Annotated in this window: 36 protein-coding genes (1 of these 36 only partly in view); 20 read left to right on the top strand and 16 right to left on the bottom strand. The window is 73.5% G+C overall.

Going from position 1 to position 45,025, the window contains the following annotated elements; all coding sequences use genetic code 11:
• Positions 1-88 precede the first annotated feature (88 nt).
• Positions 89-940, bottom strand: a complete 852-nt coding sequence (locus tag ACZ6I1_RS21420; RefSeq protein ID WP_469289410.1) for a DUF4184 family protein — start codon at positions 938-940, stop codon at positions 89-91.
• A gap of 153 nt (positions 941-1,093) precedes the next feature.
• On the opposite strand from ACZ6I1_RS21420, the gene ACZ6I1_RS21415 reads away from it, so the two are divergent.
• The 3 genes from ACZ6I1_RS21415 (at position 1,094) to pgfA (ending at position 3,536) form a co-directional block, all read left to right on the top strand.
• Positions 1,094-2,329 (top strand): lytic transglycosylase domain-containing protein, encoded by a 1,236-nt coding sequence (locus ACZ6I1_RS21415; protein WP_469289408.1) that lies wholly within the window; start codon positions 1,094-1,096, stop codon positions 2,327-2,329.
• 77 nt (positions 2,330-2,406) lie between these two features.
• Entirely contained in the window at positions 2,407-2,547 is a 141-nt protein-coding gene (locus ACZ6I1_RS21410; RefSeq protein ID WP_361751780.1) for an SPW_0924 family protein, read from the top strand.
• 14 nt (positions 2,548-2,561) lie between these two features.
• Positions 2,562-3,536, top strand: coding sequence for a cell envelope lipid trafficking protein PgfA (gene pgfA, locus ACZ6I1_RS21405; RefSeq protein ID WP_469289406.1), 975 nt, complete (start codon positions 2,562-2,564; stop codon positions 3,534-3,536).
• On the opposite strand, the gene ACZ6I1_RS21400 is transcribed toward pgfA, so the two are convergent.
• The gene (locus ACZ6I1_RS21400; protein WP_469289404.1) at positions 3,526-6,228 is read right to left on the bottom strand and encodes an ATP-dependent RNA helicase; all 2,703 of its coding nucleotides are present in this window, start codon (positions 6,226-6,228) and stop codon (positions 3,526-3,528) included. The genes pgfA and ACZ6I1_RS21400 overlap by 11 nt on opposite strands.
• A 4-nt stretch (positions 6,229-6,232) precedes the next feature.
• The gene (locus ACZ6I1_RS21395; RefSeq protein ID WP_469289402.1) at positions 6,233-7,102 is read right to left on the bottom strand and encodes a class I SAM-dependent methyltransferase; all 870 of its coding nucleotides are present in this window, start codon (positions 7,100-7,102) and stop codon (positions 6,233-6,235) included.
• Between the two features lie 439 nt (positions 7,103-7,541).
• Here ACZ6I1_RS21395 and rpsA point away from each other — a divergent pair, with 439 nt between their 5' ends.
• The 4 genes from rpsA (at position 7,542) to ACZ6I1_RS21375 (ending at position 11,388) form a co-directional block, all read left to right on the top strand.
• A complete protein-coding gene (gene rpsA / locus ACZ6I1_RS21390) occupies positions 7,542-9,050 on the top strand; it encodes a 30S ribosomal protein S1 (protein WP_362815093.1) in 1,509 nt (502 codons plus the stop codon).
• A 254-nt stretch (positions 9,051-9,304) separates the two neighbouring features.
• The gene (locus ACZ6I1_RS21385; RefSeq protein WP_469289400.1) at positions 9,305-10,243 is read left to right on the top strand and encodes a PAC2 family protein; all 939 of its coding nucleotides are present in this window, start codon (positions 9,305-9,307) and stop codon (positions 10,241-10,243) included.
• Between the two features lie 75 nt (positions 10,244-10,318).
• Positions 10,319-10,936, top strand: coding sequence for a dephospho-CoA kinase (gene coaE / locus ACZ6I1_RS21380; RefSeq protein WP_469289398.1), 618 nt, complete (start codon positions 10,319-10,321; stop codon positions 10,934-10,936).
• Positions 10,937-10,986: 50 nt separating this feature from the next.
• On the top strand, positions 10,987-11,388 hold the full coding sequence (locus ACZ6I1_RS21375; protein ID WP_446593656.1) for a tetratricopeptide repeat protein: 402 nt from the start codon (positions 10,987-10,989) through the stop codon (positions 11,386-11,388).
• 12 nt (positions 11,389-11,400) lie between these two features.
• Here ACZ6I1_RS21375 and ACZ6I1_RS21370 read toward each other — a convergent pair whose 3' ends face one another.
• Both ACZ6I1_RS21370 and ACZ6I1_RS21365 read right to left on the bottom strand, forming a co-directional pair.
• Positions 11,401-11,664, bottom strand: a complete 264-nt coding sequence (locus ACZ6I1_RS21370) for a DUF6343 family protein (RefSeq protein WP_469289424.1) — start codon at positions 11,662-11,664, stop codon at positions 11,401-11,403.
• A 61-nt stretch (positions 11,665-11,725) separates the two neighbouring features.
• A complete protein-coding gene (locus tag ACZ6I1_RS21365) occupies positions 11,726-12,343 on the bottom strand; it encodes a hypothetical protein (protein ID WP_469289395.1) in 618 nt (205 codons plus the stop codon).
• Between the two features lie 197 nt (positions 12,344-12,540).
• On the opposite strand from ACZ6I1_RS21365, the gene ACZ6I1_RS21360 reads away from it, so the two are divergent.
• The 4 genes from ACZ6I1_RS21360 to ACZ6I1_RS21345 all read left to right on the top strand — a co-directional run bounded on the left by ACZ6I1_RS21360 (position 12,541) and on the right by ACZ6I1_RS21345 (position 23,050).
• Positions 12,541-13,791, top strand: coding sequence for a helix-turn-helix domain-containing protein (locus ACZ6I1_RS21360; protein WP_469289393.1), 1,251 nt, complete (start codon positions 12,541-12,543; stop codon positions 13,789-13,791).
• A gap of 139 nt (positions 13,792-13,930) precedes the next feature.
• Complete coding sequence (locus ACZ6I1_RS21355; protein ID WP_469289391.1) at positions 13,931-16,738, top strand: DEAD/DEAH box helicase; 2,808 nt, start codon at positions 13,931-13,933, stop codon at positions 16,736-16,738.
• Positions 16,735-17,952 carry an SWIM zinc finger family protein gene (locus tag ACZ6I1_RS21350; protein ID WP_469289389.1) on the top strand — a complete coding sequence of 406 codons (1,218 nt, stop codon included), beginning with the start codon at positions 16,735-16,737 and terminating at the stop codon, positions 17,950-17,952. Before ACZ6I1_RS21355 ends, ACZ6I1_RS21350 begins: the two co-directional genes overlap by 4 nt.
• A gap of 154 nt (positions 17,953-18,106) precedes the next feature.
• Complete coding sequence (locus tag ACZ6I1_RS21345; RefSeq protein WP_469289386.1) at positions 18,107-23,050, top strand: DUF3320 domain-containing protein; 4,944 nt, start codon at positions 18,107-18,109, stop codon at positions 23,048-23,050.
• Here the strand turns inward: ACZ6I1_RS21345 and ACZ6I1_RS21340 are convergent.
• Positions 23,019-23,558, bottom strand: coding sequence for a hypothetical protein (locus ACZ6I1_RS21340; protein ID WP_469289385.1), 540 nt, complete (start codon positions 23,556-23,558; stop codon positions 23,019-23,021). The genes ACZ6I1_RS21345 and ACZ6I1_RS21340 overlap by 32 nt on opposite strands.
• 163 nt (positions 23,559-23,721) lie before the next feature.
• On the opposite strand from ACZ6I1_RS21340, the gene ACZ6I1_RS21335 reads away from it, so the two are divergent.
• Positions 23,722-24,354 carry a chaplin gene (locus ACZ6I1_RS21335; RefSeq protein WP_469289383.1) on the top strand — a complete coding sequence of 211 codons (633 nt, stop codon included), beginning with the start codon at positions 23,722-23,724 and terminating at the stop codon, positions 24,352-24,354.
• 13 nt (positions 24,355-24,367) lie between these two features.
• Here the strand turns inward: ACZ6I1_RS21335 and ACZ6I1_RS21330 are convergent, their stop codons facing one another.
• The gene (locus ACZ6I1_RS21330) at positions 24,368-25,039 is read right to left on the bottom strand and encodes a DUF2293 domain-containing protein (RefSeq protein ID WP_469289380.1); all 672 of its coding nucleotides are present in this window, start codon (positions 25,037-25,039) and stop codon (positions 24,368-24,370) included.
• 138 nt (positions 25,040-25,177) lie between these two features.
• Between ACZ6I1_RS21330 and ACZ6I1_RS21325 the strand changes: the two genes are divergently transcribed.
• A complete protein-coding gene (locus tag ACZ6I1_RS21325; RefSeq protein ID WP_469289378.1) occupies positions 25,178-25,546 on the top strand; it encodes a cupin domain-containing protein in 369 nt (122 codons plus the stop codon).
• Positions 25,547-25,657: 111 nt separating this feature from the next.
• On the top strand, positions 25,658-26,305 hold the full coding sequence (locus ACZ6I1_RS21320; RefSeq protein ID WP_469289376.1) for a nucleoside/nucleotide kinase family protein: 648 nt from the start codon (positions 25,658-25,660) through the stop codon (positions 26,303-26,305).
• 22 nt (positions 26,306-26,327) lie between these two features.
• Here ACZ6I1_RS21320 and ACZ6I1_RS21315 read toward each other — a convergent pair whose 3' ends face one another.
• Positions 26,328-27,242 carry a carbohydrate kinase family protein gene (locus tag ACZ6I1_RS21315; RefSeq protein ID WP_469289374.1) on the bottom strand — a complete coding sequence of 305 codons (915 nt, stop codon included), beginning with the start codon at positions 27,240-27,242 and terminating at the stop codon, positions 26,328-26,330.
• Positions 27,239-28,183 (bottom strand): pseudouridine-5'-phosphate glycosidase, encoded by a 945-nt coding sequence (locus tag ACZ6I1_RS21310; protein WP_469289372.1) that lies wholly within the window; start codon positions 28,181-28,183, stop codon positions 27,239-27,241. Before ACZ6I1_RS21310 ends, ACZ6I1_RS21315 begins: the two co-directional genes overlap by 4 nt.
• Before the next feature lie 215 nt (positions 28,184-28,398).
• Here ACZ6I1_RS21310 and ACZ6I1_RS21305 point away from each other — a divergent pair, with 215 nt between their 5' ends.
• Positions 28,399-28,773, top strand: coding sequence for a cupin domain-containing protein (locus tag ACZ6I1_RS21305; RefSeq protein ID WP_469289370.1), 375 nt, complete (start codon positions 28,399-28,401; stop codon positions 28,771-28,773).
• Here ACZ6I1_RS21305 and ACZ6I1_RS21300 read toward each other — a convergent pair.
• The 3 genes from ACZ6I1_RS21300 to ACZ6I1_RS21290 all read right to left on the bottom strand — a co-directional run bounded on the left by ACZ6I1_RS21300 (position 28,763) and on the right by ACZ6I1_RS21290 (position 31,726).
• Positions 28,763-30,061 (bottom strand): MFS transporter, encoded by a 1,299-nt coding sequence (locus ACZ6I1_RS21300; protein ID WP_469289368.1) that lies wholly within the window; start codon positions 30,059-30,061, stop codon positions 28,763-28,765. The two genes, ACZ6I1_RS21305 and ACZ6I1_RS21300, sit on opposite strands and share 11 nt — an antisense overlap.
• Positions 30,062-30,193: 132 nt before the next feature.
• Entirely contained in the window at positions 30,194-30,757 is a 564-nt protein-coding gene (locus ACZ6I1_RS21295) for a methylated-DNA--[protein]-cysteine S-methyltransferase (RefSeq protein ID WP_469289366.1), read from the bottom strand.
• Between the two features lie 51 nt (positions 30,758-30,808).
• Complete coding sequence (locus tag ACZ6I1_RS21290; RefSeq protein ID WP_469289365.1) at positions 30,809-31,726, bottom strand: glycerophosphodiester phosphodiesterase; 918 nt, start codon at positions 31,724-31,726, stop codon at positions 30,809-30,811.
• A 231-nt stretch (positions 31,727-31,957) separates the two neighbouring features.
• On the opposite strand from ACZ6I1_RS21290, the gene uvrB reads away from it, so the two are divergent.
• From uvrB to ACZ6I1_RS21270, 4 genes are all read left to right on the top strand, one after another.
• Positions 31,958-34,102, top strand: coding sequence for an excinuclease ABC subunit UvrB (gene uvrB / locus ACZ6I1_RS21285; RefSeq protein WP_469289363.1), 2,145 nt, complete (start codon positions 31,958-31,960; stop codon positions 34,100-34,102).
• Positions 34,103-34,190: 88 nt separating this feature from the next.
• Entirely contained in the window at positions 34,191-34,769 is a 579-nt protein-coding gene (locus tag ACZ6I1_RS21280; protein WP_446593676.1) for a TerD family protein, read from the top strand.
• 28 nt (positions 34,770-34,797) lie between these two features.
• Positions 34,798-36,702: a TerD family protein gene (locus tag ACZ6I1_RS21275; protein ID WP_469289361.1), complete on the top strand. Its 1,905-nt coding sequence runs from the start codon at positions 34,798-34,800 to the stop codon at positions 36,700-36,702.
• Positions 36,703-36,970: 268 nt separating this feature from the next.
• Positions 36,971-37,954 (top strand): TerC family protein, encoded by a 984-nt coding sequence (locus tag ACZ6I1_RS21270; RefSeq protein WP_469289359.1) that lies wholly within the window; start codon positions 36,971-36,973, stop codon positions 37,952-37,954.
• A gap of 13 nt (positions 37,955-37,967) precedes the next feature.
• Here ACZ6I1_RS21270 and ACZ6I1_RS21265 read toward each other — a convergent pair whose 3' ends face one another.
• The 3 genes from ACZ6I1_RS21265 to ACZ6I1_RS21255 all read right to left on the bottom strand — a co-directional run bounded on the left by ACZ6I1_RS21265 (position 37,968) and on the right by ACZ6I1_RS21255 (position 40,837).
• Positions 37,968-39,290, bottom strand: coding sequence for an MFS transporter (locus ACZ6I1_RS21265; RefSeq protein ID WP_469289422.1), 1,323 nt, complete (start codon positions 39,288-39,290; stop codon positions 37,968-37,970).
• Positions 39,291-39,445: 155 nt separating this feature from the next.
• Positions 39,446-40,102: an MBL fold metallo-hydrolase gene (locus tag ACZ6I1_RS21260; protein ID WP_469289357.1), complete on the bottom strand. Its 657-nt coding sequence runs from the start codon at positions 40,100-40,102 to the stop codon at positions 39,446-39,448.
• Positions 40,103-40,144: 42 nt separating this feature from the next.
• Positions 40,145-40,837: a maleylpyruvate isomerase family mycothiol-dependent enzyme gene (locus ACZ6I1_RS21255; RefSeq protein ID WP_469289355.1), complete on the bottom strand. Its 693-nt coding sequence runs from the start codon at positions 40,835-40,837 to the stop codon at positions 40,145-40,147.
• A gap of 187 nt (positions 40,838-41,024) precedes the next feature.
• Between ACZ6I1_RS21255 and uvrA the strand changes: the two genes are divergently transcribed.
• A complete protein-coding gene (gene uvrA, locus ACZ6I1_RS21250; RefSeq protein ID WP_469289353.1) occupies positions 41,025-44,000 on the top strand; it encodes an excinuclease ABC subunit UvrA in 2,976 nt (991 codons plus the stop codon).
• A gap of 161 nt (positions 44,001-44,161) precedes the next feature.
• On the opposite strand, the gene ACZ6I1_RS21245 is transcribed toward uvrA, so the two are convergent.
• On the bottom strand, positions 44,162-45,025 hold the 3' portion of the coding sequence (locus ACZ6I1_RS21245; protein WP_469289351.1) for a carbohydrate kinase family protein. The gene runs 24 nt beyond the window's last position; 864 of the gene's 888 nt are visible here — the last part of the coding sequence; its start codon lies beyond the right edge, outside the window — the gene reads right to left on this strand; its stop codon occupies positions 44,162-44,164.

Here is a 45,025-nt window from a genome sequence, read left to right as displayed (position 1 = left end):
GTGCTGTAGCGAGGGTTTCGAGATCTGTCGTCACAAACAGATCAACGAGACCCTCGCTTCATGCACCCGAGACTTCGGACTTACTCGTCTAGGGGGTGGGGACGGGCGTTCGCGCGTCGTCGGGGGTGCGGGCGCGGTCGCCGCGGTGGCGGACCCGTACGAGGACCCCGTACAGCAGCAGGGCCGCGGCGAGGCCGCCGCCCGCGCCGAAGCAGACGGTCGGGATGATGTCGAACGGGGTACGGATCCGGTCGAAGAAGGTGAAGAAGCGGATCACCCGCATCGTGACCCCGGCCGCCACGCACACCACGAGCAGGGCCAGCGCCCCGCAGATCTCGGCGCGGGTCAGCGCCGGCACGGACGCCGGGACCGGGGAGGGCGGCAGCCGGCGCAGGGCGGTCGCCGTGAACCACACGAGGGCGCCGGCGGCGATCGCCGAACTCCCGTACTGCAGCCAGGAGTAGAGGGGCAGCCCGAAGGCGACCGGCTCACCGAGCGCCGGCAGGGCGTTCGTGCCCCACCGGTCCAGGTGCGTGAAGCTGTCCCACACGACGTGCGTGAGGGAACCGGCGACCGCCGAGAGGTAGAACCACAGGCCGAGCGACAGCAGGGTGCGCCCCCGCCACCGCTCGCCGCGCACGAAGCAGTGGACACGGCCCCGCCAGGCGCGCGGCAGGAGCGCGATCAGCGGCTCGCGCAGCAGCAGCCAGAACGCCACGAGGGCGGCGGTGAGCACCGCGTCCACGGTGAGCACGCCCGGCAGCGAGTGCGTGAAGACGCCGTACGGCATGACCCCTTCGACGAGCGCGTCGGCGAAGTAGAAGGTGTCCGGAGCGAACGATCCGAGGACCAGCGCCGAGGCGACCAGCGGCCCCCGCGCCCGCCCCGTCCGCCGGACGGCCGGAAGGACGGCGGCCGCATGGCTGAGGGTGAACGGCATGGCACCTCTCCTCGATCTTGTCGGTGCGGTCCGGCCCAGTATGCGCGACCTGCACGGGACGTGGGGATGTGGTGAATTCCACCCCATCGTGCCTGCCCTGTGCAGGGAGTTGACGTAGGGTCACGCCGACGTCGAGGGGGAGGGGTCCGGCTCATGTCGGCTCGAATATTCGGACGCAGGCTGCGCAGGGGCGCGGCGGCAGCCCTGGTCTCCGCGCTGGTGGCCGCCGCGGTGACCGCCTCCCAGGGTCCGGCCGGCGGGCCCGCGGACGGGATCTCCGCGGCGGGGCAGGGCGGCGCACCACCCCTCCCGGACGCCGGAACCGGAGGGGACAGCTCCTACTTCACCGAACTCCCGCCGCCGGCCGGCCTCGAGCCGCCGGCCGTCGTACTGCCGGACGCGCAGCCGGCCCCCGCCGGGCAGGCGGCGGCCGAGGCCGTTCCCGAGGCCGTTCCCGCGATCGCGGACGCGCGGGCGGGCACGGGCAGTCAGGGGATACCCGCGAGCGTGCTCGCCGCGTACCTGCGGGCGGAGAAGACGGTGGGGGAGAGCGACCCCCGCTGCGGCCTGCGCTGGCAGCTGCTCGCGGCGATCGGCAAGGTCGAGTCCGGGCAGGCGCGCGGCGGCCGGGTCGACGCCTCGGGAACCACGCTGCGGCCGATCCTGGGCCCCGTCCTCGACGGCAACGGCTTCGCGAACATCCCGGACACGGACGGCGGGGCGTACGACGGGGACGCCCGGTACGACCGGGCGGTCGGGCCGATGCAGTTCATCCCCTCCACGTGGGCGGCCTGGGGCCAGGACGCGGACGGCGACGGGCGGCGCAACCCGAACAACGTGTACGACGCGGCCCTCGCGGCCGGCCGGTACCTGTGCGCGGGCACCCGGGACCTGCGGGTGGAGGCCGACCTGGACCGGGCGGTGCTCTCGTACAACCACTCCGCGGAGTACCTGCGGACGGTGCGGTCCTGGTTCGCGTACTACCTCAAGGGAACGCACGAGGTCGCGGACGCGGGAGGCGCGCCGGCGCCCGCACCCGCGACGACCCCGCCGCCGAGCCCGAAACCGAAGCCGACTCCCACCCCCACCCCCACTCCCATCCCGACGCCGACGCCGACGCCGACGCCGACGCCGGACCCGAAACCGACTCCCACCCCGACGCCGACGCCGACGCCGACCCCGACTCCCACGCCGAGCACTCCCACCCCGTCCCCCACACCGACCCCAACCCCCAGCCCCACTCCCACCCCCACCCCGAGCCCCACCCCCGCCCCGACTCCCGCCCCGACCGTTTCCCCGACGCGGACGCCGGCCCCGACTCCGACCCCGGCGGCCACCGCGACGGCGAAGCCCTCACCCGGGCCCTCCGCCCCGGCGGAAACGCCCTAGTCGAACGGTTCTCATCTCGCGTCCGCATTGCTACGGTGCCTCCGCCCTGACGCCCTATCAGATTCTGGAGGCCCGGCATGCGCGCATTCATCGCCGCCGCCAGCGGGCTCGTCCTCGCGGTGCTCCTCGTCCTCGCCGTCACGGCGCTCGGGGCGCCCGAAGGCAAGACCTCCCCCAAACCCCTGCTCACCACCGCGCCCCCCGCGCCCGGAAAGTAGAGGAGGGCCCGGCCATGCGACGCAGAGCGAGCCTTTTCCTGCTGGCCCTAGCCGTGTTCTGCGCGGCCCTCGCACCGCTGCTGCGCTGGTACGCGTACCCGCGGCTCGCCAAGATCCCGCCGAACCAGTACCAGGAGATGGTCCTGGAGGCGAAGGACGCGACCCTCCTCGACTACTTCAACGGCATGCAGCCCAAGAAGGTCGACAAGGTCACCATCGTCCAGACCCTCAAGGGCAACGTCGAGGCATCGAAGGAGATCGAGGCCAGCGCCGGCAAGGACGTCGTCGTCTGGGACACGCTGACGCACATCATCGACCCGGACGGGAAGATGGTCTCCCAGATCCCCGAGCGCTACATCTTCGACGCCCACACCCAGGACCCGGTGCACGCCACCGGCGAGATGGTCGACGGGGACCCGGTCACGCGCGAGGGCATCGAGTTCAAGTGGCCGTTCTTCACCGAGCCGCGCGACTACCTGTACTTCGACGCGCAGACCCGCACCTCCTCGCCGATCCACTACGTCGGCCCGCGCACGTACCGCGGCATGGACGTCTACTACTTCGAGCAGACCGTCCCCTGGACCAAGGTCGCCATGCCGAAGAAGATGCCGATCGAGGGCATCGACCCGGCGACGATCGAGGCGACCACCGGCACCACCCTCTGGTACACGACGAAGGCGATGTTCTGGGTCGACCCCGTGACCGGTGCCCCCGTCAACGCCGAGCAGGAGATCAAGCAGGAGATGCGCGGCGGGATCGCGGCGGGCGGCCCCGACGGCAAGCTCACCGCCTTCGCCGGGCACGTGAAGATGCGCGAGGACTACGCGAAGTACACCCTCGACCTGGTCGCCTCGAACCGTACGAAGGTCCTCGCGCTCCACACCTACGCCCCCATCGGCCTGGCGGCCGGCGGGCTGGCGCTCCTCGGACTGGCGCTGTGGCTGGAGGCGAGGAGCCGGCGCGGTCCGCGGGAGGAGCTCAGCGCCTGAGGCGGGCGTTGGTGTGACGGGTGGGCTCGGCGGTCGCGGGATCCTCCGGCCACGGGTGCTTGGGGTAGCGGCCGCGGAGCTCCGCGCGGACGGCCCGGTAGCCGCCCTGCCAGAACGAGGCCAGGTCGGCGGTGACGGCGGCGGCCCGTCCGGCGGGCGACAGCAGGTGGACGAGTACGGGCACCCCCGCCACCCGGGGCGTCTCGGCCAGCCCGAACACCTCCTGGAGCTTCACGGCCAGGACCGGCTGCCCGTGCTCGGCGGTGTAGTCCAGCCGGATCCGCGATCCGCTGGGCACCTCCAGCCGCTCCGGAGCCAGCTCGTCCAGCCGCGCGGCCTCCCCGGTCGCCCAGGGCAGGAGCCGGCCGAGTGCCTGCCCGGCGTCGATCCGCCCGAGGTCCGCGCGGCGCCGGGCCCGCGACAGCTCCGGCTCGAGCCAGTCGTCGGCGCGGTCCAGCAGGGCGCCGTCGTCCGCCACGTCGGGCCAGGCGCCGCCGAGGGTCCGGTGCAGGAAGCCCAGCCGGGCCCGCAGCCCTTCGGCGTCCGCGGACCAGCGGAGCAGGCCGAGGCCCTCGGTGCGGAGCCCTACGAGTAGAGCGGCCCGTACGAGGGCCCGGTCGGGCTCGCGCAGCGGCCGGGCGGCGAGCTCGATCGCCCCGAGGCGCTGCACGGCGCGGGCGACGACGTCCCCGCCCTCCCAGTGCACCTCTTCGTCGTCGGTCCGCAGATGGGCGGCCGCGGCCAGCGCGGTGTCCTCGTCGATGACGGCGGCCAGCCGGACGCGGGCGGAGGCGGAGTGCGGGGGCCTGTCGGCGACGGCCACGGCCAGCCAGGGCGCGCGGCGCAGCGGTGAGCCGTCCGGGAGCTCGGCCGCGGTGCCGTTGGCCATGAGGAAGGCCGTCTCCCCCTTGGCCCTGGCGACCCGCTCCGGGAACGCCAGGGCGGCGACGAGCCCGGCCGCGGCATCGTCACCGGGGCTCCGCCCCGCACCCCGCGCCTCAAACTCCCCCGGACTCCGTCCGGGGGTACCCCCAGGCGGGGCTGGATTTCGGCTGGTGCCGCCCGCTTGGTCAGCCTCGCCGGCGTTTGAGGCGCGGGGGTCCGGGGGCGGAGCCCCCGCAGGGTCCGGGGCGGAGCCCCGGGGCGAATCACCCCGCGCGGCGGACTCCAGGCGGCGGGCCTCCGCACGCCAGCGGCCGGCATAGGCGTCGCCGCCCCGGCGGGCCGCCCGCCAGGCCGCACCCAGGTCGTCCCCGTACTCCCGCGGCGGCTCCTCGCTCAGCAGCGCCACGACCTCCGCCGCCCGCCGCGGGCCGAGCGCCGCGGACCCGTCCAGCAGCGCACGCGCCAGCCGCGGGTGCAGCCCGACCCGGGCCATCCGCAGCCCCCGCGATGTCGGCCGCCCGGCCGCGTCCACCGCGCCGACGGCGACCAGCACCTCCCGCGCCGCGGCCATCGCCCCCGCGGGCGGCGGGTCCAGCAGCGCCAGGCCGGCCGCGTCCGGGTCGCCCCAGCACGCCGCCTGCAAGGCGAACTGCGCCAGGTCCGCGACGCGGATCTCCGGCGCCGGGAAGGCGGGGAGGCGGGTGTCCTCCGCCTCGGCCCAGCAGCGGTACACCGTGCCCGGCGCCTCACGCCCGGCCCGGCCCGCCCGCTGGCGCCCGGCCGCGCGGGAGGCCCGTACGGTCGCCAGCGCACCCAGCCCGCGCGCATGGTCCACGCGGGGTTCGCGGGCCAGCCCGGAGTCCACCACCACCCGCACCCCGGGCACGGTCAGGCTGGACTCGGCGACGGACGTCGCCAGGATCACCCGGCGGTGGTCCGAGGCGGTCAGCGCCGCGTCCTGCACCGCCGCCGGGGCCCGCCCGTGGACCTGGAGCACCTCCGCGTCCACACCCGCCAGCTGCCCGGCCACCCGGGCGATCTCCCCGACGCCGGGCAGGAAGCACAGGACATCGCCGGAACGTTCCGCCAGCGCCCGCCGGACCACCGAGGCCACGTGCGTCAGCTGCGCCGGATCCACCCGCATGCCGTGCGGCGGCCGCACCGGCCGGGCCGGAGGGGCCCAGACCGTCTCCACCGGATACGAGACCCCCGCGGCCTCCACCACCGGCGCACCGACGGCACCGACCGCGCCGCCCGCGCCGCCCCGGCCGAGGAGACGTGACCAGCCCGCCGCGTCGGTCGTCGCCGAAGCAGCGACCAGCCGGAGCTCCGGGCGCAGGGTTTCCCGTACGTCCAGCAGGAAGGCGGCGACCGTGTCGGCGTCCAGGTGCCGCTCGTGGCACTCGTCCAGGACCACCACGTCCACGCCCGACAGCTCCTGGTCCCTCTGGAGCCGCTGGAGCAGGACGCCCGTGGTGACCACCTCGACCACCGTGCCGGGGCCCGCCACCCGCTCCCCGCGCACCGTGAAGCCCACCGGGCCGCCGACGTCCTCGCCCAGCAGCCACGCCATCCGCCGGGCCGCCGCCCGGGCCGCGATGCGCCGCGGTTCGGCGACCACGACCCGCCGCCGGGGCCCGCCCCCCACCAGCCCCGCCAGGACCAGCGGCACCAGCGTGGTCTTGCCCGTGCCGGGCGGGGCGCAGAGCACGGCGGTGCCGTGGGCGTCCAGCGCCGAGACGAGCGCGGGAACGGCCTCCCGTACGGGGAGGGCGTCGAGGGCGGAGTGGCGCGGCCGGTGGGTCAACGGGTCAGTCCCTCTCGCACACGAAGATCGCCGTACCGGGGATCAGGTTGCCGCGCAGCGGGGACCAGCCGCCCCACTCCTGGCTGTTCCACTCGGGCCACTCCGGCTCGACCAGGTCGACCAGGCGGAAGCCGCCCGCGACCACGTCGCGGACCCGGTCGCCGATCGTGCGGTGGTGCTCGACGTACACGGCGCGGCCCTGCTCGTCCTGTTCCACGTACGGGGTGCGGTCGAAGTAGGAGGCGGCGACGGACAGCCCCTCGGGGCCGGGCTCGTCCGGGAAGGCCCAGCGGATGGGATGGGTGACGGAGAAGACCCAGCGGCCGCCGGGGCGCAGGACGCGGTGCACCTCGCGCATCACGTTCACCGGGTCGGCGACGAAGGGCACGGCCCCGTAGGCGGAGCAGGCCAGGTCGAAGGAGCCGTCGCGGAAGGGGAGCCTCCCGGCGTCGGCCTCCACCAGCAGGGTCCCCGGCACGTCCCCGCCGCCGATGCGCAGGGCGTGCTGGAGCTGGCGGTGGGAGAGGTCCAGGGCGACCGGGCGGGCGCCCTGCGCCGCGAGCCAGCGCGAGCACTGGGCGGCGCCGGCGCCGATCTCCAGGACGTCCTTGCCCTTGAGGGAGGAGGCGGGTCCGAGGAGGGCCGCGTCCGCCTCGTCGAGGCCCTCCGGGCCCCATACGAAGCGGTCGTCGCCGAGGAACGCGCCGTGCTCGCTCTGGTACTCGTCGGCGTTGCGGTCCCACCAGCCGCGGCTGGCCCGGCTGCTCTCCGCTTCCCCGGCGTCGCGCCGGGTGGCCTCGGCGTCGTCGGAGGCGTCACCGGGCTGCGGATCGGCGTCGTACGCGTCTTCGGGGGCGTAGTCCTCTTGGTTCATGGGGCCCGTCGTCGTAGTCTGCGAATGTCTGTGGACGTGAGTGGACGTGTGTCGGTGGACGTGCGGGGACGTCCGGGCACGTCCGGGGTGCCCGCGGCCGTCCGTGGCTCGCCGCGGAAAGTGGCAGGGAAATGTCATCGCGGCCTCCCCGCCCAGGAATTGTGCCGGATATACGGCGATCGGCCGGGGGTGTCCGCCTTCGCGCATTGACCGTGTCCGGCTGCCCCCGTATGCTACAAGTTGCGCTGCGAGCCTGTGCTCCTCAGACCTAGCAGGCTGCGCTTGCATCTGTTGATGTCCCCTCGGTTTTCGAGGCCCTCCCCGCTTCTGCGGTTTCAGGGGCTTCTTTGGCTGTCCGGCTTCTTCGGCAGGTGCCGATAAGGGCTCCCGGCGTAGCAGTACCTACGACTTTCTGTCCGTAACCGGAGCCCTTTCCCACATGACGAGCAGCACCGAGACCACCGCCACCACCCCGCAGGTTGCGGTCAACGACATCGGCGACGCGGACGCGTTCCTCGCAGCGATCGACGAGACGATCAAGTACTTCAACGATGGCGACATCGTCGACGGCGTCATCGTCAAGGTTGACCGGGACGAGGTTCTCCTCGACATCGGTTACAAGACCGAAGGCGTGATCCCGAGCCGTGAGCTCTCGATCAAGCACGATGTCGACCCGAACGAGGTCGTCAAGGTCGGCGACGAGATCGAGGCCCTGGTTCTCCAGAAGGAGGACAAGGAAGGTCGCCTGATCCTCTCGAAGAAGCGCGCTCAGTACGAGCGTGCCTGGGGCACCATCGAGAAGATCAAGGAAGAAGACGGCATCGTCACCGGTACCGTCATCGAGGTCGTCAAGGGTGGTCTCATCCTGGACATCGGCCTCCGCGGCTTCCTCCCCGCCTCCCTCGTCGAGATGCGTCGCGTCCGCGACCTCCAGCCCTACGTGGGCAAGGAGCTCGAGGCGAAGATCATCGAGCTGGACAAGAACCGCAACAACGTGGTCCTGTCCCGCCGTGCCTGGCTCGAGCAGACCCAGTCCGAGGTTCGCCAGACGTTCCTCACCACCCTGCAGAAGGGTCAGGTCCGCTCCGGCGTCGTTTCCTCGATCGTCAACTTCGGTGCCTTCGTGGACCTGGGCGGCGTCGACGGTCTCGTGCACGTCTCCGAGCTGTCCTGGAAGCACATCGACCACCCGTCCGAGGTCGTCGAGGTCGGTCAGGAAGTCACCGTCGAGGTCCTCGACGTCGACATGGACCGCGAGCGTGTCTCCCTGTCGCTGAAGGCGACGCAGGAAGACCCGTGGCAGCAGTTCGCCCGGACCCACCAGATCGGTCAGGTCGTCCCGGGTAAGGTCACCAAGCTGGTTCCGTTCGGTGCGTTCGTCCGCGTGGACGAGGGCATCGAGGGCCTGGTCCACATCTCCGAGCTGGCCGAGCGCCACGTGGAGATCCCGGAGCAGGTCGTCCAGGTCAACGACGAGATCTTCGTCAAGGTCATCGACATCGACCTCGAGCGTCGCCGGATCTCGCTGTCGCTGAAGCAGGCCAACGAGTCCTTCGGTGCCGACCCGGCGTCGGTCGAGTTCGACCCGACCCTGTACGGCATGGCCGCGTCCTACGACGACCAGGGCAACTACATCTACCCCGAGGGCTTCGACCCCGAGACCAACGACTGGCTCGAGGGCTACGAGAAGCAGCGCGAGGCCTGGGAGACCCAGTACGCCGAGGCGCAGCAGCGCTTCGAGCAGCACCAGGCCCAGGTCATCAAGAGCCGCGAGGCCGACGAGGCCGCTGCTGCCGAGGGCGCTGCCGCCCCGGCCGCCAGTGGCAACGCCGGTGCGGGCATCTCGGGTGGTTCGTACTCCTCGGAGTCGGACGAGACCTCCGGCGCCCTGGCCTCGGACGAGGCCCTGGCCGCGCTCCGCGAGAAGCTGGCCGGCGGCCAGAGCTGATCGCAGCGCGCACCACGCCTCCGGGCGTGAGCCGAGCTGGTTGAGCTGAACGGCAAGGCCCGTCCCCTTCGGGGGGCGGGCCTTGCCGCGTTTTCCCGGCGCCCGACGATCCGTCCCTCCCTGCGTCCCTCCGTCCCCCCGTCCATCCGTTGATCCGTTGATCCGTTGCGTTCGTGTGAAAGTGGCCAACTGGGGAATGGTGCAGCCTCCTTGCACGTTCTTGCAGAGAACGCTGCGAGGGAGGAGTGGTGACGGTGCTTGATCCACAGGGTTTGTACGAATGGGACGCCAAGGGCCTGGCGGTGGCCGACCTGGCGCTCGCCCAGGACTCGGCCGGGCTGGTCATGCTGTACCACTTCGAGGGGTACATCGACGCGGGTGAGGCGGGGGAGCAGATCGTCGAGCGGCTCCTGGACACCCTGCCCCACCAGGTGGTGGCGCGCTTCGACGCGGACCGGCTGGTGGACTACCGGGCCCGCCGCCCGCTGCTGACCTTCCAGCGCGACCACTGGACGGAGTTCGAGGAGCCGCGGCTGGAGGTCCGGCTCGTCCAGGACGCCACCGGAGCCCCCTTCCTGCTGCTCTCCGGCCCCGAGCCGGACGTCGAGTGGGAGCGGTTCACCGTGGCCGTGCGGCAGATCGTCGAGCGCCTCGGCGTACGGCTCTCCGTCAACTTCCACGGCATCCCCATGGGCGTCCCGCACACGCGGCCCGTCGGCATCACCCCCCACGGCAACCGCACCGACCTCATGCCGGGCCACCGCAGCCCCTTCGACGAGGCGCAGGTGCCGGGCAGCGCCGAGTCGCTGGTGGAGTTCCGCCTGGCCCAGGCCGGGCACGACGTGCTGGGCGTCGCCGCGCACGTACCGCACTACGTCGCCCGCTCCCCGTATCCGGACGCGGCGCTGACGGTGCTGGAGGCGATCACGGCGGCCACCGGGCTGGTCCTGCCGGCCGTGGCGCACGCCCTGCGCACGGAGGCGCACCGCACGCAGACGGAGATCGACCGGCAGATCCGCGAGGGCGACGAGGAGCTGGTCGGCCTGGTGCGGGGGCTGGAGCACCAGTACGACGCGGCCGCCGGAGCCGAGACCCGGGGGAACATGATCGCCGAGCCCGCGGAGATCCCGTCCGCGGACGAGATCGGGCGCGAGTTCGAGCGGTTCCTCGCCGAGCGCGAGGGCGAGAACTGACCGCAGCGGGCTCTGGGGGTGCCGGGGGCGGCGCGACCTGTGGACCTTTCCGGTCGCGGCACTAGGCTGAGGACCATGCTGAAAGTGGGCCTGACGGGCGGAATCGGTGCCGGCAAGAGCGAGGTCTCGCGGCTGCTGGCGGGGTACGGGGCGGTCATCGTGGATGCCGACCGCATCGCGCGGGAAGTCGTCGAGCCCGGTACGCCGGGGCTCGCGGCCGTCGTCGCGGCCTTCGGGGAGACGGTACTGACGCCCGAGGGGGCACTGGACCGGCCGAAGCTCGGCTCGATCGTGTTCGCCGACCCGGTGAAGCTCCAGACCCTGAACGCGGTCGTGCACCCGCTGGTCGGGGCCCGGTCGGCCGAGCTGGAGGCCGCCGCGGGGGCCGGCGCGATCGTGGTGCACGACGTACCACTGCTCACGGAGAACGGCCTGGCGCCGCTGTACGACCTGGTCGTCGTGGTGGACGCGGCGCCGCAGACGCAGCTGGCGCGGCTGACCGCGCTGCGCGGGATGGCCGAGGAGGAGGCGCGGGCCAGGATGGCCGCGCAGGCCACGCGGGAGCAGCGGCTCGCGGTGGCGGACCTGGTGATCGACAACGACGGGCCGCTGGACGCGCTGGAGCCGCAGGTCCGCACGGTGTGGGCGGAGCTCACCGCGCGTGCGGCGGAGCCGGCCCGAGCGGCGGAATAGCGGGCCCGGGGCGGGGCGTTGAACGCGCCCGTAGAGGGAAGGAACCGATCGTGTCCGACACCACGCCGCAGTCCTCGTCTTCGTCCTCGCCCTCGTCGGCGAGCCCGGAGACCCACGTCATCGACTACCGGGCCGCCGAGCAGCTTCTGGCCGCACGCGACCCGCGGGGCGCGGTGAAGCTGCTCGACTCGGTGATAGCCGCCCACCCCGAGAACACGGCGGCCCGGCTGCTGCGCGCCCGGGCCTTCTTCGCCGCCGCCCAACTGCGCCCGGCGGAGCTGGAGTTCGAGCTGGTGCTGGAACGGGAACCGGACAACGCCTTCGCCCACTTCGCGCTGGCCCGCACTCATGAGCGCTCGGGCCGGCCCGAGCAGGCGCGCAAGCACTTCCGGCTGGCCGCCGCCCTCGACCCGCAGCCCGAGTACCTGGAAGCGGCCCGCTTCGAGCAGTAGCCGCCGGCCCCGTCACGGCTGGTGCCGCGGAGGCTCGTACGGGGGGACGTCGGGGCCGGGCTGGTAGTGCGGGCCCTGGCGGATGTGGCGCAGGACCACCGCCAGGTCCACGGCCGCCAGCAGCGCCACCACCCCGCAGGCCGCCGCCCATCCGGGACGGCCCGCCAGCGTGAACGCGGCCGTCCCGGCGGCGGCCCAGATCAGCCCCCACAGGCTCAGCCAGAACCGCAGCCGCAGCGGACTGCGGGCGGTCGCCGGCTCGTTCCCTGAACGCATGGTCATCGCCTCACGTCCATGGTGCCACTGCGGCGGACGGGCCGGCCGCTCCCGGGGACGGCTACGGGTTGAGCTTGTTCACGGCCCTGGTGGTCGTCTTCTTGAAGTCGGCGACGGGGGCGTCGGTCAGGTGGCCCATCTGACCCCACTGCACGACGGTCACCGTGGAACCGTCGCGTCCGATGCCGTAGAGGTGCACGCCCGGCTCGGATTCGGGAATCGAGGTGTGCACCCCGTAGACGTGCGCACCCTCCTCGACGGAAAGCTTCCCGTAGTCCTCCCAGGAGGCGGTGCCGCCCGGAGTCGTGCGCAGCCAGTCCGCGGCGCAGGCGGCGACCTTGCGTTCCAGGGTGGTGGCCAGCTTCGCGGCGGCCGTGGCCGAGGAGGCCCGGACGGAGATCTGCAGGGCGCCCGTGTCGAACTCCGTGCCGAACGTCCGGTGCCAGCTGCCCTGTGCCGGGAGCACACCGTCCAGACAGAACGGCGCGAACTCGGGGAGCCCCGGGGTGACCTGGCCGGTGTACCAGGGCGAGGTGGGGTGCGGCGGCAGGTCGGTGCCGTTGATGAACCCGGGCGCGGTGGCCGCCGTGGCCGTGGCAGTGGCCGAAGCGGTCAGGGCGAGCGCGGCGGCTGCCGCGAGGGCTGCGAAGGCGGTGCCGGTGGCGGAGCGTCGGAACATGGTCGGTTCTCCCCGTTTCCTTCGGTGTGGCGGCGCGGTGCGTACGGTGCTGCGCCGCCGTGTGTGAACAGCGTTCCCCGCGGCCGGGGTGTCGGGCGACGGACTGCGGCACATTCGGGACACTGGAATGGCCGTACGTGCTGTCACCTGGGGGAACACCTCCTGCATGGAACGGAGTCGCGGGACGGGGGAACGCCGTGGGCGAGGCGGAGCGGTCGGGCGGGCCAGAGCGGTCGGGCGAGGCGGAGACGTTCGCGCGGCTGATGCGGGAGCTGAAGGAGCGGGCCGGGCTGAGTTACGGGGCGCTGGCGCGCACGCTGCACACGAGTACGTCGACCCTGCACCGGTACTGCAACGGAGACGCCGTGCCGACGGAGTTCGCGGCGGTGGACCGCTTCGCCCGGGCCTGCGGGGCCACGCCCGGGGAGGCCGTGGACCTGCACCGGGCGTGGCTGCTGGCGGACGCGCGCAGGCGGGAGGCGGCCAGGAGCCCGGGGCCGGGGGCGGAGCGGGAAACCCCGACGCCGGCTGCGGCCACGACCGTGCCTGCGTCCGCGCCTGCGTTCATGCCCGCGCCCGTGCCGACGGAGGCCGTCCCTGTGCGGCTGCCCTGGTACCGGCGGCGGGCGGCCGCCGTGCTGGCCGCCGGGGCCGCGGCGGGTGCGGTGGCCGTGGCGGTGCTGGCGGCGTCCCTGCCCGAGCGCGGCGGCACGCCGCCGGGCGCGGCCACGGGACCGGGGACGAGGACCGGGGGGACCACCGCGCCGGCCTCCTCCACAGCCCCTTCCGCCACCCCCTCCGCCGCTCCCTCCGCCGCCCCCTCCGCGGCTCCGCTCACCGCGGCGGTGCGGTCGCACGTCTGGGCCCACGGCTGCGATCACGCCTACCTGGCCGAGCCGGGCCCCGCTGAGGTACCCCCGCCGCCCGTGGAGGCGGACGCCCCCGCCTGGGCCGCGGCGCAGCGCGCCGTGCACGCCGGGACGCAGATCGTGGAGGTCACCCTGCACGGCACGGGCACCGGCAGCGTGGTCCTGGAGGACCTGGAGGTACGGGTCACCGACCGGCGCACCCCGCCGGCCTGGAACCTCTACCAGATGTCCCAGGGCTGCGGCGGGGCGCTCACCCCGGCGGCCTTCGCGGTGAACCTGGACGCGCCGCGCCCCGTCCTGCGGCCCGTCGCCGGCCACGACTCCGGAGGCGACACCGGGACCGTCCTGCCCGCCCCCGCCTTCCCGCTGCGCGTCTCGGCGTCCGAGCCGGTCGTCCTGCGCGTCGAAGCCGCCACCACGGGGTGCGACTGCGACTGGTCGCTGGACCTGCGCTGGACCGCGCCCTCCGGCTCCGGCACCCTGCGCATCGACGACAACGGGCGCCCCCTGCGCACCAGCGCGGCCACCGGCCGTCCCGTGTACGGCTACGCCGCGGAACAGGGCCGCTGGGCACGCTGAGCGGTGGCGGCGCACCCCTCGTATGCCCAGGTCAGCGGTGTTGTCAGTGGCCGCACCTACACTCGGTGGCAGACAGTGGAGACCGTGGAGACCGTGGAGACCGGGCAGACCGGGCAGACCGGGGAGAGGGGCCGCGCCGATGACATCGCGCGCACTGCTGCGCCACGCGGCCGTCTTCCTGCCCGCCCCGGTCCCCCGCGAGGGGCGCGTCGTGTTCTGGGCCCCCGACGGCGACCCCCTGCCCGAAGCGGGTACGGCCACGACGCTGACCGTGGTCCGCCCGCACGGCGACGGGGTCCGCAGCCGGACGGTGCCCGCCGCTGCCCTCTCCGTCACCGCCGCACTGCCCCTGCTCGCCCAGGCACCGCGCAGCCCCGCGGCACACCCCGCCACCCGCGCCTGGGGCACCGCCGCCGTCCAGGCGCTGACGCTGGTCGCCCGCGGCCGGCTGCTCCCCGGGCTCACCCCCGAGGGCATCGACGCCTGGCGCGCCGGGCCGCTCGAGGCCGCCGATGTCGACCACCTGCGCGCGGTGGCCGCCGCGCTGCCGTACGAGGGGTACGCGACGCCCCTCGCCGGCCGGCGCCCGATGCACCTGCCCGAACCGGAAGCGCTGGTCCGCGCCTTCCTCGACGCCGTCGCCGACAGCCTCCCCCGTACCCCGGCCGCGGCCGTGGCCGCCGGAGGGCCGTTCGCCGCCCGGGAGCCACAGCACGTGCCCGGGATAAAGGACTGGGCCGCGCAGGTCGCGGCGGGCGCGGACACCGGCGTCGGGATCTCGCTCCGCCTCGACCTGTCCTCCTTCCGCCTCTTCGACGAGGCCGAACCCGAGGACGTGCGGCGCGCCGGGGCCGCCGTGGTCCAAGTGCACAGCCTCGCCGACCCGACCCTGGTCACCGATGCCGGCCACCTGTGGGCGGGCACGGCCGCCCACGCCTTCGGCCCCCGGGCGCGGATCGACGCCGTGCTCGCGCTGCGCCGGGCCGCGCGGGTGTGGCCGCCGCTGCTGCGCCTGCTCGACCAGCCGGTGCCCGACGCGCTGGCCCTGTCGGACCCGGAGCTCGAAGACCTGCTGGGCACCGCCGCGAACCGGCTGGCCGCCGCCGGAGTCCTGGTCCACTGGCCCCGGGAGCTGGCCCGTACGCTCTCGGCGACCGCCGTCGTACGGTCCACCGCGCCCGGCTCCGCGACCGACGGCACCGCCTTCTTCGACGCCGAGCACCTCTTCGCCTTCTCCTGGGAGCTGGCGCTGGGCGGCGACCGCCTCACCCCGGGGGAGATGGACGCCCTCGCGCAGGCCCACCGGCCGGTGGTGCGGCTGCGGGACCAGTGGGTGCGGGTGGATCCGGAGCTGGTGCGCAAGGCCCGCAAGCGGGAGCTCGGCCTGCTGGACCCGGTCGACGCGCTGGCGACCGTACTCTCGGGTACCGCCGACATCGACGGGGAGCCCGTCGAAGCGGTGCCGGTGGGGGCGCTGGCCGCCCTGCGGGAGCGGCTGACGGGGGAGCTGGCCCCGCTGCCGCAGCCGGCGTCGCTCAAGGCCACCCTGCGCGACTACCAGGCCCGCGGCCTGGCCTGGCTGGACCTGATGACCTCCCTCGGCCTCGGCGGCTGCCTCGCCGACGACATGGGCCTGGGCAAGACCGTCACCCTGATCGCCCTGCACCTGCACCGCGACCGCCCCGAGCCGACCCTCGTCATCTGTCCCGCGTCCCTGCTGGGCAACTGGCAGCGGGAGATCGAGAAGTTCGCCCCCGGCACGCCCGTGCGCCGCTTCCACGGCGGCAGCCGCCACCTCGCCGACCTCGCCGGGGGCTTCGTCCTCACCACGTACGGGACGATGCGCGCCAGTGCCGCCCTGCTCGCCGGGCAGAGCTGGGGCATGGTCGTCGCCGATGAGGCCCAGCACGTCAAGAACCCGCATTCGGCGACCGCCAAGGCCTTGCGGACGATCCCGGCGCCGGCCCGGGTGGCCCTGACGGGCACCCCGGTGGAGAACAACCTCTCCGAGCTGTGGGCGCTGCTCGACTGGACGACGCCGGGGCTGCTGGGCCCGCTCACCGCCTTCCGGGCCCGCCATGCCCGCCCGGTGGAGCACCAGCAGGAGGAGGACGGCGGCAACGAGGCGGCGGTGGCCCGGCTCGCCGCGCTCGTCCGCCCGTTCCTGCTGCGCCGCAAGAAGTCCGACCCGGGGATCGCGCCCGAACTGCCGCCGAAGACGCAGACCGACCACCCCGTCTCCCTGACCCGTGAACAGGCCTCCCTGTACCAGGCCGCGGTGGAGGAGGCGATGGCCGTCATCGGGTCGAGCGAGGGCATGGAGCGGCGCGGCATGATCATGAAGCTGCTGGCCTCGCTCAAGCAGATCTGCAACCACCCGGCGCAGTACCTGAAGGAGGTCGAGCCCCGGATCCCGCACCGCTCCGGCAAGCTGGCGCTGCTGGACGAGCTGCTGGACACGATCCTGGCCGAGGACGGCTCGGTGCTGGTCTTCACCCAGTACGTGACGATGGCCCGGCTCATCGAGCGGCACCTCGCGGCCCGGGGCATCTCCCACCAGCTGCTGCACGGCGGGACACCGGTGCAGCGCCGCGAGGAGCTCGTCGACCGCTTCCAGGCGGGCGAAGTCCCGGTCTTCCTGCTGTCGTTGAAGGCCGCGGGAACCGGCCTGAACCTCACCCGGGCCGGGCACGTCATCCACTTCGACCGCTGGTGGAACCCGGCCGTCGAGGAGCAGGCCACCGACCGCGCCTACCGGATCGGGCAGACCCAGCCCGTCCAGGTGCACCGGATCATCGCCGAGGGCACCGTCGAGGACCGGATCGCCGACATGCTGGAGGCCAAGCGGGCCCTGGCCGATGCCGTCCTCGGCTCCGGCGAGTCGGCGCTGACCGAGCTGACCGACCGGGAGCTGGCCGACCTCGTCTCCCTGCGGAGGCCCGCATGATCACCGCACGGGACGACCGCCGCCGCACCTTCGAGACCGTGCCCGCCGGGGCCCGGGCGGTCAGCTGGTGGGGCCGGGCCTGGGTGTCGGCGCTGGAGGAGGCCTCCCGCGACGCGGCCCGGCTGGCCCGCGGCCATGCGTACGCCGCCGAAGGCCACGTCGACGCCGTCACCGTCACGCCCGGCCACATCGTGGCGTACGTACGGGGCAGCCGGCCGCGCCCCTACCGCACCGAGCTGGCACTGCCCCCCTTCACCGACGCGGAGTGGGACGAGCTGCTCGAGGAGGTCGCGGGCGATCCCGCAGCGCTCGCCGCCCTGCTGGAGCGGGAGGTTCCGCAGTCGCTGGCGGGGACGGTGCTGCCCGGTGCGGGCGAGCTCCTTCCCCGCTGCTCCTGCCCGGACGTCGCGCGTCCGCCGTGCAAGCACGCGGCGGCCCTCTGCTACCGGGCGGCCCGGCTGCTCGACGAGGACCCGTTCGTCCTGCTGCTCCTGCGCGGCCGCGGCGAGCGGGAACTCCTCGACGAGCTGACCCGGCGCAACGCCGCCCACGCCGCGCGCGAACAGCCCGACACCTCACCCGACTTCCCCGGCGTCCCCGCCAAGGCGGCGCTCGCCCGCACCGCCCTGCCGCTGCTGCCCGCGCCGCTCGCCGCCCCCGCCGCCGCGGGCCCCCCGCCCGCCTGCCCGGCCGACCCGGCGGCCCCCGACCCGCTCGCCTTGGACCAGCTCGCCTCCGATGCGGCGGCCCGCGCCCTCAGCATCCTCACCACCACCGAGGACCCGATAGCCGGGCTCGACCTGTGGCAGGACGCCGTCCGGCTGGCCTCCGCGCACGCCACGGCCGGGCTCACCGGAGCGGCCCGTACCCTCTACCGGGAGCTCGCCCGCGCAACCGGCCGCACCACCACCGACCTCGCCCGGGGCGCCGCGGCCTGGCGACAGGGCGGCCGCCCCGCCCTCGCCGCCCTCGAAGAGCCCTGGGACCCGCCGGCCGGCCCCTTCGACCGGGCCCGCCCGGCGCTCCTCGCCGCCGCCCAGGGCTCCTTCCGGCCCGACCGCAATCGCCTCACGTCCGGCACCCGCCAGATCCGCCTCGGGCGCGACGGACTCTGGTACGCCTACGAGTCCCGCCCGGACGACACCGACTGGTGGCCCACGGGCCGCCCCTCCCCGGACCCGGTCACGGCGCTCACGCGGCCGGCAGGCGCATGAGCGGGTTCGAGGAACGGACTCGGACCGGTCGTGCCGGATCCGAGGAATGATCAATCTCCGCGTGTCCTCCGGTGGTTGGTGGTAGAAGCGTCGAAGAGGCCGCCCCCGTGCCGGGGCGGCCTCTTCTGACCCCTGCCGCGGAGGTAGCCCCCAGATGCACGGCCGCACGGCGCATGCCGACGCCACCCACGGAAGCACCGACCCCGGCCAGGAGAAGCTGAGGGCCGTCCTGGAGGGCTGGCGGGAGTCCCTGATCGACCTCGGCGGCCGCAATCGCCTGCTGAACTTCCGGCACACGCGGTCCCTCACCCTGGAGATCACGGAGCCCGGGTTCGCACCCCTGCTCGGCGGGCTGAGCCGGGGCTGGGACTTCGCGCCCGTCCGGGACCGGGCCGAGGAGGACGAAGGCGAAGGCGAGCACGAGCGCGAGGACGGGGCCGGGGCCGGGGCCGGGGTCGGGATCGGGGTCGGGGCCGGGGCCGGCGGCCTCGTGACGCAGAAGCCGACGCAGGCAGCGCTCGACGGCGCCTTGCGGCAGCTGAGGCAGAAGGCGAACCAGACCTACAACGACTTCGGCCTCTGGGTGCTCTGGCTCGGAGTCGGCATGCTGCGGTGGCGCGAGGAGGGGGCGCACGCGACCAGCTCGGCGCCGCTGGTGCTCGTCCCGGTGGAACTCGTACGCGACCGTGCCGGCAGGATCCGGCTGCACAAGGCCGAGGCGCAGGACGCCCTGCACAACCCCGCCCTCGCCGTGAAACTCGCCCAGCTCGGCGTCGATTGGACGGCCGTCGCGGACACCGACTGCCTGGACCCCGACCGGGTGCTGGCCGAGGCGCGGTCCGCCGCCGCGGGACAGGCCGGCTGGGAGGTGCGCGAGAGCGTCGTACTGGCCACTTTCGCCGCGCACAAGGAGGCGATGTACCAGGACCTCAAGGAGAACGAGGCGGCGATCCTCGCCCACCCGCTGATCAGGGCGATCGGGCTCGGGCCGGAGGCCGGACTCCCCGACGACCTGATCGGCTTCGAACCGCCCGCACCGGACCGCATCGACGAGGTACAACTGCCGGAGCGCACCCCGCTGGTGCTGGACGCCGACGCCTCGCAGCGCCAGTGCATCGCGGCGGCCACGGCGCACAGGTCGTTCGTCATGAGCGGGCCGCCCGGCACCGGCAAGAGCCAGACGATCACCAACATGATCGCGGCGCTGATGCACTCCGGGCGCACCGTGCTGTTCGTCAGCGAGAAGGCAGCCGCCCTCGACGTCGTACGCAACCGGCTGGCGGACGTCGGACTCGGCGACTTCGTGCTCGCCCTGCACAGCGGCGACACCGGCAAGAAGGCCGTCGCACAGGAGCTGGACCGGGCCCTGACCACCGAAGTACGGGCCTCGGGCGCGGCCGAGCACGAACTCGACGAGGCGCGCCGGCTGCGCGAGCAGCTGTCCGCCCACGCGGCTGCCATGAACGAGGAGCGGCAGCCGCTCGGCCGCTCACTGCACTCCGTGCTCGGGCGGCTCGCACGGCTCGACCAGGAGGCGGTCCCGCACCTGACCCTCACCCCGGGGGCCGGAGACGTCACCGCAACGCTCAGTGCCGCCGCCCTCGCAGAAGTCCTGGCCGCCGCCCGCGCGGTGGCCAGGTCATGGCGCCCGCTCGCGGAGGGCGAGGCCTTCGCCTGGCGCGGCCTGCGCGACCCCGAGACCGCGGCAGGAGGCTCGGCGGCCACGGCCCTGGCCGAAGCGGTCGACGCGCTGCGGTCGCTGCGGTCGGTGGCGGAGCGCAGGCCCCTGGTGTCGGCGATGCCCGTCGCACAGACCGTACGGGACATCAGGCGGCTCGCGGACGAGCTGTCCGCCGGACTCCCGGACCGGAGCCCCGGCCCGGGCAGCGGTACGCCGCCCGAGGACCGGTCCGACCTTGCCGCGCGGCTCGCGGAGGACTTCGGACGGGAGGAGCCGGGGAACATCGCGGCCGTGCTGGCGCTGGTCGAGCTCGCCGCGCTGAGCGAGGCGGCGCACCGGCCGCCGGCCCACTGGTTCGACGCGGGGCAGCTGCGGAAGGCGCATGCGGCGGTCGACGGGATCCGGGCCGCCGTCGCAGCGGCGCACGCGGCACGCGCGGCGGCGCAGGACCTGTTCGGGCCGCAGGTCCTGGAGTGCGCCGAACTGCCCGACCTCGTACGCCGGTTCGCGCAGGACCACCGGAAGCTGACGGCCCGGCTGACGGGGCGGTACCGGGCGGACCGTGCCGCCGTGACCGCGCTGACGGTGGGCGGATCCTGGAACGGAACGGTCAGGGCGCGGCTCGGCGAGGCACTCGCCTGGCAGCAGGCCCACGAGCGCGTGCGGGGGCTCGTCGCCGAGCACGCCGCACTGCTCGGGCCCTACGTACCGGGCCGGGACAGCGGGTTCGGGCCGGTCGACGAAGCCCTGGCGCACGCGGACCGGATCGGCGAGCTCACGCGGGACGCCGCTCGTCCGGACCGGCTGCGGCTGCCGGAGCTGCTCGCGCACGACGCGCAGCCGCACCACTGCGCGCTGCGCGCCAAGGTGATCCGGGCGGCCCTCGCCGACTGGTGCGACGCGGTGCACCTGCGGACCGAGCGGTGGGGTGCGGCCTCGGCGGCCTTCGCGGCGATGTTCGACGACGCACGCCGGCTGGAGCTGCTTCCCGCGCTGAGCGGCACGACGGCGGAGGCGGCCGAGGCCCTCGCGGCCCTGGAGGAGGACGCGTCCGGACCGGCGCAGTGGCAGGCGTACCGGAGCGGGCTCCGGGTCCTGGCGGCCCGCGGACTCGACGACCTCGTCCCACGTGCCGCGGAGCGGGGCATTCCCGCGGAGGTCTTCCCGGCGGTGGTCGAACGCGCCGTCCTCCAGTTGTGGGCCGACACCCTCCTCGCCTCCGATGCCCGGCTGCGGACGGCGGGCGCCGCGGAACTGGACGCGCGGGTGGAGAGCTTCCGCGAAGCCGACCGGATGCTGGTGGCCGCCGCGGCCGGCGCCGTGGTCGCGGCCTGCAACAGCCGCAGGCCGAGGGCGTTCGGCGGGGGCGGCGCGGCCGTCATCCGGCGCGAGGCCGAGAAGAAGGCGCGGCACATGCCCGTACGCGACCTCCTGGGGCGGGCCAGGGAGGTCGTCCAAGCGGTCAAGCCCTGTTTCATGATGAACCCGCTGTCCGTCAGCCAGTACCTGCCGGCCGACTACCGCTTCGACGTGGTGATCTTCGACGAGGCCTCGCAGGTCCGGCCCGGAGACGCGGTCAACTGCATCTACCGGGGCCGCTCGCTGGTCGTCGCCGGCGATGAGAAGCAGCTCCCGCCCACGGCCTTCTTCGACTCGGCGGTCGGCGACGAGGCGGACGAGTACGACGAGGACGTGCCCGACTCCTTCGAATCCCTGCTGCACGCCTGCAAGGCCGGCGCCCTGCGCGAACTGCCGCTGCGCTGGCACTACCGCAGTCGCCACGAGGACCTGATCACCTTCAGCAACAGGGAGTTCTACCAGAACGGCATGGTGACCTTCCCCGGGGCGGTGGAGAGCGGCCCGGACATCGGCGTCGCGTTCTTCCGGGCCGACGGCGTCTACGACAAGGGCGGACGCCGCGACAACCGGCGCGAGGCCCAGGAAGTGGCACGGCGCGTGCTGCACCACTTCGACACCCGGCCGGGCCGCAGCCTGGGCGTGGTGGCCCTGTCGCAGGCCCAGGCGAGCACGATCGACGAGTGCGTGCAGCAGGCCAGGCTGGCCCGTCCGGACCTGGACCACTGCTTCACCGAGGACCGGCTCGACGGGTTCTTCGTCAAGAACCTGGAATCGGTCCAGGGCGACGAGCGCGACGTCATGATCATGTCGCTGGGCTACGGCCCGGACGAGCGCGGGGTCCTCGGCCTGGGCTTCGGCCCCCTCAACAGGGAAGGCGGCTGGCGGCGGCTGAACGTGGCCGTGACCCGTGCGCGCCAACGGGTGGAAGTGGTCGCCTCCTTCCACGGCGGGCAGCTCAAGGACAGCGCGAACCCCAGCGTCCAGTACCTCAAGCGCTATCTGGAGTACGCGGAGAACGGGCCCGCGGCCCTGGCCCGGGACCGCGTGGCCGCCGGCGCGGAACCGGACAGCCCCTTCGAGGAGTCCGTGCTGGAGGTGCTGCGCGGCTGGGGTTACGCGGTCCAGCCGCAGGTCGGTGTGTCGGGCTACCGCATCGACCTGGGGCTCCGGCACCCCGCGGCGCCGGGATCGTACGCACTCGGCATCGAGTGCGACGGAGCGATGTACCACTCCTCGCGGGCGGCGAGGGACCGGGACCGGCTTCGCCAGCAGGTCCTGGAAGGACTCGGCTGGACCCTGCACCGGATCTGGGGAACCGACTGGTACCGCAACCGTGCCGGGGCGGAGGCCCGGCTGAAGGCGGCGGTGGAGGCCGCGACCGCCCGCGATCCCTTCGCGCGGCCGGCCGCCCCCGTACCGCCCCCGGTTCCGGTTCCGGCACCGCGGCGTCCGGAACCGGAACGCGTGCGGGTCCTGGGGGACGAGGCGCCCGAGCGCGACTGGAGCCGCCCGTACGAGGTGGCGGTCGTGCACGTGCCCACGGGCGCGGAGCTCCACACCCCCGAGGCGCGGGCGGCGCTGCGCACGGCGCTGGCCCGGATCGTGGAGGTGGAAGGGCCGGTCCACGAGGACCTGCTGGTGCAGCGGGTGCGGGAGCTGTGGGGGGTGAAGAGGGCCGGCAGCCGGATCCGGGACAACGTGCTGCTCGTGGTGCGGGACCTGGTCCGGCGGCGGGTCGTGGAGTACGGCGACGGCTTCGCCGACGTGCCCGGCCGGAGCCTCGTCGGGGCGCGGACGGCGGTGGACGGCTGCAACCGGAAGGTCACCCACGTGGCACCGGCGGAGCGGCAGACGGCTCTGGCCGCGCTGGCCGCCGAGTGTCCGGGCATGTCGACCGACGAACTCATGCGGCAGGGGCGGGAGTTCTTCGGATGGAAGCGGATGGGCGACGACATCCGCGGCGCGCTGGAGTCGGATGTCGCCGCCCTGGTGTCACAGGGGCGGGTGCGGCGGGAGGACGGACGGATCAGCGCGTCACGTCGCGGGCCCAACGGCTGAGGGTGGTGAAGTCACGGTCCCGCAGGCCGTGGCGGGGGCGGATGCGCAGCAGGAGGGCCGGGGCGGGGTGGTGGGCGGCGACCCAGGCGCGGTCGCGGGGGTTGATCATGTCGTCGACCCAGGCGAAGGGGCGTCCCGCCGCCCAGGCGACGAGGGGGCGCGTCTTCCACGAGAGGCCGTCGGGGTCCTTGGCGAAGAGTTCCGGCCATTCGATGACAGGAAGATCACCGGGAAGTCCTATGTGCGGGGAGATCATCGTGTTGGCCTGGTGCGTCCAGGCCGTGGCCCACGTGAGCTGGAACGGCAGGGCCAGCAGCCGGCCGCCGTGGGAGGGGTGCAGGCGGACCCGTGCCCCGCGCCGGGCGCTGCGGGAGTCCGGGTCCTGGTAGGAGAGCCAGACGTCCGGTCGCATCCGGTGGCTCCGGTATCCGCGCAGGCCCGCGAAGGGGGACCGGAAGGGGTTGAGCGGGCCGTCCACGTCGAGGAGGAGCAGCGGGCGATCAGTCATGAAGTACGCACTACCCAGTACACGATGGAGTGAAATGCCTACCGGCTCTATAACCCGAATGGGTTCAGAGCGTTGTCTCCGGTGCGGGACGAACGCCCGCGGACTCCTCCGGAAGGCAGGGAAACTGATGCGTCACAGTCGTCGGAATGGCTTGATCGCGGCGGTGGTTGCGGGAGGTGGGCTGGCGGTCGCGGGGGCGGGCGGTTTCGCCTACGCCGACGCGGACGCCGGCGGGCGGGCCGAGCGCTCCCCGGGGCTGCTCTCCGGAAACCTGGTGCAGCTGCCGGTGCACGTTCCGGTGAACGTGTGCGGGAACACGGTGAGCGTGGTCGGTGTGCTCAACTCGGCCGCCGGGAACCGCTGCGTCAACGAGGACCATCCGGAGCCGAGGCCCTCGCACCCGTCGAAACAGGGAGCGGGCAACGGCGGCGGAGCCGTCGCCGATGGGCGCGGAAAGGATTCGCCGGGGGTGCTCTCCGGCAATGGGCTCCACCTCCCGGTCGACCTGCCCGTGAACGTCAGCGGCAACGCGGTGAGCGTCGTCGGCGTCGGCAACGGCTCCACCGGGAACACCTCCGTCAACGGCCGGGTGCCCGGCGGCGGCACGCCGCCCGTCCCACCCCCCGCCGTCGAACCGCCCGCCGTCGACCGTCCGGTGACCCCGCCCGCGCCGCCGCGGCACACCGGGGCGCTGGCCCAGACCGGAACCGACGCCCTCGGCTACCTGCTGCCGGGCGGCGGGGCGCTCCTCCTCGGCGGGGCGCTCCTCTACCGCCGCTTCGGCCTCGGCCGCTAGCGCTGACGCAGCACTACCCCTGCGGCCGGCCGGGCGGTACGGGGCGCCAGCCGTCCAGGATGGCGTCGATCCGTGCGGCCAGCCGGGCCCGGGCCGCGAAGCGCGGGACCCCTGCCATCAGCAGGGCGTCGTACTCGGTGTCGGTGTGCCGCACGGCCGCGCGCACCGCGTAGGAGACGGCGAGCTCGTCCAGGGCCCGGCCGGCGGCGCTGCGGCCCACCCGGCCGCTGCCGCGTACCGAGGCGTGCGTGGCGATGGCCACGGCCCGCTCGGCCGGGCAGCCGGGGAACAGCCGTACTATCTCTGCGGCGAAGGCCGCCGTGAACCGGGTGTCCTCGGCGGCGCGACGCAGCCGGTCGCGTTCCCGGCGCCTGGCCCGCGCCTCGGCGTCCGCGAGACACGCACGCTCCGCGCGGGCCAGCGCGGCGTCCTCGACGAGGATGCCCTGGCGCTCGTAGCGGCGGCGGCGCCGGTTGAAGCGGACGACGACGGCCGACAGCGAACTCGCCTCGCGCGAGCGGCGGGTGAGCGCCGCGTCCCCGCGCGGGAGGTAGACCAGATGGCCGAGATCGGCGCAGTCCAGGCAGCGCGGCACGCCCGCCTCGCGCACGAGGTGCCGCAGGGGCCCCCGCCGGCACTCGGCGCAGTGGATCTGCCGACCGGACTCGAACACCACCAGGCTCATACAGGGGTGATACCGCTGGATGGCCCTCATATCACCTGATGGAAAGGGGCTGTTGGTGTTTCACCAACTCTTCCTCGATGCCGAGCCGCCCTTCTACCGTGAGCCCGTGGACGGCGGCCGGTCCACCGAGGAGGGCACATGATGGGGCAGCAGGCGACGATCCGGCCGGCAAGGGCACGCATTCCCGCGGCGCCGGCGGGCCGCGAGATCGTCATACCGCCGGGCGGCTGTACCGGCTGGCACTACCACCGGGTGCGGCTGGACGCCGTCGTGCTCGCCGGGACCCTGACCCGGGTCCTGCACGACCGCACGATCGAGGTGCACCGGGCCGGAACCACCTTCGTGGAGCCCGCGGGCATCGGCCACATCCACCTGGGCCACAACCTCGGCAGCGAGCCCGTCGTCCTCCACGTGACGCCCTCGCTCCCCGCGGGGACCCCCTTCGCCATACCCACCCCGCCCCCGCCCGGCGCCACCCCGGCCGTCTGCCGGGAGCACGCCGGGTGACCCCGCCCGCACCGGCGGGCGCCCCACACCGGCCGGCCCCGCACCGGCCGGCGCAGCTGCCCGCGCACCCGGCGGAACGCACCGCCACGGCCCACCACCGACAATGGGCCCGTGCAGCTGGAAGCGATCACATGGCAGCGGATGGCCGAGCGGCTCGCCGGTCGTCTCGACGAAGACAAGGACAGCCCTGAGCAGGGCGGTTGGCAGCGAGTGGGCATCGACGGGGCGCCCGCCGCCCAGACCGGCGTCCTCGCGGGACACCTCGCCGACGCGCTGCGGCCGCGCGGACGGCCGGTCCTGGTCGTGGCGGCCGAGGGCTTCCTGCGGCCGGCCTCCCTCCGCTTCGAGTTCGGCCGCCAGGACGTGGACGCGTACCTCGACGGCTGGTACGACACGGCCGCGCTCTGGCGGGAGGTGTTCGGCCCGACCGACCCGGGCGGCACCGGGCGGGTGCTGCCCGACCTCTGGGACCCGGTGAGCGACCGGGCGACCCGCAGCCCGTACGTGGAACTCCCGCCCGGCGGGGTGCTGATCGTGCACGGCCCGCTGCTCCTGGGCCACTGGTTCCCCTTCGACCTGAGCGTCCACATCCGGCTCTCCCCGGGCGCGCTCGCCCGCCGCACCGAGGAGTCCGCGCGCTGGACCCTGCCTGCCTTCGCACGCTACGAGGCCGATACGGACCCGGCCTCGGCCGCCGACGCGGTGGTGCGGGCCGACGATCCCCGCCATCCCGCCTGGACGGGCGTCCGCACGCGGTAGGAGCCGGGAGGCGCAAGGCCCCTCACGGCCTGCCGCCCAGCCGGGTCACCGCCAGCGCGGCCGCCCGGCACCCCGCCCGGGCCGCCTCCGCGGGGTCCGCGCCCGCCAGCCGGGCCGCGAGGAAACCGCCCGTGAAGGCGTCCCCCGCGCCCGTGGAGTCCACCGCGTCGACCGGCTCCGCCGTGATCTCCGCGGTGACCCGGCCCCGCTCGGCCACCAGCGCCCCCGCCACCCCGAGGGTCACCACCACCAGCGGTATCCGGCCGCTCAACCACGCCGCCGCCCGGGCCACCCCGGCCGGCTCCGGCAGGCCGGCCAGCAGCCGGGCCTCGTCCTCGTTGGGCAGCAGTACGTCCGCCCCCGCCACGGCGTCGAGGAACCGCCGCGGGCCCAGCCCGGCCAGGAACCCGGCCGAGGCGGGGTCCACGCTCACCGGCACCCCCCGGCCCCGGGCCGCCCGCAGCGCGACCAGGGCCAGCTCCCGGCTGCTGTCGGCGAAGAACAGGTACCCGGACAAGTGGAGGTGGGCCACCCCGTCCAGCAGGGACGGCGTCCAGTCGGCCGGACACAGCCGCAGCGCGGCCCCGCTGTCGGTCAGGAAGGTCCGCTCCGCGTCCTTGCCGACCAGTGCGACCACCGTCCCGGTCGGCTCCTCCCGGTCGACCACCAGCCGCGGCAGCACCCCCGCGTCCAGCAGCGCCCGCTCGTGCCACCGCGCCGACTCGGTACCCACCCGCGCGAGGAGCCGTACCTCCGAGGCCCCCCTACGGGCCGCCCAGCAGGCCGCGTTGGCCCCGGCGCCGCCCGGCAGGGTCCGGATCCGGGCGGCCGTGTCAGTGGCCGGAGCGAGGGGCTCCGGATGGACCGCCACCACATCGGTGACCACGTCCCCGACGACCAGCAGCGCCCCCGGACCGGCCGGTTCCACCCCGGTCACGCCCGGGCCGCCCAGGCCCCCGCGATCCTGGCCCCGAGCCGCACGTTGCCCCGTACCGCCGCCAGGTTCGCCTCCAGCGAGGCCCCGGCCGTCGCCCGTACCAGAAACCCCAGCAGGAACGGTGTCACCGCCTGCCCCGTGATCCCGCGCTCACGGCACTCGGCGAGCGCCTCGGCCAGCACCCGGTCGTGCAGCTGCGGATCCAGCTGCTCCGCCTCCGCCACCGGGTTGGCCACCAGCAGGCCCGTCTCCGGGCCGCCCAGGGCGTCCTGTGCGGCCATCACCGCGGCGACCTCCTCCGGCCCGTCCACCGTCCAGTCCACCGGCTCCCCGGAATCGGCCAGGTAGAAGCCGGGGAACCGCTGCGTCCGGTATCCGAGCACGCCCACCCCCAGCGTCTCCAGCCGCTGCAGCGTGGCCGGCACGTCCAGGATCGACTTCACCCCCGCGCACACCACCGTGATCCGCGTCCGGGCCAGCAGCGACAGGTCCGCCGACTCGTCCTGCGTCTGCGCCCACTCGCGGTGCACCCCGCCCAGCCCGCCCGTGGCGAAGACCCGCAGGCCCGCCCGCGCGGCCAGGAAGGCCGTAGCGGACACCGTCGTCGCCCCCGTGGCCCCCGCGGCCAGTGCGGGCGCCAGATCCCGGTGGCCGAGCTTGCGTACGCCCTCGCCGCCCGCGATGCGCTCCAGCTGGTCCTTGTCCAGACCCGCGTGCGCCACGCCGTCGATGACGGCGATCGTCGCCGGAACCGCGCCCTCCGAGCGGACCAGCGCCTCCAGTTCGAGACCCACCGCCAGATTGCGGGGGCGCGGCAGCCCGTGCGCGATGATCGTCGATTCCAGTGCCACGACGGGCCTGTGCCCGGCGAGCGCCTCGCGCACCTCTTCCGACAGGACGGGTACGCCGGACCGGGATGCAGTTGCTGTGTGCTGTGACATGTCCCCATCCATGGCACCGGATGCGCGCCCCCAAACGCGCTCCCGCCCCACCCGTCACAACCTGTCCGAGTAACGATCCTCTGCGGGCGGCGCGGAAGGCGGCGGCCGACCGCGGCCGGCGGCAGGCCGCTGGACAGGGTGACGCGGCGGCCCCGCCGCCGCTGGACGCTCTGGTCACCCCGCCGGGCCGCCCGGCCGGATTAGGCTCGCGGGTCATGACCACCAGTGAGCACCGCGCCCCCGCCTCCTTCGCCGTCTCCGTTCCCGACGTCCCGGACGCCGAACTGGAGGCCGAGGACCTCGACCCCGGGCAGATCGTCTCCGGCGAGCCGGTGGTCAGCGGCAAGGTGCTCTGGGAGTCACCCGACGGCCGGCAGGTGCGCGGGATCTGGCAGATCACCCCGGGCGTGGTCACCGACACCGAGGCCGACGAGCTGTTCGTCGTGGTCAGCGGCCGGGCCACCATCGACGTCGAGGGCGGGGCGACCCTCGAAGTGGGCCCCGGGTCCGCCTGCGTGCTCCGGGAAGGCGACAAGACCACCTGGACGGTGCACGAGACGCTGCGCAAGGCCTACCACATCAGCTGCTGACGCCGTCCTTCGCGGACGAGGGGTGGCGGCGCGCGGTGTACAGCGCGAGCGCAGCCATCGGCAGCAGCAGGAAGGCGCCGACGGCGTTCAGCCAGCCGTAGCCCGCGTGCGCCATGACCAGCCCCGCGGCCGCGCCGCCCACGCCCGCGGCCGTGTTCATCGTCAGGTCGCTCAGCCCCTGTACGGCGGCCCGCGCGGGCTGCGGCACCGAGTCGGTCAGCAGCGCCGATCCGGACACCATCCCCGCGGACCAGCCGAGGCCGAGCAGGAAGAGGCCCGCCGCGCTCTGGCCGTGGTGCGGCCCGGCCGTGCCGGCGAGCAGCGCCGCGACCGAGAGCAGCCCGGCCGCCAGGCCGATCCCGGACAGCCGGCCGAGCCGGTCCGCGAGCCAGCCCATCAGGGGCGAGAAGGCGAACATGCCGGCGATGTGACCGCTGATCACCAGTCCGACGAGCTCCAGCCCCGCGCCGTGGTGGCCCAGGTCCATCGGGGTCATCACCATGATCGAGACCATGGTGGTGTGCGATACGGCCACGGTGAGCAGCGCGAGCCGGGCCCGCGGGGAGGCCTTGACGGCGGCGAACCCGGCGCGCAGCGAGCGGCCCTCGCGGGTCTGCTCCTCGGGTGCGGCCAGCGCACGGGCCGTCAGCAGCGGGTCCGGGCGCAGGAGGATCCCGATCAGCGCGGCGGTCAGGAGGAAGACGGCGGCGGCCCACACGAAGGGCCCCGCCGTCTCGGGTATGGACGTCCCGGCGAAGCTGCGGCTGGCCGGGGCGGACAGGTTGGGGCCGAGCACCGCGCCGATGGTGGAGGCCCACACGACGACGGAGATCGAGCGGGCCCTGCGGTCCGGGGCGGCGAGGTCGGCGGCGGCGAACCGGGCCTGGAGATTGGCCGAGGAGGCGGCGCCGAAGGCGGCCATGCCGAGCATCAGCAGCGGGAAGCTCTTGACCGTCGCGGCGAGGACCACGAGGCCCGCCCCGGCGGCGCCGATCAGGTAGCCCAGGACCAGCCCGGGGCGGCGGCCGCGCGCGGTCATCAGGGCGGCGAGCGGCAGGGAGACCAGGGCGGTGCCGATCACGGCGGCGGTGGAGGCGAGGCCGGACAGCGCCTCGGTGCCGCTGACCTCGGCGGCGAGCACGGGGGCCAGGGCGATGCTGATGGGCACGCCGAGCCCGCCGAGCATCTGGCTGGAGATGAGCACCCCGGAGGTGCGCCGCCGCAGCCGGGCCACCTCCACGAGGCCGGGCGCCGCGGTGGACCGGTCCGTGCCCGGTGAGGCGGTCATGCCGGACACCCCCCGCGCGGGCGGGGGTAGGGGGCGCGGCAGGACGCGCTGCGGCCGGGTACGGCGGCTGGAGTAGTCACCGCGGCAGTGTGCCACCCCTTACCGTGCGGGTGGAACAGGGTATCCATCCGCTCAGAACAGCGGCTGGGGGAGGACGCCCTCCAGCGCGAGGAGCCGGCGCTTGGTCTCGACCCCGCCGCCGAAGCCGCCGATGCCCCCGTCGTTCTCCACCACCCGGTGGCAGGCCACCACCAGCGGCAGCGGGTTCGACCCCATCGCGTTGCCCACGGCCTGGGCGGCCCCCGGCTGGCCGACGCGGGCCGCCAGCTCCCCGTACCCGACGACCGCTCCGTACGGCACGGAACGGTCCAGTTCCTGGAGCACCTGCCGGTTGAAGCCGGAGCTGAGGCGCCAGTCCAGCGGCAGCTCGAAGCGCCGCAGCGCACCGGAGAAGTACGCCGCGAGCTGGCGTACGGCCTCGGCCAGCAGCACTTCCCCGCCCGGTGCGGGCCGCCGGGCGTCGGCGCCGAGCCGGGAGACGAGCGGGCCTATCATCGCGTCGACCCGGTCGGGCTCGGCATGGAACTCGACCCGGACCAGCCCCTCCGGGGTCGCGGCCAGGAGCAGGGGGCCGACATCGCTGGCGACGACGGTCCATTCGAGGTGCGGCCCGCGGGGCCGCTCGGTGCTGTCCACACGTCCACGGTACGGTGCCCCACCGACAGCGGCCCTGCCGTCGGGCCGCGCTCAGAAGCCGCCCACGGCCTCCCGGACCACGTCCGGGGCGTTGGTGATGATCCCGTCCACGCCCATGGCCCGCACCTTCCGGGCGGTCGTGGCGTCGTCCACGATCCAGGTGTCCACCTCCATGGCCGTGCCGTGGGCGCCGAGCAGCCCGTGCACCGCCGCGACCCACTCGGCCGAGATCGTGCTGTGCCACGGGTTGATGCGGTCGGTGAACTGCGCGTACCGCGGCAGGTCCGCCACCGGCGGGGTGCCCAGGAAGGCCGTCACGAGGTCCGGTCGCAGCTCGTGCACGATCCGTACGCAGTCCGCGCTGAAGCTCTGCACCACCAGGCGCTGCTCCACGTGGCGCTCGTCGAGCCAGCCCGCCTCGTCCAGCACCTTCAGGGTCTGCTGCTCGATCCCCGGGTAGAGCTCGGGCCTCTTGATCTCCAGCAGCAGCCGCTGCTGGTTGCGCCCCACCCGGTCGAGGTACTCCCGCAGGGTCGGCACCCGGGCGCCGGTGTACTCCTGCCCGAACCAGCTGCCCGCGTCCAGCAGGGCGATCTCCGCCGCCGTGAAGTCCTTGACCCTCCAGGGCTTGCGGTCCGGGAACAGCTGCTCGACGTCCGTGGTCCGGGACAGGGTGTCGTCGTGGATGACCACCAGCTCCCCGTCCTTGGTGCGCTGCACGTCGTTCTCCACCCATTCGAAGCCCAGCCGCATGGCCAGGTCGATCGCGTCGAGGGTGTTCTCCGGGGCGTACGCCGAAGCCCCCCGGTGGGCGTACACGACGGGGTTCCCCAGGAGCCCCGCCGGTTCGGAGGCGGGGCCCGGGCCGGTGGCGGGGCCGGTGGCGGCGTACGAGGCCGTCCCGCCCAGCAGGGTGAGGGTGATGCCCAGGAACGCGGCGGCTGCCGCGGCGGCGGGTCGGACGTACATGCGTTCTCCTCGGGTCGTGAGCCCTGTTCCTGCGTCAGACGGGTGCGGAGCGGCAGACGTTGTGGCGATCACTTCACGGCGGGGCCTTGACGCGATCATGGGGTTGAAGATCACCGAGCCGCCACCGAACTACGACAAACGGACCAGAACGTGTGAGGCCGGCCCGGCCGGGCGCGCCGCGGCGCCGCGCGCGGATACGTGAGTGTCAGTGGGGGGTCGTACGGTTGACTCATGCGGCCCGTATCGAAGATCGAACGCACGGTGGCGCCTTTCGAGGTCGTCAGCCCCTACCAGCCCAGCGGCGACCAGCCGGCGGCCATCGCCGAGCTGGAAAAGCGCATCCGTGCAGGTGAGAAGGATGTCGTCCTGCTGGGCGCGACCGGCACCGGAAAGTCGGCGACCACCGCGTGGATGATCGAAAGGCTCCAGCGCCCCACCCTGGTGATGGCGCCGAACAAGACGCTCGCCGCCCAGCTGGCGAACGAGTTCCGCGAGCTCCTGCCGAACAACGCCGTCGAGTACTTCGTCTCGTACTACGACTACTACCAGCCCGAGGCTTACGTTCCGCAGTCGGACACGTACATCGAGAAGGACTCCTCGATCAACGAGGAGGTGGAGCGGCTGCGCCACTCCGCGACCAACTCGCTGCTGACGCGGCGCGACGTCATCGTGGTCGCGTCCGTGTCCTGCATCTACGGCCTCGGCACCCCGCAGGAATACGTCGACCGGATGGTCTCCCTCAAGGTCGGCGAGGAGATCGACCGCGACCAGCTGCTGCGCCGCTTCGTCGACATCCAGTACACGCGCAACGACGTGGCCTTCACCCGCGGCACCTTCCGGGTCCGCGGCGACACCATCGAGATCTTCCCGGTCTACGAGGAACTGGCCGTCCGCATCGAGATGTTCGGCGACGAGATCGAGGCCCTCTCCACCCTGCACCCGCTGACCGGCGAGGTCATCAGCGAGGACCGCGAGCTGTACGTCTTCCCCGCCAGCCACTACGTCGCGGGCCCCGAGCGCATGGAGAAGGCGGTCCGCGGCATCGAGGCCGAGCTGGCCCAGCGCCTCGCCGAGCTGGAGAAGCAGAACAAGATGCTGGAGGCGCAGCGGCTGCGCATGCGCACCACGTACGACCTGGAGATGATGCGCCAGATCGGCTCCTGCTCCGGCATCGAGAACTACTCGCTGCACATGGACGACCGCGAGCCCGGCTCCGCGCCCAACACCCTGATCGACTACTTCCCCGAGGACTTCCTCCTGGTCATCGACGAGTCGCACGTCACCGTGCCGCAGATCGGCGCCATGTACGAGGGCGACGCCTCGCGCAAGCGGACCCTGGTCGACCACGGGTTCCGGCTGCCGTCGGCCCTCGACAACCGGCCGCTGAAGTGGGAGGAGTTCCAGGAGCGGATCGGCCAGACCGTCTACCTGTCGGCCACCCCCGGCAAGTACGAGCTCTCGCGCGGCGACGGCTTCGTCGAGCAGATCATCCGCCCCACCGGCCTCATCGACCCGGAGGTCGTGGTCAAGCCCACCGAGGGCCAGATCGACGACCTGGTGCACGAGATCCGCGGGCGCGTCGAGAAGGACGAGCGGGTCCTGGTCACCACCCTCACCAAGAAGATGGCCGAGGACCTCACGGACTACTTCCTGGAGCTCGGCATCCAGGTCCGCTACCTGCACAGCGACGTCGACACCCTGCGCCGCATCGAGCTGCTGCGCGAGCTGCGCTCCGGCGAGTTCGACGTCCTGGTCGGCATCAACCTGCTGCGCGAGGGGCTCGACCTGCCCGAGGTGTCGCTCGTGGCGATCCTCGACGCCGACAAGCAGGGCTTCCTGCGCTCCGGCACCTCGCTGATCCAGACCATCGGCCGCGCCGCGCGCAACGTCTCCGGCCAGGTCCACATGTACGCGGACAGCATCACCCCGGCCATGGCGCAGGCGATCGACGAGACGAACCGCCGCCGCGAGAAGCAGGTCGCTTACAACACCGCCCACGGCATCGACCCGCAGCCGCTGCGCAAGAAGATCAACGACATCGTCGCCACCATCGCCCGCGAGGAACTGGACACCGAGGAGCTCCTCGGCACCGGATACCGGCAGGCGAAGGACGGCAAGGGCGCCAAGACGCCGGTCCCCGCGCTGGGTGCCAAGGCGGCCCCCGCCAAGGCCGGGAAGGGCGCGAAGGGGGCCAAGGCGGGCGCGGTGGTCACCGACCGACCCGCCGCCGAACTGGCCGGGATCATCGAGGAGATGACCGAGCGCATGCGCGCGGCGGCCGCCGAGTTGCAGTTCGAGGTCGCGGCCCGGATCCGGGACGAGGTGGGCGAGCTGAAGAAGGAGCTGCGCCAGATGAAGGAAGCGGGCCTCGCCTGACCCGGGGCCTGTCAGTAGGGTTGGGTCTCAGCCGCAGGTACACGCTGCGCTCCCGTTGTTGGGGCGGGCTATGGAGAGGGGACAGCGCGTGACGGTCAACATGACCAAGGGTCAGGCCATCAGTCTGCAGAAGGCGGACGGGGGCACCCTGACCGCGGTCCGGATGGGCCTCGGCTGGCAGGCTGCCAAGCGCCGCGGGCTGTTCGGCTCGCGGACCCGGGAGATCGACCTGGACGCGTCGGCGGTGCTCTTCGCCGACAAGCAGCCGGTGGACGTCGTCTTCTTCCGGCACCTGCAGAGCGACGACGGCTCGGTCCGGCACACCGGCGACAACCTGGTCGGCGGCGTCGGCCAGGGCGGGGACGACGAGGCCATCCTCGTCGACCTCCAGCGCGTGCCGGTGCACATCGACCAGATCGTCTTCACGGTGAACTCCTTCACCGGCCAGACGTTCCAGGAGGTGCAGAACGCGTTCTGCCGCATCGTCGACGAGACCAACGGCCAGGAGCTGGCCCGCTACACCCTCGACGGCGGTGGCCAGTACACCGCGCAGATCATGGCGAAGGTGTCCCGCTCGGGTGCGGGCTGGCAGATGACGGCCATCGGCAACCCTGCCAACGGCCGTACCTTCCAGGACCTGATGCCGGCGATCCTGCCGCACCTGTAAGCGAAGAAGAACGGGGGGAGACGGGACGATGGCGGCCGAACTGGTCCGGGGGCAGAACCATGCCCTGTCCGAACACCGGGTGCGGATCACGGTCTCGGCGGGCACACCCGTGCTCGCCCTGGCCTCGCTCGGAGACGAGCGGGGCGCCGTGACCGGCCCGGAAGGCATCGCGCACCACGGTGCGGGAGACCTTCCGGGGGTCGAGGCGCCGGGCGGGTCCGCGGACCGGCACCGGTTCGCCGTCGATCTCGACGCGGTGGCCGCCGAGGTCCACCGCGTCGGCGTCCTGCTCTCCCTGCCCCCGGGCGGACCGGCCCGCTTCGGTGCCGTCGCGGCCTCGCACGTGGCCGTCACGGACATGGACGGCACCGGGCTGGCCGAGTACACCCTCACCGGGCTCGAGGCCGAAACCGCCGTCGTCGCCCTGGAGCTCTACCGCCGCCAGGGCGCCTGGAAGGTCCGCGCCGTCGGCCAGGGCTACGCCGGCGGGCTCGCCGACCTGCTCGCCGACCACGGGCTCAGCGCCCCCGCGGCCGCCGAGCTGGCCGCGCGGGTGCACGCCGGCATCGCGGCGCCGGTGGCTCCCGACCCGCTCCCCGTCGCACCCGACCCGGCGGTCCCGGTGTCCGGAAGCCCGTACGCGGGCACGCCCGGCCCCGCGCCGGCGCCCCCGGCCCCGTCCTCGGGCGACAGCACGATCAGCTACTCCCACCCGCGGCGCCGCCCCGCCGCCACCGAGCCCCCCGAGCCCGCGCCGCGCACCGCCCCGGCGCAGGAGCCCGGGCAGCCCCCGCGGCCCGTCGCCGGGGACGCCAGCGGCTGGTCCATGGAGGAGCGGCTCTACAACCAGGTCTGGGGCATGTTCGAGGACCTGGCCCGCACGGTGGCCGCCTACCGCAGCGCCGTCGAGTTCGCCGACTCCCGCATGGACCGCGAGCTCGACGAGGCCCTGTCCGACCCGCGCCACCGCCTCGGCGGCTCCGGGAACGCCGCCCGCGACACCGCCCGGGCGCGCCGCGAGGAGCTCGTCGCGCAGGCCCAGGCCGTCCTCGACCGGGACCTCGCCCAGCTGATCGCCGAGGCGGAGGTGGTCGAGCCCGCGCTGCCGGCCGCGTACGCCCGCTGGGCCAACCCGGTCTGGCACGGCGGCCCGTCCACCGCGCCGCCCGAGGAGAACCCGCTGGCCCTGCGCCTGGGCGACCTGTACCTGCCCGAACGCCCCGACCTGCGGGTCCCCATGCTGATGCGGCTCCCGCTGGAGCGCGGCATCTGGATCGACAACGGCCGCACCGGATCCGAGGCCGCGATGGCCATGGACACCGACCGGCTGCGCCGGGCCGCCATGGACATGGCCGTCGCGCACGCGGTGCGGCTGCTCGCGGTCCACCCCGCCGACCGGTTCTCCGTCCACGTCATCGACGCGGCCGGAGCCGGAGCCGCCTCCCTGGCACCCCTCGTACGCGCCGGGGTGCTGGCCGCTCCGCCCGCCGCCGGGGCCGCCGGCGTCACGCAGACGCTGGCGGGGCTGACCAAGCGGGTGGACCTCGTACAGATGGCGCTGCGGGCCGGCGCGCCCGAGGACCTGCCGCCGGACGTGGACACGGCCGACCAGCTGCTCCTCGTCCACGACTTCCCGCACGGCTTCGACGACCGGGCCGTCACCCAGCTGCGCTACCTCGCCGACGAGGGACCGGCGGTCGGCGTGCACCTGCTGATGGTCGCGGACCGTGACGAGGCCTCGGCCTACGGCCCGCTGCTGGACCCGCTGTGGCGCTCGCTCATGCGGCTGTCGCCCGTCCCGGACAACCATCTCGCCGACCCTTGGGTGCACCACGCCTGGACCTTCGAACCGGACCTGCCCCCGCAGGGCAGCCAGGTCCTCGACCAGGCGCTGGAGCGGGTGGCGCAGGCCCGGCGGCGCGCCCGCCCGTGACGGGTGGCGGCAGGTCCATGACCTGCCGCTGACCGCTCCTTGGGATTCCCTTTACCTTTTGGGGCTCGGCCGGGTACCCTGGGGCACGCGGAGGGGAGTATTCCTGCTTTCCTGCTACGGCGTACCCGTCAATACGGACCCTGCGGTCACATGCGCGCAGGCGGTCCCGGGGCGCCGGCCCACGGCCTCCAGGCCGCCCGGGTGGAAGAGACCTCCGGCAGCGATGACGCTGACGAAGTGCTGAGCCATCCGCCGGAGGCGTGTTTACGTGGAAGTTTCCTGGACCCTGTGGGCGCTGACCATTCTCGGTCTGTCCCTCCTCATCGGCGCCGATTTCTTCATCGGCCGCAAACCCCACGACGTATCGATCAAGGAAGCGGGCACCTGGACGATCGTCTGGATCGTCCTCGCCGCACTCTTCGGCCTCGGCCTGTGGTTCTTCGGGAACGGCCAGGCCTCGCAGGAGTTCTTCGCGGGCTTCATCACCGAGAAGTCCCTGAGTGTCGACAACCTCTTCGTCTTCGTCCTGATCATGGCGAAGTTCGCGGTGCCCTCGCACCTCCAGCAGCGCGTCCTGCTCGTGGGCGTGCTCATCGCCCTCGTGCTCCGCGCGGTCTTCATCGCGGCCGGCGCGGCGATCATCGCCAGCTTCTCCTGGGTCTTCTACCTCTTCGGCGCGTTCCTGATCTACACCGCGTGGAAGCTGATCCAGGAGGCGCGCAAGGACGAGGAGGAGGACGAGTTCGAGGAGAACCGCCTGCTCAAGTCCGTGGAGAAGAAGTTCGGCGTCGCCGACCGGTACCACGGCACCAAGCTCTTCATCCAGAACAACGGCAAGCGCGTCCTGACCCCGCTGATGGTCGTCATGCTCGCCATCGGCACCACCGACGTGCTGTTCGCCCTGGACTCCATCCCCGCGATCTTCGGCCTCACCCAGGACCCGTACATCGTCTTCACGGCCAACGCCTTCGCCCTGATGGGTCTGCGCCAGCTGTACTTCCTGATCGGCGGCCTGCTCAAGAAGCTGGTCCACCTCAGCTACGGCCTGTCGGTCATCCTGGGCTTCATCGGCGTCAAGCTGGTGCTGCACGCCCTCCACGAGTCCGGGGTGCACGTCCCGGTCATCTCGATCCCGGTCTCCCTCGGCGTCATCTGCGGTGTCCTGGTCATCACCACGGTCACCAGCCTGATGGCCTCGAAGAAGCAGGCGGCGGCCGAGGCCGCCGCCCGCCCGGAGAGCATCGACGCCTGACCGGTCCGCGGGACTACACGGGGGCGGCCGCTTCGGCCGCCCCCGTTTCCGTGCCCGCGGCCGCCCCGGCGCCCGGCCGGGGCCGTACGACAGCCGGGCCGGTCTCCGGCAGCAGCGCGAAACAGGCCAGGCTGACCAGGGCGATCGCGCTCAGGTACACGGCCACGCCCCACGGCGGACCCGAGCCGTCCGCCAGCGCCGTCGCCACGATCGGAGTCAGCGCCCCGCCCAGTACGCCGCCCAGGTTGTAGCCGACCGCCGCCCCCGTGCAGCGGATCCGCGGGGCGTACAGCTCCGGCAGGTACGCGCCCACCACCGCGAACATCGTCACCATGCCCAGCAGCGCCCCGACGAAGCCCAGCGTCATCAACAGCGGATCGGCCGTGCCCAGCAGGGCCACCAGCGGGAACATCCAGAGCACACAGGCCGCCGACCCGGCCAGGCACAGCGGCCGCCGGCCGTACCGGTCGCCGAGCACCGCGGCCGGCGGGGTCACCAGACCCATCAGCGCGACGGCGCCCATGATGCACGCCAGCACCGTCGTGCGCCCCATGCCCAGGCGCTCGGTCGCGTACGCCAGGGACCAGGTGGTGACCGCGTAGAAGACGGCGTACCCCACGGCCAGCGCCCCGCCGGTCAGCAGGAGCAGCCGCCAGTGGCCGCGGACCACCTCCGCCAGCGGCGCCTCCGCCCGCCGGCCGCTCTCGGCCAGCGCCTTGAACTGCGGGGTCTCCTCCACCGAGCGGCGCAGCCACAGCCCCGCCAGGGCCAGCAGCCCCGCCGCCCAGAAGGGCACCCGCCAGCCCCAGGAGGTGAACTGGGCGTCGGTCAAGGTCACCGACAGCGCGAGGACGATGCCGTTGGCCAGCAGGAAGCCCACCGGCGGCCCGATCTGCGGGAAGCTCGACCACAGGCCGCGCCGCCGCTCGGGGGCGTGCTCGGCGGTCAGCAGGACCGCGCCGCCCCATTCCCCGCCGAGCCCGAGGCCCTGCAGGAAGCGCAGCAGGAGCAGCAGCGCCGGTGCGGCCACGCCGATCGAGTCGTACGTCGGCACGCAGCCGACGGCGACGGTGGCGAGGCCGGTGAGCAGCAGGGAGGCCAGGAGCACCGGGCGCCGCCCGTAGCGGTCGCCGATGTGGCCGAAGACCACCGAACCGAGCGGGCGCGCAAGGAAGCCGACGCCGAAGGTGCCGAACGCGGCGAGGGTGCCGGCGAGCGGGGAGAAGGAAGGGAAGAACAGCGGGCCGAGCACGAGGGCGGCCGCCGTTCCGTAGACGAAGAAGTCGTAGAACTCGATGGCGGTTCCGGCGAGCGAGGCCGAGGCCAGGCGCAGCATCGAGGGGGCGGGTCGGGAAGCGCCGGGGGAGGGGGACGGGGAGGGCTGCTGTTGCATGGTGCAGCAGATACACCCTCCCCGGCCCTCAGGACGTGCGTTCGGCCGTCATCGACCGGAAGGAATGCCCCGCGCCGCGAAGTTGACGGATTGCGGACCTACCAGCCGCGCTCGCGCCACTCGGCCAGGTGCGGGCGCTCGGCGCCCAGCGTGGTGTCGTTGCCGTGACCGGGGTAGATCCAGGTCTCGTCCGGCAGCCGGTCGAAGATCTTGTGCTGCACGTCGTCGATCAGGCTCGCGAAGGCCTTCGGGTCGCCCCACGTGTTCCCGACGCCGCCCGGGAAGAGGCAGTCGCCGGTGAAGACGTGCGGGTGCCCGTGCGGGTCGTCGTAGACCAGGGCGATCGAACCGGGGGTGTGTCCGACCAGGTGGCGCGCGGTGAGCTCGACCCGCCCCACGCGGACCGTGTCCCCGTCCGCCACCGCGACGTCGGTCGGCACCGGGATGCCCTCGGCGTCGAAGGCGCCGGCGTACGTGGTCGCCCCCGTGGCCTCGACCACGGCCTGGAGCGCGCCCCAGTGGTCGCCGTGCTGGTGGGTGGTGACGACGGACGCGATGCCGTCGTCCCCGATCAGGCTCAGCAGCGTGTCCGCGTCCGCCGCCGCGTCGATCAGCAGCTGCTCGTCGGTCGCCCGGCAGCGCAGCAGGTAGGCGTTGTTGTTCATCGGGCCCACCGCGACCTTGGAAATCATCAGGTCCGCGAGTTCGTGCACGTCGGCCGGACCGCCGACCTTGACCTCTCCGGTGTACGTCATGTTTTCGATCCTAGAGGTGTGTGGTCCTGGAGGTGTCCGGTCCTAGAGCGGCGGGAGGACGGGAAGGCCGTCGCCGGCCACGACGGCCAGGTGGGCGCCCCGCAGACCGCGGCCGGCCAGCCAGCCGAGCAGCTCGTCCTTGGGGCCCTCCAGGACCACCGGGGTGCCCTCGGTGCCGCCGGTGTGCCAGACCTGGCCGGGCAGGGCGCGCAGGGTGACCGGCGGAACCTCCGGACGCCCGGACCAGCGGTCGGCGAGGAAGGCGATCTCGCGGTCGGTGAACTCCTCCGGGAGGTCGGCGAGCTCGTAGCCGATGTTCAGGTCGACGTGGTGCAGCGCGACCTCCACCCAGCGGCGGAACGGCACGTTCTCGGCCAGGTCCGTGACGCCGTTGCGCAGCTCCACGGTGCGCGACCAGTCCTGGTCGCGCTCGGTGGTGGCGAGGAAGCGGTCCCCGGAATCACGGAGGTCCGCCAGGTGTTCTTCCAGGGGCCGGCCGGCATCGCGCTCGATGTCCGCGTCGCGGGTTTCGGCGCTCGCGTACATGGGGCGCCCCTCGAAGACGTTCACCAGGGCGTCGGCGTTGCGCGCGAGGTGGGCCAGGATGTGGCCCCGGCTCCAGCCGGGGAGGTGTGACTCCTCGGCGAGCGCGGCGTTGTCCAGCTTCGCGACCGCGGTCAGCAGCCGGTCCGTCGCTTCACGTACAGATCGCAGGTCGTGCACATGATCAGTCATGAGGGCGAGCCTAGTGCTCCCCGGCCCCCGGCCACACGATCGGGTGAAGAGGTCTGCGGAGTGCCGTAAATCGAATGTGCGTGCTATACGCTCGGAAGTCAGACTCAACTCCACCGCAGAGGCGCCCCCCATACCCTGGGACGGGGGCCCCGTGCCCCCCGCTCTCTCAAGAAAGGTGCGGACCGGCGTGACCGACCGTCTCATCGTTCGTGGCGCTCGCGAGCACAACCTCAAGAACGTCTCGCTCGACCTGCCCCGCGACTCACTCATCGTCTTCACCGGACTCTCCGGGTCGGGCAAGTCCTCCCTGGCCTTCGACACGATCTTCGCCGAGGGCCAGCGCCGCTACGTCGAGTCGCTCTCGTCGTACGCCCGCCAGTTCCTCGGGCAGATGGACAAGCCCGACGTCGACTTCATCGAGGGGCTCTCGCCGGCCGTCTCGATCGACCAGAAGTCGACCTCGCGCAACCCGCGCTCGACCGTGGGCACCATCACCGAGGTCTACGACTACCTCCGCCTCCTCTTCGCCCGCATCGGCAAGCCGCACTGCCCCGAGTGCCGGCGCCCCATCTCGCGCCAGTCGCCGCAGGCGATCGTCGACAAGGTGCTCGCGCTCCCCGAGGGCAGCCGCTTCCAGGTGCTCTCGCCGCTGGTGCGCGAGCGCAAGGGCGAGTTCGTCGACCTCTTCGCCGACCTGCAGACCAAGGGCTACAGCCGGGCCCGGGTGGACGGGGAGACCATCCAGCTCTCCGAGCCGCCCGCCCTGAAGAAGCAGGAGAAGCACACCATCGAGGTGGTCATCGACCGCCTCACGGTCAAGGAGAGCGCCAAGCGCCGGCTCACCGACTCGGTGGAGACCGCCCTCGGCCTCTCCGGCGGCATGGTCATCCTGGACTTCGTCGACCTCGCCGAGGACGACCCCGAGCGTGAGCGGATGTACTCCGAGCACCTCTACTGCCCGTACGACGACCTCTCCTTCGAGGAGCTGGAGCCGCGCTCCTTCTCCTTCAACTCGCCGTTCGGCGCCTGCCCCGAGTGCACGGGCATCGGCACGCGCATGGAGGTGGACCCGGAGCTGATCGTTCCGGACGAGGAGAAGTCCCTGGACGAGGGAGCGGTCTCGCCGTGGTCCCTCGGCCACACCAAGGACTACTTCCAGCGGCTGGTCGGCGCACTCGCCCAGGAGCTGGGCTTCCGCACCGACATCGCGTGGGCCGGGCTGCCGCAGCGCGCGAAGAAGGCGCTGCTGTACGGGCACAGGACGCAGATCGAGGTCCGCTACCGCAACCGCTACGGGCGGGAGCGGGCGTACACCACGGCCTTCGAGGGCGCCGTGCCCTTCGTCAAGCGGCGGCACGCGGAGTCCGAGAGCGACGCCAGCCGCGAGCGCTTCGAGGGCTACATGCGCGAGGTGCCCTGCCCGACCTGTGAGGGCACCCGGCTCAAGCCGATCGTGCTCGCCGTGACGGTGATGGAGAAGTCCATCGCCGAGGTCGCCGCCATGTCGATCAGCGAGTGCGCGGAGTTCCTCGGCCGGATGCGGCTCGACGCCCGCGACAAGAAGATCGCCGAGCGCGTCCTCAAGGAGGTCAACGAGCGGCTCCGCTTCCTCGTCGACGTCGGCCTGGACTACCTCTCGCTCAACCGCGCCGCCGGCACCCTGTCGGGCGGCGAGGCCCAGCGCATCCGCCTCGCCACGCAGATCGGCTCCGGGCTCGTCGGCGTGCTGTACGTACTGGACGAGCCCTCCATCGGCCTGCACCAGCGGGACAACCACCGGCTGATCGAGACGCTGGTGCGGCTGCGCGACATGGGCAACACGCTGATCGTGGTCGAGCACGACGAGGACACCATCAAGGTGGCCGACTGGGTCGTGGACATCGGCCCCGGCGCGGGCGAGCACGGCGGCAAGGTGGTGCACAGCGGTTCGCTGAAGGAGCTGCTGAAGAACTCCGAGTCGATGACCGGCCAGTACCTGTCGGGCAAGCGGTCCATCGCGATCCCGGACGTACGCCGGCCCGTGAACGGCGAGCGGAAGCTGACCGTCCACGGCGCCAAGGAGAACAACCTCCGGGACATCGACGTCGCCTTCCCGCTGGGCGTCCTCACGGCCGTGACCGGGGTGTCCGGCTCCGGAAAGTCGACGCTGGTCAACGACATCCTCTACACGCACCTGGCGCGCGAGCTGAACGGCGCCCGCTCGGTACCGGGACGGCACACCCGGGTGGACGGTGACGACCTCGTCGACAAGGTCGTGCACGTCGACCAGTCGCCGATCGGCCGGACCCCGCGGTCGAACCCGGCCACGTACACCGGTGTCTTCGACCACGTGCGCAAGCTCTTCGCGGAGACCATGGAGGCGAAGGTGCGCGGCTACCTGCCGGGCCGCTTCTCCTTCAACGTGAAGGGCGGCCGGTGCGAGAACTGCTCCGGCGACGGCACGATCAAGATCGAGATGAACTTCCTGCCCGACGTCTACGTCCCGTGCGAGGTCTGCCACGGCGACCGGTACAACCGGGAGACGCTGGAGGTCCACTACAAGGGCAAGTCCATCGCGGAAGTCCTGGACATGCCGATCGAGGAGGCGCTGGACTTCTTCGAGGCGGTGCCGACGATCGCGCGGCACCTGCGGACGCTGAACGAGGTCGGGCTGGGCTATGTCCGGCTCGGCCAGTCGGCGCCGACGCTGTCGGGTGGTGAGGCCCAGCGCGTGAAGCTGGCGTCGGAGCTGCAGAAGCGGTCGACGGGGCGGACGGTGTACGTGCTGGACGAGCCGACGACGGGCCTGCACTTCGAGGACATCTCGAAGCTGATCAAGGTCCTGTCGGGGCTGGTGGACAAGGGGAACTCGGTGATCGTCATCGAGCACAACCTGGACGTCATCAAGACCGCCGACTGGGTCATCGACATGGGCCCGGAAGGCGGCTACGGCGGCGGCCTGGTGGTGGCCGAGGGCACCCCGGAGCAGGTCGCGTCGGTGGGGGCGAGCCACACGGGCAAGTTCCTGCGGGACATCCTGGGCGCGGACCGGATCTCGGACGCCGGGGCGCCTCCGGCGCGGGTCCCGGCGAAGAAGGCCCCGGCCGCCAAGAAGGCCGTGGCCGCCGCGGCGAAGAAGGCGGCTCCGGCCAAGAAGGCGACGGCCCGGACCCGCAAGGCGTAGCGCGCGGCGCCGCTGCCGGGGGCGCTGCCCCCGGACCCCCGCGCCTCAAACGCCGGCGGGGCTGGTTTTGGCTGATGCCGGACCAAGTCCGGCCCCGCCGGCATTTGAGGCGCGGGGGCCCGGGGCGGAGCCCCAGGGGGCCCGGGAGCCGGGCCAGGAGGTTAGGCGCACCCCCCGAGCTCCGCGGCGTACGGCGGCTCCGCGCCCGGGCGGGTGCAGGTCAGGGCCGCCGCGTGTGCCGCGTACCCGAGTACGTCCGGCCAGTCCACCGGCCCGCCCCACGCCCCCGAAAGCCGGTGCAACAGGGCCGCGTTGACGGTGTCGCCCGCCCCGATCGTGTCCGCCACGGCCACCGCGCGGGCCGCCACCGAGTGCTCCGCGCCCTCCCGGGTCCACACCGTCAGCCCCGCCGCGCCCCGCGTCAGCACCACCGCGGCCGGCCCGGCCGCGAGCCAGTCCCCGACCCCGCCGCCCAGCCACGCCGCGTCCTCCTCCGACAGCTTGAGGACGGAGGCGTACGGCAGCAGTCGCGTCAGGAACCGGGCCCGGTAGGCGGCCGGGTCCGCGATCAGCGCCGGCCGGATGTTGGGGTCCAGCAGGGTCAGCAGCCCGCGGCGCGACTCCCGCCGCAGCAGGGCCTCGTACGCGCTCGCACCCGGCTCCAGGACCAGCGAGCAGGTCCCGAGCGCGAGGGCCCGTGCCGAGCGGGGCAGGGCGGGCGGCAGGGTGAACAGGCGGTCCGCCGTCCCCTGGACGTAGAAGCCGTAGGAGGCCGAGCCGTCCGGAGCCAGCGAGGGCACGGCGAGGGTGGTCGGCTCCGGACCGCGCTGCACCAGCGACAGGTCCACTCCGGCCGCGCGGAGCCCAGCCAGCAGGCTCTCGCCGAATCCGTCCGCCGAGACCCGCGAGCAGAAGGCCGCCTCGGCGCCCAGCCGCCCGAGCGCGAGCGCGGTGTTGTACGGTCCGCCGCCGGGCCGGGGCAGCAGAGCGCCCGGCGGCCGCGCGACGGGGACCAGGTCGATGAG

The sequence above is a fragment of the Streptomyces sp. NPDC046303 genome, from assembly GCF_055588085.1.
This window is presented reverse-complemented; position numbering and strand designations above follow the sequence as displayed.

Excerpts from the sequence above, each read along its gene's own strand:
- ACZ6I1_RS21300 (WP_469289368.1), bottom strand. The coding sequence starts at position 30,061 with ATGACCGCCTCACCGGGCACGGACCGGTCCACCGCGGCGCCCGGCCTC.
- uvrB (WP_469289363.1), top strand. The coding sequence starts at position 31,958 with ATGCGGCCCGTATCGAAGATCGAACGCACGGTGGCGCCTTTCGAGGTC.
- ACZ6I1_RS21290 (WP_469289365.1), bottom strand. The coding sequence starts at position 31,726 with ATGTACGTCCGACCCGCCGCCGCGGCAGCCGCCGCGTTCCTGGGCATC.
- ACZ6I1_RS21370 (WP_469289424.1), bottom strand. The coding sequence starts at position 11,664 with ATGCGTTCAGGGAACGAGCCGGCGACCGCCCGCAGTCCGCTGCGGCTG.
- ACZ6I1_RS21350 (WP_469289389.1), top strand. The coding sequence starts at position 16,735 with ATGATCACCGCACGGGACGACCGCCGCCGCACCTTCGAGACCGTGCCC.
- ACZ6I1_RS21355 (WP_469289391.1), top strand. The coding sequence starts at position 13,931 with ATGACATCGCGCGCACTGCTGCGCCACGCGGCCGTCTTCCTGCCCGCC.
- ACZ6I1_RS21365 (WP_469289395.1), bottom strand. The coding sequence starts at position 12,343 with ATGTTCCGACGCTCCGCCACCGGCACCGCCTTCGCAGCCCTCGCGGCA.
- ACZ6I1_RS21395 (WP_469289402.1), bottom strand. The coding sequence starts at position 7,102 with ATGAACCAAGAGGACTACGCCCCCGAAGACGCGTACGACGCCGATCCG.
- pgfA (WP_469289406.1), top strand. The coding sequence starts at position 2,562 with ATGCGACGCAGAGCGAGCCTTTTCCTGCTGGCCCTAGCCGTGTTCTGC.
- ACZ6I1_RS21345 (WP_469289386.1), top strand. The coding sequence starts at position 18,107 with ATGCACGGCCGCACGGCGCATGCCGACGCCACCCACGGAAGCACCGAC.
- ACZ6I1_RS21420 (WP_469289410.1), bottom strand. The coding sequence starts at position 940 with ATGCCGTTCACCCTCAGCCATGCGGCCGCCGTCCTTCCGGCCGTCCGG.
- ACZ6I1_RS21415 (WP_469289408.1), top strand. The coding sequence starts at position 1,094 with ATGTCGGCTCGAATATTCGGACGCAGGCTGCGCAGGGGCGCGGCGGCA.
- ACZ6I1_RS21325 (WP_469289378.1), top strand. The coding sequence starts at position 25,178 with ATGATGGGGCAGCAGGCGACGATCCGGCCGGCAAGGGCACGCATTCCC.
- ACZ6I1_RS21310 (WP_469289372.1), bottom strand. The coding sequence starts at position 28,183 with ATGTCACAGCACACAGCAACTGCATCCCGGTCCGGCGTACCCGTCCTG.
- ACZ6I1_RS21260 (WP_469289357.1), bottom strand. The coding sequence starts at position 40,102 with ATGACGTACACCGGAGAGGTCAAGGTCGGCGGTCCGGCCGACGTGCAC.
- ACZ6I1_RS21410 (WP_361751780.1), top strand. The coding sequence starts at position 2,407 with ATGCGCGCATTCATCGCCGCCGCCAGCGGGCTCGTCCTCGCGGTGCTC.
- ACZ6I1_RS21255 (WP_469289355.1), bottom strand. The coding sequence starts at position 40,837 with ATGACTGATCATGTGCACGACCTGCGATCTGTACGTGAAGCGACGGAC.
- ACZ6I1_RS21305 (WP_469289370.1), top strand. The coding sequence starts at position 28,399 with ATGACCACCAGTGAGCACCGCGCCCCCGCCTCCTTCGCCGTCTCCGTT.
- coaE (WP_469289398.1), top strand. The coding sequence starts at position 10,319 with ATGCTGAAAGTGGGCCTGACGGGCGGAATCGGTGCCGGCAAGAGCGAG.
- ACZ6I1_RS21265 (WP_469289422.1), bottom strand. The coding sequence starts at position 39,290 with ATGCTGCGCCTGGCCTCGGCCTCGCTCGCCGGAACCGCCATCGAGTTC.
- ACZ6I1_RS21330 (WP_469289380.1), bottom strand. The coding sequence starts at position 25,039 with ATGAGCCTGGTGGTGTTCGAGTCCGGTCGGCAGATCCACTGCGCCGAG.
- ACZ6I1_RS21275 (WP_469289361.1), top strand. The coding sequence starts at position 34,798 with ATGGCGGCCGAACTGGTCCGGGGGCAGAACCATGCCCTGTCCGAACAC.
- rpsA (WP_362815093.1), top strand. The coding sequence starts at position 7,542 with ATGACGAGCAGCACCGAGACCACCGCCACCACCCCGCAGGTTGCGGTC.
- ACZ6I1_RS21340 (WP_469289385.1), bottom strand. The coding sequence starts at position 23,558 with ATGACTGATCGCCCGCTGCTCCTCCTCGACGTGGACGGCCCGCTCAAC.